The organism is Actinoplanes sp. NBRC 103695 (assembly GCF_030269485.1).
Lineage (GTDB): Bacteria > Actinomycetota > Actinomycetes > Mycobacteriales > Micromonosporaceae > Actinoplanes.
The window spans coordinates 1-56,449 of record NZ_BSTL01000020.1; the positions used below are offsets into that span (position 1 = coordinate 1).

A 56,449-nucleotide genomic window follows, 5' to 3' on the forward strand; every position below is an offset into this window, starting at 1 on the left:
ACCTGCACCCTGCAAGTGCCTTCCGTGACAGGAAACTTGGACCCTCAGCAAGTCCTATTTTCCCTGATCAGAAGGCACTTCTTCGTTTCTGCCCAGTCCTTGGACACCCCTTAACGAAGGGTCGAGGTTAGGCCCGTGAGGTAGAAGCCGCCGTACTCACGAGGCGAGTATCGGAGCTGCTGGACCACGTGGAGCTCCTCGTTCGCGACATCGAGGCGCCGCGACCCGTCTTCGAAGCCGAGTGCACCGCCCATCCGATGTTGCGAGCTTGTCGCCACCGATCTGCGTACGCTGCGAAGGACGAGTGACGCGCGGCATGGGCCGGCGAAGGCGCCTATGACGTAGCCGTGCTCGCGATCCGAGTAGGCCGCTTCCATAGAAGCCCGACGCTGATGCGTGATGGTGGCATGGCTGGCTCAAGTCGACGCTGAACGAGTCAAAGCTTGCTGGACACACTAGCCGTCCGCGAGCCATCGGCGGCGGCGTAGCGAAGTCTCTTTGGATATAAGTACAGGATCAGACACTTCTATGGCGTCCCGGATTCGCGCAAGCGATGACTTGTTGGACAGTCCGACCTTCTTAAAGGAAATCCGTATCTCCCATTCAGAAGCATCCAAATTTTCGCCTGCGACAGTTAGCGTGATCCGAAACGCCCCCTCCCCCAAATAATCCCGCCCATCATAACGCTGAGGCCACCCAGCCAAACCCATGCCAAGATCCGGCCAAGGACTGACCAAATCTTTCTTTTCCGCTCGCTTCTTGTCGACATGAGCGACGTCTACTCGACGCTGCATCCCAGCCGGAAGATCAAGTTCTCCCGTCCTGACTTCCGACCATGAGAGTTCCCGAAGGGAAAGTGTGCTCTCAGGCATCACGAATCCGTCCTCAGGCTCCACTTTGGAGACAATCACACGAACTTTTCTTGCGGTCTCTCGCCCTGGCCTGTTAGTAGCTCGGAGTCTTATCCAGACGCTAGCCCAAGGGGGGTTCTCGTGAACGGCGATGTCCTCAGACGTTCGATCGAATTCAAGAGTCACTATCGGACGTATCTTTGCCCGCTGCCATCCGGGGAGGAAAAGTGCTACAACCACCGCCGCGACAGTGCCGACAGCGCCCGCCGCTTGGCCTATTGCACTGATCCAGTCGGCTAGGCTTGCGCTTGTGTCGAGCGCTATCACGTCCACCATGGCCGGATGGTAGCTGAGTAATGCAACGAGATAACGGCATTGTTGGTCGTCGAATCGATCGAAGGATCTCGTTCATGTATCGATCCAGTGTCTCGCGGGCGGTGCGGATTGAGGCTTGCTTCCGGGTTGCGTTTGGTTCGGCTTGGCCGTTCCGGCCTCGCCATCGGTCTTGTTTTTGATCTCGTTCCTGGCAGTTGCTGGGGTGTCCCCTGTGTTGGCGTCCTTGTGGCCTCTGGCCGTTGGCTTGGGTTTACAGGGTGAAAACTATCTGGGCCAGGGTGAATGCTGCGGCCAAGGCTGCGCTCATTACCGCGGTGGCTGGGATCAGGCGTTGCAGGGTGGCTCGGCGTTGGGGGCTGTCGCCGGCCAGGAGCAGGGCTACCAGGATGCCTATCGCTGCTGATGTTGCGGCGTCGGACCAGTAGTGGAGGATCGCGGCGTTGTAGATGGCCTCGGCTAGGAAGAGGGCGGCTACCGCGGCCAACGCCCAGGGGCGGTGCCGGGGGGAACCGCGGCGCCAGACGGCTGCGGCCAGGCCGAAGAACGGGCCGGCGACTGCGGCTATGACTGCCCAGATCAGTGGGGAACGCAACGCCGCGGCGCTCAGGTCGTCGTTCAGGAACAGCGTTGCTGCCGCGTAGTAGCCGGCCGTTGCGCCTAGCAGCGTCAGGAAACCTGCTGTGGCGGCCCAGGTGCGTACCAGGGGTGTGGCAGCGACTATCAGGAACGCGGCCAGGGACCAGGCTGCCGCCGAGTTGCTCAGGTGCTGGGCTACGAAGTGGCCGACTGCCTGCGTCACGGCGTTGTCGGCGACGTTTCTGGTCAGGAAGCCGGGTAGGGCCTGGCCGCCTAACGTCAGCGCGCCGACAATCAGGCCGGCGATGCCGGAGATGCCCAGAAAGGTGGCCTTCCGGGGCGTTGACGTGGCCGGTGTCGTCTCCTGCATGGGCGTAATTGTGCCGATCCTGGTCGGGTCGCGCCTCTGCCGGAAGGTGGAGCCGCGCGGGGGCGGTTAAGGCCGTCTGCGGTGGATCGCGGACAGCGGCGCCCGGAGGCGGACTCGGGCCTGGTGGCGCCACACCAGCAAACCGGTGCCGCGGACCACGTGGCGGGCCTCCAGGCCGGTGAGTCTCGCGTCCATTACGGAACCGCACGTTCCACAAGCCCCTCTAGTGTCGTTCTCATGAGCCTTCGTGGATTTGCCACCTTGAACATCTGGGCCGACGACGTGGCCGCGGCCGAGTCCTGGTACGCCGAGTTCCTCGGGACGCCCGCCTACTTCCACCGCAACGGGCCGGACGGGAAGCTCGCCTACGCCGAGTTCCGGGTCGGCGACTTCGAGGCCGAGCTCGGCATCATCGACCGGCGGTGGGCACCGGCCGGGACCGACGGGCAGCCGGCCGGCGCGATCATGCACTGGCACGTCGATGACCTCGAGGGCACCGTCGAGCGGCTGCTCGCACTCGGCGCCAAGCAGCACATGCCGATCACGGCGCAGGGCGACCAGGGCTTCGTGACGGCGTCGGTGGTCGACCCGTTCGGAAATGTGCTCGGCGTCATGTACAACCCCCACTACGTGGAGATCACCGGGGCTGCGCGGCCGCAGTAGTGTCGATTCGTGACCGACATGCCCCCGAGGCTCGCCGAGCTCGTCGAGGAGTTCGCCACCGCCCCGCGTGAGGTGGTGCTGGAGATGCTGCTCGAGTTCTCCGACGAGGTGCCGCCGCTGCCTGAGGGGCTGGCCGGGCACGAGGGCATGGAGCAGGTCCCGGAGTGCCAGACGGCGTTCTTCCTCAAGGCCGAGGTGCAGCCGGACTCCACCGTGCGCACCTGGTTCGACTGCCCGCCCGAGGCGCCGACGACCCGCGCGTTCGCCGGCATCCTCGCCGAGGGGCTGGCGGGCGCGACGACAGACGAGATCCTGGCCGTGCCTGACGACCTGTACTCGCGGATGGGTCTCGGCCACGCGATCAGCCCGCTGCGGATTCGTGGCGGCACGGCGATCTTGGCCAGGTTGAAGCGCCAGGTGCGCGAGCAGACGGAGTGACCATGGACATTCAAGTGTGGGCCGACGTGATCTGCCCCTGGTGCTACATCGGCAAGAGCCGGCTGGAGCAGGCGTTGCGCGGCGACTCGGGGACGACGGTGACGTACCGCGCGTACGAACTCGACCCGGCGCCGGTGCCGCAGCCCATCCCGTTGAGCACGGCCTTGGCGGCCAAGTTCGGCGGGCCGGACAGGGTCGCGCAGATGTGGGCCCACGTCCGCGAGATCGCCGCCGTCGACGGCCTGGAGCTGAACTTCGAGCGGGCGATCGCGGCCAACACCTTCGACGCGCACCGGCTGATCGCGTGGGCGGCCGAGCAGGGCCGGCAGGCGGCGATGCTGGAGGCGTTGCAGATCGCGCACTTCACGGACGGCGTGGACATCGGCTCGCACCCGGCGCTGGCCCGAGTCGCGGGCACGATCGGCCTCGATGAGGCGGCGGCGCTGGGCTACCTCGGCTCGACCGAGGGCGTGAACGCCGTTAAGGCCGACATCATGGCCGCCCGCGACTTCGGCATCACCAGCGTCCCGACCTTCGTGATCGCCAACAAGTACGCAGTCCAGGGCGCCCAGTCGGTCGAGACCCTCCAGGCTGCCTTCGACGAGATCCGCCGCCGGGAGTCCGTCGACGCGGGCTGATGTTTCACGTGGAACATCGTCAGACGTCCACTGTGGGCGCCAGCGTCTTCACTACGTCCCACTGCTCTTCGATGACGCAGCGGGCGAAGAGATACTGGCGGATGCGTAGCGCGTCGAGGTCGAGCAGGGCGGCCATGCGGCCGGCGAAACCCGCCGGGTCGGTGGCCAGACGGTCGGGAAAGTTCAGCATGTGCTGGATCGCGTCGTAGGCCGGATCACCCACATACGGCTTGGGGTCCACGACCAGCCACGGCTCGCGTTCGGCCGCCAGGACGTTGTCGGGATGCAGGTCGGTGCAGAGCAGGACCTCGTCGGCCGCCGTCGTGGGCAAGGTCCGCCACAGGTCCAGGCCGGCGCGCATCAGGCCAGGATCCGGGGGTACGGGCGCAGACCTCCAGAAGCCGGCCTCCCACATCTCGACCATGTTCTGCAGCGGGCGGAACGGGTGCCCGGGCGGCGGGGTCATCCACAGCCGCTTGAGAACCTTTGCGATCACCTCGTCGCGTTCCACCGGAGGCAGGGACGCCGAGAGCATCGTGCCCGGGCGACATTCCTCGAGCAGCAGTGCGGTCGTCTCGTCGTACACCTGGCTCTGAAAGACCTGGACCACCCCGTGGCCGGACCAGAATCGCAGGCCGGCCGCCTCGTCGCGGGCCTCGTAGTGCCGGAAGCCGACCTTGAGGACCGCGCGGGAACCGTCCGAGCGGGTGACCGGCGCGACCCAGGCCGACGTGCCGCCGGGCTCATAGGGGGCGCCGACTCGCAGGGACCAGCGTTCGGCGAGCTCGGTGACCAGGCCGGGCAGGACGGCGAACCACGCAGACTCCCGGTCGCCGGCCGTGGCCAGCCGGCGCAGGTTGGCCGGGATCACGAATGCCACGGGAGGGAGCGGGTCGGACATGCGCGTCACGGTAGGCGACCGTGACGGAAACACCGACCGGATCTCAGGCCGGGGTGATCTCGCGGGCCAGGCCGTCGATGACGATCGCGTTGGGCAGGGCGCCCAGGGCCGGACCGGCGATCGCGATCTTGCTGTGCCGGACGCCCGAGCCGATGATCACGTGGGGCTGGGCGCCGATGCGGGCGTCGACCAGCAGCGGCCAGTCCTTGGGCAGGCCGATCGGGGTGATACCGCCGTACTCCATGCCGGTGAGCTGGACCGCCTCCTCCATCGGCGCGAAGCTGGCCTTGCGCACGTCCAGGTGCCGCCGGACGACACCGTTCACGTCGGCGCGGGTGGTCGCGAGGACGACGCAGGCCGCGTACCGGGTGACCCCGTCGCGCTTGCCCGCCACGATCACGCAGTTCGCCGACTCGTCCAGCCGGATGCCATAGGCCTCGCAGAACGCGGCCGTGTCCGCCAGGGAAGCGTCGATCGGCGCCACCATCACCTGATCACCGTCCACCGGCGCCTCGACCGGCCACACCTCGAGCGCGGCGGCGACCGGCTTGGCCAGCAGATCCAGCCGGGACAGGGCGGGTTCGAGTGCCAGGGTTCCCATCACGCCAGTCATCCTCGCCTACCCGCTGGATCATCGCGCGGCGTGGTAGCGAGAAGTCAGGTATTCGGACCAGGTGCGCGTGCCCCTGGGGGTGGCGGTGCTGGTCAGAGCACCGGCCCGGAGTTCGCGGCCGAAGCGGCCCGGCACGTGGATCGGCCAGATCGGGCGGCGGGTATTGCGGGCCTGCTTCCATTCGTTCGCCAGCTCCGCCAGGGTCAGCGCGGACGGGCCGGCCAGCTCGACCACGTCCCCGGCCGGCGGCGCGATCTCCCCGGCCGGCGGCGCGATCTCCCTGGTCGGCGGCGTGATCTCCCCAGCTCGTGGAGGGATCTGCCGGGTCGGCGACGTGTTCTTTCCGGCCGGTGGCGCGGCGACCAGCGTGGCGATCCGGTCGGCAACGTCCTCGACGGCCACCGGCTGGAACACCAGGCGGCGGTCGATCAGCAGTGGGCCGAGCCTGCTGGAAGCCGTGAGGAACGAGTCGATCAACGTAGGGAACTGGGCTGCCCGCAGCAGCGTGAACGGAACCCCGGACTCCCGGACGACCTCCTCGGCTGCCAGCTTCATCCGGTAGTAGGGCAGCGGGACACGGTCGATGCCGATGATCGACATGTAGACGAAGTGCCGGACGCCGGCCTCGGACGCCGCCGCGGCCAGGCGGCGGGTGCCCTCGACGTCGGTGCTGCGGGTCTTCGTGGGCGACGACGCCAGGTGGACGACCACGTCGGCGCCCCGGACCGCTTCGCTCACACCCGTACCCGTGGAAAGGTCGGCGGCGACCCACCCAGGTCTCTCCCGGCGGCTCATGGGCCGCACGTCGAAGGGCCGGGCGTCGAGAGGCGGCGCGTCGAGGGCCCGCGCGTCGAAGTGCGGCGCGTCGAGGGCCCGCGCGTCGAAGTGCGGCGCGTCGAGGGCCCGCGCGTCGAAGTGCCGCGCGTCGAGGGCCCGCGCGTCGAAGTGCCGCGCGTCGAGGGCCCGCGCGTCGAGGAGCCTCGCGTCCGAGGGCGCGGAAAGCCGCGGGAGCAGCGCCGATCCGAGGTTGCCGCTCGCGCCGGTGACCAGAATCGTTGTCATACCGAACGGACGAGTGACGCAAGCAGGACGTGACGTGTCGCCCGTCACCGCGGATCCTCAGGCGGAAGACGATCTTGCCGACTGTCAGTGGGTGTGAAGGAGAGACGGAGCGCGCGGGTGGGCACGGTCAGTGGCCTCGCCCTGCTCGCCGGCGGCACGGCCATCGCGGCCGTGGCCGGTGGGGCGCACTCGATCTTCGCCACCATCCTGCTCGGGATGCTCACGGTGGGCATGGGCCACGCGTTGATGGAGGAGATCCGGCGGCAGGCCCGCCGATCGATCGCCGGGTGGGCCACCCACGACACGGTCAACGCGGTGCTGCTGGCCAGCTGGGCGGCGGGCGCGCTGATCACCACGGTCACGGCCGTCACACCCACCTCGGTCCGGGCCGTCGGGGTCACCCTTTCCCTGGGGTACGCCCTGAGCTGCGCGTACTTCGTTGTCGAACGTCGTCGCACCATCACCGACCTGACCATCGAACCGGACGTCGCGGAAAAAATTCAGCCCGCGCTGAGGGGTGAGATCCCCTAGGTTCGGTCGGTGCGTTATCGGTCGGACGACGAGGACAGTGGCCGGTGGGACGGTTTTCCGTTCCGGGACGGCGACATCGTGATCAGCACCCGCTCCAAGAGCGGCACCACCTGGATGCAGATGATCTGCGCCCTGCTGATCTTCCAGAGCACCGAGTTGCCGGCGCCGCTGCCGGTTCTGTCGCCGTGGCTGGACTGGCTGATCGTGCCGCGCGACGAGGTGTTCGGGCGGCTGGAGGCACAGGAGCACCGGCGCTTCATCAAGACGCATACGCCGCTGGACGGGGTTCCGCTTGATCCTCGGGCGACGTATGTCGTGGTGGCGCGGCATCCGCTCGACATGGCGGTGTCGTTGTTCCACCAGGGCGCCAACCTGAACCGAGCCCGGATCGCGGAACTGACCGGCGGACCGGCGGCCCCGCCTTCCCCGCAGGCTTCTCCGCGGCCGGATGCGGGGTCGGATGCGGGGTCGGATGCGGGGTCGGATGCGGGGTCGGATGCGGGGTCGGATGCGGGGCCGGATGCGGGGCCGGATGCAGGGCCGGATGCAGGGCCGGATGCGCCGCTGGATGTGCGGGCCGGGCTGCTGCGCTGGATCGAGCGCGACACCGAACCCGCGGACGATCTGGACTCGCTGCCCGGGGTGATGTGGCACCTCACTGATGCTTGGCGCCGTGCGGCCGAGGCGCCGAACGTGCTGCTCGTGCACTATGCGGAGCTCTCCGCCGACCTGGACTCCTCGATGCGCCGGATCGCGGAACGGCTCGGGATCGCCGTACCCGAGAAGGTCTGGTCTGATCTTGTCGACGCCGCCGGGTTCGCGCGGATGCGGGAGCGGGCCACCGACCTGGCACCGGATCCGGCCGGCATCATGAAGGACCGGGCGGCGTTCTTCCGGCGCGGCGGGTCAGGGGCCGGGCGGGAACTGCTGACCGACGAGGAGTTCGCGCGCTATCTGGAGCGGGCGGCCACGCTGGCGCCGACCGACCTGCTGGCCTGGCTGCATCGATAGTCAGACCGATCTGAGGACCCGCTCCAGTTGGTCGGCCCGCATCCGCCGGGCGTGACTCCGCCTGCTTTCCGCGTACGCCAGAAGAATGGTCCTGCGCTCGACCTCGGTCAGCACCCCGGCGAACGGGGACGCCCGCCGCAGCCCGACGGCGTGCGCGGAGCCGGAGGTCAGCGCCTCGAGCACCGCCTCGACGCCGTCACTGAGCAGCGCGTCCCAGCGGTCCAGCCACTCCCAGTCCTCGCCGGTCGGATGCAGTCGCCGCAGCCGGCGCAGGTTGATGGCCGCGGCCGCGAGCATGGCCGGCGGGTTGGCCACGACCTTGCCGGCGACGCCTCGGTGCAGCCACAGCGACTCCATCTCGTCGCGGCTGAGCCCCGGCTCGATCAGCGCCTCGACGTCCGCCCGCCGGATCCGCCGCTGCCCGCCGACCCGCACGAACGGCAGCAGGCCCCGGAGACACAGATCGACGACATGCGCCCGCGACGAACGCAGCATGATCGCCGCCTGCCCAGTCGTCACGAGATCGCCCACGCGTCGAATAGTGGCGTCCATCCCCGCTTCGATGCAACAACCGAACGGCTGATGCTTCTTTCACGTCCGAGGCTGCCGTTCGTGAGCGGGCGCTGTCATCCTATCGTCACGGTGATCGATGGCGGCGTCATACTCCTGGCATCCTGGCTGGATGGCCGATCTGGACTGCCTGTTGTGCCGCGTGCGAGACGCGGATGCGGTCCTCGCCCGGACCACCGAGGCGCCGCCGACCGAGGCGCCGCGGCCGCCTCGGCGCTGATGGCCGGGACCTGAGGCTCAGCGGTCGGGGAAGTCGTCGCCGAGCAGCGTGCGCAGGCGGGTCAGTGCGCGGGCGTTGCGCATCTTCACCGCGGGAACCGACAGGCCGAGGATCGTCGCCACGGTCTCCACGCTGTGGTCCTCGGCGTGGCGCAGTACCAGGACCGCGCGATCCTTGACCGCCAGCTGGGCCAGGGCGTCGACCAGGGCGACGCGCAGCTCCGGTGTCCCGGCCGGGGCCCGGTCCGGGTGGTCGGGCAGGTCGGCCAGCACGAGCTCGGAGCCGCTGCGCCGCCGCTGCTGATCAAAGACCACATTCATCAAAACCCTTCGGCTGTACGCCTCGAGGTTGGCGCCGGTGCGGATGCGGTTCCAGGCGGCGTACATCTTGGCGAAGGCCTGCTGGGTCAGGTCCTCGGCCAGATGCCAGTCGCGGCACATCAGGTAGGCGGTGCGGCGCAGCCGGGTGCCGGCGGACATCACGAACGCGGTGAACTCCTCGTCGCGGGCCGCCTTCGCGCGGCGGCGGGACGCACCCCAGCCGGACCGGATCTCCTGCACGGGCGGCGCCGACGTCGCGACGCGGGAGTCGGTCACAGGACCCCTCCGATCGGGGCGCCCGCCGCACACTTGCGGCCGATGATCTCTTGAACGCCGCCCATGGACGCGTACCGGTCGCGGAGTGCGGTGAACTGCTCGGCCGCGCGCAGCCGCAGGCGGAACGACTCGGGGAGCTCGTAGGGGGTCACCGCCTTGACGAGGTCGGGGTTGTCCTTCCACCGGATCTGGAATCTCCGGAACGCGTCTTCCCTGCTCTCGTAGGACCTGGCTGCCAAGCCGGGATCCTGGCTGAGGGCGGTGTCCAGGGCGGCACGCTGAACGTCGGTCACCTCGGGGGTCAGGAAGACGACCGCGTCGGTGACGTCGGTCTCGACCGGTCGCTTCAGGCAGGCGGGCGCCGTCATCGGCACCATCGCCGCGGCGACCGTCACCGGCGGCTCGTCGGACTTCGACGCGTCCAGCGGCAGGGTCAGGCCGGCCACGGCGCCGACCACCACGAGCACGCCGGCCGCCACGCCCGCCGGAACCCAGTAGTGCCGGCGTTCGCGCAGCCGGGTGCCCGCGGCGATCGCGGCGGTCGCCATCTCGTCGAGGGGCGCGCCGGGATCGTCACCGACCGCCCGGTCGAACTGGTCTCGCAGGTGCTGCTCCACAGCCGTTCTCCTCGCTGCCGGCGATCTGACCTTCTGCCGGTATGACTGGGTGGCCATCATGTTCGGTCACACCCGCGTCCGTGAACTCGATCCGAGGCTGAGGGAGATACAGGTATGTCAGGTTGCCGGTGATCGGGAGGATGTGCCATGAGCTGTCGCAATTCGGCCAGGGTTGGCCTGTGCGGCTGACGGACGGAACGCGGGCGACGGACGGAACGCGGGCGACGGACGGAACGCGGGCGACGGACAGGACGCGGGTGACGGACAGGACGTTGCACGAGAGCGACGCCATGATCGTCGAGGCTTCGTTGCGGGACACCGAGGCGTTCGCCGCACTGTACGACCGGTACGCCGAGCAGCTGTACCGATACGCGTACCGCAGGGTGGGCTCGGATTTCGCCGAGGACATCGTCGCGGACACCTTCCTCGCGGCCTTCCGCCGCCGCCGGGATTACGACTTGACCAGGCAGGATGCCCGGCCGTGGCTGTTCGGCATCGTGACCAAGGAGATCGCCCGGCGGCATCGCGCCGAGCAGGCCCGCTACCGAGCGCTGGCCCGGTCCGCGGCAGACGACGCGACGCCGGGTTTCGCGGATCGGGTGGCGGCCGAGGTGAGCGCCGAGGCGGTACGCGGACCGCTGGCCACGGCGCTGCGGCGGCTTGCCAAGGGCGACCGGGACGTGCTGCTGCTGGTCGCGTGGAGCGGCCTGAGTTACGAGGAGGTCGCCGAGACCCTCCAGATCAAGATCGGCACGGTCCGGTCCCGTCTGCATCGGGCCCGTCAGCAGGTACGCGCCGCGCTAGGTGGAAGCAATCCCGTCGACAGTCGTGAGGAGCGGTGATGACCGAGTTGAAGATGCTGCAGGACCTGGGCGCCGAGTTGGATCCGCCGCAGCCGGCGGTCCCGGCGCGGGTGCGTGACCGAGTTCTGGCCGGGATGACGAGTCAGCCGCGACGGACGACCCGGCCGAGTTTCGGCTGGCGTCTGGCCGGCGCCGGTGGACTGGCCCTGGCGGTGACCGCCGGGGTCCTCGTGACACAGGTCGCCTCGTTCGATGATCGTGCACCGGCGTCGAAGGCGGAGGCGGCGCAGATCCTCGAGGACGCGGCCGCCCGGGCTGGATCCGCTCCTACCGTCGCGGTCCGCGGTGACCAGTTCGTCTACGTGGACTCGATCACCGCGGCGGCGTCCGGTCCGGCGAACGAGTCCCCCAAGGTGACGGTCAATCCGAGGCTGCGCCGGGTCTGGTACTCGGTGGACGGCGGCCGGGACGGTCTGATTCGAAGCCGGCCCCGGTCGGGACGGGCGGACTGGAAGAACCAGGTGCTGCCGGGCTGCCACGACGGGAAGATGACCGCGCGCAAGGGCGACAAGACGTTCGAGGTGCCCTGCGAGCCGGCCACCGGCTATCGGGCCGACCTGCCGACCGACACCGACGACATGCTCAAATTTCTCTACGAAGGTCTCGGCAACAAGAACCCCGACGATCAGGAGGCGTTCACTAAGGCCGGTGACACGATCCGGGAGGCGTACGTGCCGCCGGCCTCACTGGCGGCGATGTTCGGTGCGCTGGCTCGGATCCCGGGCGTGACGGTCGTCGGGGACGTCACCGACGAGGCCGGGCGGGCCGGGGTGGCGGTGTCCCTCACCGAGGTGCAGGGCAGCCGGGCCGAGTTGATCTTCGACAAGGCTACCCACGCCTACCTGGGTGAGCGCGTGGTGGACGTGGACGGTGGCCGGCTCCGCAACTCGACCGCGGTCCTGAAGGTCGCGATCGTGGACCGGGCGGGTCAACTGCCCTGACGAGGGGCTCCGTCGGCTGTCGAGAACGGCGGCGGCGTTGACCGTGATGATCATGATCATGCCCAGCCACTCGTGGGTGGCGAGCGCCTGGCCGAGCAGGATCAGCCCGGCCAGCGCCGCCATCACCGGATGCACGCTCGAGACCAGCCCGAAGAAGCGCGCCGAGACATGGCGCAGAGCGATCAGGTCGGCGGTGTAGGGCAGCACCGACGACAGGACGCCGGCCGCCACCGCGTAGAGCAGGGCGGTGGTGCCGAACCGGCCCTGGGCCAGCAGCACGACCGCCACCGGCAGGTTGAGCAGCGCCGCCACCGCCGAGCCCAGGGCGGGCGCGGCGATGCCGTCGAGGCGGCGGCCGGCGAGCCGGTTGAGCACGATGTAGGACGCCCAGCAGCAGGCCGAGAGCAGGCTGAGGCCGATGCCGATCCAGTCGCTGGACGGGCCGGGCAGCACCAGCACCCACACGCCCAGCCCGGCGAGAAGAGCAAAGATCAGATCTCGACGGGTACGCGAGCCGAGCAGTGCCACCGCCAGCGGCCCGAGCACCTCCAGGGTCACCGCGAGGCCGAGCCCGATCCGGTCGACGGCGGTGTACAGGCTCAGGTTCATGGTCGCGAAGACCAGCCCGAGCAGGAGCACCGGCCACCACTGCGCCCAGCTCATCCGGCGCAGGTCGGGGCGGGCCATCGGCAGCAGCACGGCGGCGGCGACCAACTGGCGTACGGCCACCACCCCGGCCGGGCCGATCGCCGGGAACGCGTGCGCTCCCACCGCCGCGCCGGTCTGATTGCTCGCCGCGCTGGCCACCATCGTCGCGATGCCGCCTGCCGTCCTCATGCCACGAGCATCGGCGTCGCCGGGTCTTGATCGGAAATGCGTGAGCCGGGGGTTCTATACGCTCGGCGTATGGATCTGCGGCAGCTGCGTGCGCTGGTCGCAGTGGTGGACGAGGGTTCGTTCACCGACGCGGCGGCGGCACTGGGCGTGTCGCAGGCGGCCGTGTCCCGGTCCATCGCCGCGCTGGAGCGTGCTCTGGGCGTACGCCTGCTCCATCGCACCACCCGTCAGGTCGCGCTCACCGAGACCGGCGTGCGGGTTGTGGCCCAGGCCCGTCGCGTGCTGGACGAGGCCGCCCACCTGGAGCACATCGTGGCCGGCGCCCGCGCCGAGCTGCGGATCGGGTACGCGTGGGCCGCGCTCGGCCGGCACACCCGTGGCTTGCAGAAACGGTGGGCGTCCCGGCATGCCGAGGTGCCGCTGATCTTCGTGCACGCCAACGATCCGACGGCCGGGCTGAGCGACGGCACGGCCGACGTGGCGGTGCTGCGGACGCCGGTGGACGATGCCCGGTTCGCGCTGGCCGAGGTGGGCCGGGAGCGGCGGGTGGCGGCGATGGCGACCGAGCACACGCTGGCCCGGCGGCGGACGCTGCGGCTGGCCGATCTGGCCCGGTATCCGATCGCGATGGACACGCGGACCGGCACGACGACGCCGGAGATGTGGCCGGAGGATGCCCGGCCGCGGACGATCCGGCGGACGCACACCGTCGACGAGTGGCTGACCAGCATCGCGGCGAACCAGGCGATCGGCGTCACGCCGGAGGCGACCGCGCAGCAGAACCCGCGGCCGGGTGTCGCCTACCGTGCGCTGCGGGACGCGCCGCCGATCACGGTGTGGCTGGCGTGGCGCCCGGACAGCCCGCCGGCCTGCTTGAACGAGCTGATCGAGATGATCCGCGCCCTCTACGACAAGCGTTAGGCGGCGTTCACGTCCTGCTCCGACCGGTTGATCTCGGACCACAGCGCATCGAGGGACAGGCCGAGGACGTCGGCGATCGCGGCGATGGTCGGGAAGGCCGGGGTGGCGACGCGACCGGACTCGATCTTGCGGAGAGTCTCCGGTGAGACGCCGGCGTCCAGGGCGGTGACCAGCATCGAGCGTTCCCCCCGGGCTTGACGCAGCAGGGCGCCGAGACGCTGTCCGCGCGCGACCTCGGCGGGGCTGAGTGGCAACCTGACCATGGCACCAATACTAGTACCGGGATAATATGGCCGGGATACTTATTGGCAGCACGAGTAAGGCACCGCATGATCGAGATCCTGGACCCTGCCGACCTGCCCCGGGCGAGAGCGACGGGCGCCCTGGTCGCCGGCATCCTGCAGACCCTGAAAGGCCGCAGTTCGGTCGGCACGAACCTGCTGGACATCGACCGCTGGGCCGAGGCCATGATCGTCGAGGCCGGCGCGGAGTCCTGCTACGTCGACTACGAGCCGTCCTTCGGACGCGGGCCGTTCGGCCACTACATCTGCACGTCGGTGAACGACGCGGTGCTGCACGGCAAGCCGTTCGACTACACGCTCGCCGAGGGCGACCTGCTGTCGCTCGATCTCGCCGTGTCGCTGGGCGGGGTTGTCGCCGACTCCGCCATCAGCTTCATCGTCGGCGGCGCGGAGGAGCCGGCGAGCCTGGCGATGATCGACGCGACCGAGCGCGCGTTGAGCGCCGGCATCGCCGCGGCCCGCCCGGGCGCCCGCATCGGCGACCTCTCACACGCCATCGGCTCGGTCCTCAGCGCGGCGGGATACCCGATCAGCACCGAGTTCGGCGGGCACGGCGTCGGATCGACCATGCACCAGGACCCGCACGTCCCCAACACGGGCCGCCCGGGTCGCGGTTACACCCTGCGCCCCGGACTGCTGCTGGCGCTGGAGCCGTGGATCATGGCGGACACCGCGACCCTTTACACCGATGCCGACGGCTGGACCCTGCGCAGCGCCACCGGCTGCCGGACGGCGCACAGCGAGCACACGATCGCCATCACCGACGACGGCGCGGAAATCCTGACTAGGCCGCGGTCGGCAGCAGGGCCAGGTCGCTGAGCGAGACGATGCCGACCAGCTGGCGGTCGCTGTCGCAGACCAGCAGGCGGCGCACCCCGCGTTCGCGCATCGCCCGGGCCGCCTCGTCGACGGTGGCCGCCTGCTCGACCATGATCATCTCGCGGGTGGCGATGGCGCCGATCGTCGTGGTCCGCGGCGGCAGACCCTCGGCGATGGCGCGCACCACGATGTCGTGGTCGGTGACCAGACCGGCCATGGTCGGCCCGTGCGTCACCACGACGTCACCGATCGACTGGTCGCGCATCGCCTGCGCGGCCTCGTCGAGTGTCGTGTCCTCGGGGAGGTAGACGACCCGCCGGGTCATCACCTCGGCGACCGATGTCCTGGCCATGCGACCCATCGTTACACGCCTGTCACCGTGGCGACCATGTCCGACAGGAGAACCTCGTCACGGTCACCGGTTCGGCGGTCACGCAGTTCGGCGTACCCGTCACCCAGACGGCGCCCGACCACGACGGTGCGCGGGATGCCGATCAGCTCCGCGTCGGTGAATTTCACCCCGGCGGAGACACCCTTGCGGTCGTCCACGAGGACCCGCAGCCCGGCCGCCACGAGTTCCTCGGCGAGGCTCAGCGCCGCCTCCACCTGACCGTCCTTGCCGGCGGCGACCACGTGCACGTCGGCCGGGGCGATCTCGGCGGGCCAGATCAGGCCGCGTTCGTCGTGGTGCTGCTCGGCGATCGCGGCCACCGCGCGGGAGACGCCCACGCCGTACGAGCCCATCGTCGGCCGCACCGGCTTGCCGTCGGCGCCGAGAACGTCCAGTTTGAACGCGTCGGTGAACCGCCGGCCGAGCTGGAAGATGTGCCCGATCTCGATGCCGCGGCGCATGGTCAGCTCGCCGTCGCCGCAGGCCGGGCAGGGGTCGCCGGGGCGCACGTCGGCGGCCTCGACGGTGCCGTCCGGGGTGAAGTCGCGACCGGCCACGACCGAGGTGGCGTGCTTGCCGGGCTCGTTGGCGCCGGTCAGCCAGCCGGTGCCGGTGACCACCCGCGGGTCGGCCAGATAGCGGATCTTGATGCCCTGCGGTCCGATGTAGCCCTTGACCAGGTCGGGGCGGGACGCGAAGTCGTCGAACAGCTCGGCGGCGGCCGGGTGCAGGTTCGCGTTGAGTCGCTTGAGATCGACCTCGCGGTCGCCGGGGAGGCCGATCGCCAGCAGTTCCGGCTCGTGGCCCGGCTGCCGGACGGTCACCACGACGTTCTTCAGGGTGTCCGCGGCGGTCCAGTCGGTGCGGCCGTCCAGCGCGCGCTCGTTGGCCAGGTTCACCAGCGAGGCGATCGTCGGGGTGTCCGGGGTGTCGTGCACGGTCATCGGCCCGGGCGTGCCCGTGGGCGCGGCCGGCGGGGGCGTGGTGACGGCCTCGGTGTTCGCCGCGTAGTCGCACTTGGTGCACCCGACGAAGGTGTCCTCGCCCACGTCCGCCATGGCCAGGAACTCCTCGGACGCCGAGCCGCCCATCGCGCCCGACACCGCCGAGACGATCGTGTGCTCCAGACCCAGACGAGCAAAGATCTTCTGGTACGCGACGCGCATCACGCCGTACGCGTCGGCCAGACCCTCGTCGGTGAGGTCGAACGAGTACGCGTCCTTCATCAGGAACTCGCGTCCGCGCAGCACGCCGGCCCGCGGGCGCGCCTCGTCCCGGAACTTGGTCTGCACCTGGAACAGGATCATCGGGAAGTCCCGGTACGAGCTGGTCAGATCCTGCACGAGCAGCGCGAACATCTCCTCGTGGGTGGGCGCCAGCAGGTACTCCGCGTCGCGCCGGTCCCGCAGGGTGAAGATGTCGTCGCCGTAGTCGGTCCAGCGGCCGCTCGTCTCGTACGGCTCGCGCGGCAGCAGGGACGGGAACGACACCTCCTGCGCGCCGGCCGCGAACATCTCCTCCCGGACCACCCGGGTGATGTTGTCCAGCACCAGCTTGCCCAGCGGCAGCCACGTGTAGCCGCCCGGCGCGGCGCGGCGGACGTACCCGGCACGCAGCAGCAGCCGATGGCTCGGCACCTCCGCCTCGGCCGGGTCCTCGCGCAGGGTCTTGAGCAGCATCGTGGACATCCGCATGAGCATGGCGCGAAGTCTAGGGACCGACTGTCAGGAGCGTCACGCTGCTTTCCACCCTGAACGAGTGCTTAGCTAGATAGCTGTAAAGAGCATGGAGGGGGCGGCTGATGACCTGGCGCGGTTTTGTGGCCATGGGTGACAGCTTCACCGAGGGCATGGACGACGGGTACCCGGACGGGACCTACCGCGGCTGGGCCGACCTGGTCGCCGCCCGGCTGGCCGTCGAGGCGGGCCCGGACTTCGGGTACGCCAACCTGGCGATCCGCGGCCGGCTGCTCGAGGGCGTGATCACCGAGCAGCTCGAACCGACCCTCGCGATGCGGCCCGACCTGGTCAGCTTCGCGGCCGGCGGCAACGACGTGCTGCGCCGCAAGGCCGACCCGGCGGCGCTGATCGCGCGGGTCGACGGCGTGATCGAGCGCATCCGGGCCACCGGCGCCGACGTGCTCATGTTCCGTTTCGCCGACGTCTCCACCCATCTGCCCGGCCAGCGCATCTACGGCCCGCGCGTGGCAGTCCTCAACCAGGGTGTCGGGGAGATCGCCGAGCGGCACGGCGCCCACCTGATCGACCTGTTCGCCGACGACGCCTTCCGCCGCAACCCGGTGATGTGGTCCACCGACCGCATCCACCTCTCCGCGGCCGGGCATCGCCGGGTCGCCGCGCACGTGCTCACCTCACTGGGTGTCGGCGTCGACGAGGACTGGCTGCTGGTACCGCCGGCGCCGGCGCCCACGCCGTGGCTGCTGGCCCGCGGCGCCGATCTGCGCTGGGCCGGCCAGCACCTGGCGCCGTGGATCAAGCGCCGCCTCCAGGGCAAGTCGTCGGGCGACCTGATCACCGCCAAGCGACCCACGCTGGAGCCGATCGCTCGCCCCTCGAGTAGGGGATAGGTTTCAGACATGGCCTTCGAGCTGGATCAAGACACCAAACTTCAGGCGTACGCGCACCCCGAGCGACTGGTCACCACCGAGTGGCTGGCGGCGCACCTGGGCGAGCCCGGTCTCGTCGTCGTCGAGTCGGACGAGGACGTGCTGCTCTACGAGTCCGGGCACATCCCCGGCGCGGTCAAGGTCGACTGGCATCTGGAACTGAACGACCAGGTGACCCGGGACTATCTCGACCCGGCGGCGTTCGCCGAGATGTGCGCGGCCAAGGGCATCGGGCGCGGCGACACGATCGTGTTCTACGGCGACAACTTCAACTGGTGGGCGGCGTACGCGCTGTGGGTCTTCAGCCTCTTCGGCCATGCCGACGTGCGGCTGCTGGACGGCGGCCGGCAGAAGTGGGCCGCCGAGGGACGCGAGCTGACCAGGGAGAAGACGGTGCGCGAGCGCGCCGACTACCCGGTGCCGGTTCGTGACGACGAGCAGATCCGGGCGTTCCGCGAGCAGGTCGCCGAGCACAGCGGGGGCGGGCGGCCGCTGGTCGACGTGCGCTCCCCGCAGGAGTACTCCGGCGAGCTCACCCACATGGCGGCGTACCCGCAGGAGGGCGCCCTGCGCGGTGGCCACATCCCGGGCGCGCTGAGCAAGCCGTGGAAGTCCGCGGCCAACGACGACGGCACGTTCAAGAGCGCCGCCGACCTGGCCGCGATCTACCAGGACGGCCTGGGCCTGTCGCCCTCCGACGACGTGATCGTCTACTGCCGGATCGGCGAGCGTTCCAGCCACACCTGGTTCGTGCTGACCCACCTGCTCGGCTTCCCGCAGGTCCGCAACTACGACGGCTCCTGGACAGAGTGGGGCAACCTGGTCCGCGCCCCGATCGCCAAGGGAGACCAGCCCTAAAATAGGGACGCCGCGGGCACGCCGAGATCGCTACCGTTCTCGGCGTGTCGAACACGTTCCAGGTCGATCTGCGCGGCATCGTCGACCTGCTCAGCCATCACCTCTACGCGAGCCCTCGCGTCTACATCCGTGAGCTGTTGCAGAACGCGGTGGACGCGATCACCGCCGTGGGCCCGGACCACGTCGGCCGGGTGGCGATCACCACGACCGACGGCGTGATCCGCGTGGTGGACAACGGGATCGGCCTGACCGAGGCCCAGGTGCACGAGCTGCTGGCCACGATCGGCCGCAGCTCCAAGCGGGACGAGCTAGGTTTCGCCCGGCACGAGTTCCTCGGCCAGTTCGGCATCGGCCTGCTCTCCTGCTTCCTGGTCGCCGACGAGATCCGGGTGCACACCCGGCAGGCCGGGCAGCCGGCGGTCCGGTGGATCGGTTTCTCCGACGGGCGGTACGAGGTGCGCGCCGGAGAGGACGGCGACGATCGTGAGCCGGGCACCGAGGTCACGCTGCTGCCCCGCCGCGGCTCCGAGGAGTTCCGCACCCACGAGACGGTCGTCCGCCTGGCCCGGCTCTACGGGTCGCTGCTCCCGGTCGACGTGACCGTCGACGACGTCCTCACGACCACCGGCACGCTGCCGTGGGCGGGCAGCCGCGCCGACATGCTCAGGTACGGCGCCGAGACGCTCGGCTTCGCGCCGTTCGACGTGATCCCGCTGTCCGTGCCCGAGGCGGGCCTGACCGGCGCCGCGTTCGTGCTGCCCACCGCGGCCAGCCCGGCGACGCGCGGCGGCCACCGGGTCTACCTCAAGCGGATGCTGCTCGCCGAGTCGGTGAGTGAGCTGCTGCCGGAGTGGGCGTTCTTCGTCCGCTGCGTGGTGGACAGCACGGAGCTGCGCCCGACCGCCAGCCGCGAGGCGCTCTACGACGACTCGCTGCTCGCCGCGGCCCGGGACGCGATCGCCGACCAGCTGCGCGGCTGGCTGGTCCGGCTGGCCGCGGCCGACCCGGTCCGGCTGGGCGAGTTCCTGCGCGTCCACCACCTCGGGGTGAAGGCGCTGGCCCTGCACGACGACGAGATGCTGCGCCTGGTCGAGCAGTGGCTGCCGATGGAGACGAACACCGGCCTGGCCACGCTCGCCGACCTGCGGGAACGGCACGGCGTGGTGCGCTACGTCGACGACGTCGACCAGTTCCGGCAGCTCGCGGCGGTCGCTGCGGCTCAGGACGTGGTCCTGGTCAATGCCGGTTACGCGTACGACCGGGACATCCTGGCCCGCCTGCCGGACGTCGAGCGGATGGACCCGTCCGACCTGACCACCCGGTTCGAGTCGGTGGATCGGGGCACCGAGCTGGCCCTGCGCCCGTTCCTGGCCGCCGCCCAGCGCCGGCTGGACCGCCTGGGGTGCGAGGTGCTGCTGCGGTCGTACGAGCCGGGCCGGCTGCCCGCGCTCTACCTGACCAGCCGGTCGGCGGCGTTCGGCAAGGAGCTGGCGGCGACCCGGGACAAGGTGGACGACCTGTGGGCGGACGTTCTCGGCGCGGTGGCCGCGGCGGTCCCGGTCGACCGGCCGCAGCTGGTCCTGAACCACAGCAATCCGCTGGTCCGCCGGATCTGCGGGCTGGGTGATCCGGAGCTGGCCGGTCTCGCCGTGGACGCGCTCTACGGCCAGGCGCTGCTGCTCGGCTACCACCCGATCCGGCCGGCCGACGCCGACCTGCTGAACAGTTCCTTCCTGGGCCTGCTGGGCCATGCCGTGGGCGGTGAGGTGTGATGGCGTACTCCGTTGAAGACCTGCGCGAGATGCTTTCCCGGACGTACGGGCTGCCTTACGGGCCGGGCAAGACCGCGGCGATCGAGCAGGTGCTGCGGCACACCGACGCGGCCGGCGACCCGGAGCTCAGCTTCGACGTCCGGATGATGGCGACCGACGCGTACGCGCTGGGTGGTGAACCGGCCAAGTCGATGGTCACCTTCTCGTGGTGCCTGGCCGAGTTCGACCGCGATCCCGGCCGGGACTACCACGAGGCGTGGTCGGACACCCTGCTGTGGCAGTTCAAGTACATGGTCGACGACTTCGTGTCGTTCCCCGGTGTGCCGCTGGCGCGGACGTACGCGCTGCTGGACGACATGGAACGCCGGTACCGGGAGGCCGGCGAGCAGACGCAGGCGGTCTACCACTACCGGCACGTCGTCGCCCGGCACGTCGGCGACGACGAGGCGGCCGCGCACTGGTACGAGCGCTGGGTCACCGCCCCGCGTGACGAACTGTCCGACTGCATCGGCTGTGACCCGCGCGGCATGATGTCGCACCTGATCTCGACCGGCCGGTACGCGGACGCGATCGAGCTGGGCGAGGCCACCCTGGTGCAGCCGCTGGTCTGCGTTCAGCAGCCGCAGTCGGTGCAGAACGCGCTGATGTTCCCCTACCTGCGCACCGGGCGTGGCCAGGACGCGGCCGAGATGCAGCGGCGGTCGTACCGGGTGATCAAGAACGATGTCAGCGACATGGGCGACGTCGCCGAGCACCTGGAGTTCTGCGCGGTGACCGGCAACGAGCATCGGGGCCTGGAGATGCTGGAGCGGCATCTGAGCTGGGTGCCGCGGGCGCCGTCGCCGGTTGTGCTGATGGACTTCGCCGCGTCCGCCGGGCTGCTGCTGCGCCGGCTGATCGAGCTGGGTCACGGCGACGCGCCGGTGCGCCGCGGCGAGGAGACCGTTCCGGCCCGGGAGTTGGGCGCCGAGATGGCCGGGACGGCTCGTGACCTGGCCGCGCGGTTCGATGCCCGGAACGGGACGGCCGCCCGCTCCGCCGGCGTGGAGCGGACGCTGGGCGCGACGCCGAATGAGGTGACCGTCACACTGAACGACCGTTAAGGCGACGACTTGACGACAGGCTATTGTTTTTCCGTGACGGTAGATCAGCAGCAGCGCCCCGGACCGCCCGCTCCTCGCCGACGGTCGCGGCGGGACGAGATTCTCGACATCGCGGTCGGCCTCTTCGCGGCCAAGGGCTATCACGGCGTGTCGATGGACGACATCGGCTCGGCCGCCGGGGTCACCGGCCCGGCGCTCTACCACCACTTCGCCGGCAAGGAGGCGATGCTCGTCGCCGCCCTGATCCCGGTGAGCGAGGGCCTGCTGCACGGCGGCCGCGACCGGGTGGCCCGCCACACCGACGACGCGCACGCCGCACTGACCGACCTGATCGCCTTTCACGTCGAGTTCGCGCTGGCCAACCCCGCGGTGATCGCCCTGCACCTGCACGAGCTGGACAGGCTCCCCGAGGAGCCGCGCCGGCAGATCCGCCGCCTCCAGCGCCTCTACGTCGAGGAGTGGGTGGGAGTGCTGGCGACCTTGCGGCCCGAGCTGAACGCCGGCGAGGCGCGGGTGCTCGCCCACGCCGCCTTCGGCCTGATGAACTCCACGCCCTTCCTCGGCGACGAGGTCGAGCGGCTGCGCGCGGCGGCGCTCCTGCGCACCGCCGCGGCCTGCGCGCTCGAGGGCCGTGCCCAGGAGGGCTGAGATGATCGACTCGCTACTCGTCGCCAACCGGGGCGAGATCGCCCGCCGCATCATCCGCACCGCGAAACGGCTCGGCATCCGCACGATCGCCGTCCACTCCGAGCCGGACGCCGGGATGCCGTTCGTGCTGGAGGCCGACGAGTCGGTCGCGATCGGCCCGGCGGCGCCCGCCCAGAGCTACCGCAACGCCGACGCGATCCTCGCCGCCGCCACGTCCACCGGCGCCAAGGCGATCCATCCCGGCTACGGCTTCCTCAGCGAGAACGCGGACTTCGCCCGTACCGTCGAAGCCAACGGCCTGGTGTGGGTCGGGCCCGGCGCCGACGCGATCAGCGCGATGGGCGACAAGATCAACGCGCGCAACCTGATGGCCGCGGCGGGCGTGCCGGTCGCGCCGGGCACCCAGGACCCGGCCGCCTCGGCCGACGAAGCGGTCGCGGCCGCGAGCGGGATCGGCTATCCGGTGATGGTCAAGGCCTCGGCGGGCGGTGGCGGCATGGGCATGGCGGTGGCCGAGGACGAGGCCGGGCTGCGCAAGGCCTTCGACCAGATCTCCGCGTTCGCGGAGCGGACCTTCGGCGACGGCTCGGTGCTCCTGGAGCGCTATTTCCCTCGCGTACGCCACGTCGAGGTGCAGATCCTCGGCCTGGCCGACGGCCGGGTGGTCGCCTTGAGCGAGCGTGAGTGCTCGGTGCAGCGGCGCAACCAGAAACTCCTCGAGGAGGCGCCGTCCCCGGCGGTGAGCCCGGAACTGCGGGAACGCTTCCTGGCCGCCGCGGTGCTCGCCGGCGAGGCGGTCGGCTACCGCAACGCGGGCACCGTCGAGTGCCTGCTCGACCCGGCCACCGGCGAGTTCTTCTTCCTCGAGATGAACACCCGGCTCCAGGTCGAGCACCCGATCACCGAGCTGATCCACGGCATCGACCTGGTCGAGGAGCAGCTGCGGATCGCGAGCGGGCTGCCGCCGGCCTTCGACCCGGACGCGCTGGCCGCCACCGGCCACGCGATCGAGCTCCGGGTGAACGCCGAGGACCCGAAACGGTTCTTCCCCGGCCCGGGCCACATCACGACGTGGGTCGAGCCGACCGGCGACGGTGTCCGGGTCGACTCCGGGTACGCCCCCGATCTGACCGTGACGCCGCACTACGACTCGCTGATGGCAAAGCTCATCGTGCACGGCGCCGACCGTGCCGCCGCGATCGCCAAGGCCCGTGACGCGGTCGCCGGCTTCCAGATCGCCGGGCCGAAGAACAACCTGCCGTTCTTCGTCGAGCTGCTCGACAACCCCGAGTTCATCAGCGGGGACTACGACACGGGCATCGTCTCCCGAATGAGGTGAACGCATGAGTGCCATCTCGATCCGCGAGGTCGCGCCGCGCGACGGGCTGCAGAACGAGGAGCCTGTCCCGGCCGACAGCAAGGTCCAGCTGATCGACGCGCTGGGCGGCACCGGCGTGCGCCGGATCGAGGCGGTGTCGTTCGTGCACCCCAGGGCGATCCCGCAGATGGCCGACGCCGACGAGGTCTGGGCGCGGGTGACGAAACGGCCGGATATCCGCTATTCGGCGCTGATCCCCAACACCCGTGGCGCGCAGCGGGCGATCGCGGCCGGCTTCCGTGAGATCGAGGTCGTCGTCTCGGCCAGTGACACCCACAACCGGCGCAACCTCAACCGGTCCACCGAGGAGTCGCTGGACGACATCACCGGCCTGATCCCGTTGGTGCACGAGGCCGGCGCCACGCTCGAGGTGATCGTGGCGACCAGCTTCGGCTGCCCGTTCGAGGGCGACATCGACCCGGACAGGGTGGCCGGCATCGTGGCCCGGGTCCGTGCGGACGGCGCGGACCGGATCGCCTTCGGCGACACCACCGGGATGGCCACGCCGCGGCGGGTCCGTGACCTGTTGTCGGCCGTACGCCCGGACCTGCTGCACTTCCACAACACCCGGGGGACGGGGCTGGCGAACATCCTCACCGCACTGGACCTCGGGGTGACCGAGTTCGACGCCAGTGTCGGCGGGATCGGCGGCTGCCCGTACGCGCCGGGCGCCTCCGGCAATGTGGCCACCGAGGAGGTGGTGCACATGCTGCACGACATGGGCCTGGATACCGGAATCGACCTGGACGCTCTGATCGAGGTCGCCGAGTCGGCCGAGAAACTGCTCGGCAAGCAGTTGCCTTCGGGAGTTCTCCGCGCCGGTCCCCGCACCCGAACCGTCTAATTACCGCCCCGACTATTTTTCCTATTTGTCGGCGTGACCCCGCCTCTGTCTTTTCGTTACCCATACCGAGTGGCCGATATCGGGCTACCGGCGGGCAAACCATGACGAGGGGCGGACCAAATGGCGGGGTGGGTGGTCGAGCGCAAGCCGCGCATGACGCTCGCGTCGTCCGGGTCGCCCACCAGCGTCTCGGCCTCGCCCATGCCGCCCCAGAGCCAGGGGGCGGAGCGGCGCGGACGGCGTTGGGCCTTGCGGGCGATCGTCATCGGTGGACTGGCCGGTGCCGCGTGGCTGCTCACCGGATCCGCCGCCCAGGCCGCCGACCGTGACCCGGCGACGGAGACGTCGTCGCTGCTCGGTGCGGTGGTGAACGGCGGAGATGCGCCGGTGGTGAACCGGGTCCTGCAGGCGGCCGCCCAGCCGCTGGACACGGCCCGACCGGCGACCAAGAACAAGCACAGGAAGCACCGAGGCGTCACCTCCGTCCTCGACGCGCCGGTCCGGGTGCTCACCCGTCCGGTCGTCGACACGGTCGACAAGGTGACCCACGGCGAGAGCGACGCGGCGCCCGTGCTCGGCGCGGCAGGCCACGTCGTCCGGGATCTGACCGGCCCCAGCCGTCTCACCGACGGCGCCACGGATCCCGAGCAGCTCGCCCCGGTGGCCGCAGCGCCCACCCGGACCACGGACCCGGTCTCCGACACGACCCAGGACGACCTTCCGGTCGCGCCTGAGGTGGCGGAACCCGTGGCACCGCGTCCGGTTCCCGCAGCGGCGGCCGACCGGATCGCGGACGTCGTACCAGTGACGACGCACGCCGGCGCGCGGCACCTGATCGTCACCGAGCGGCACGACCCCCACCGCCCCGCCTCCGTCCTCAACCGGATGGAAGACGGGGTTGTGGCGGCTGTCGCGACGGATACCGTCCGGGACACCACGCCGGGTGGCGGCGATCTCCCCGCATCCCCGCGGGTGCAGTTCGGGGCACTCAGCGGCATCTCGACCAGCGCGTCGGGAGCTCCGACGGAGGGTGGCTCCGCAGCCTTCCTTCCGGCCGCGGTCGCGAGCGGCGTGATGGCCTCCCATCAGCTGCTCCGGGCGACCGATGTCGAGGTCCGGCGGTTCGACGCCGAGGCACCGACCGTCTCACCTGACTGAGTGACCGCCGCCTCGTGCGGCGACTCCGGCCCGATTCCCAGACCGTTTGCGCACAAGCGGCGAATCGAATTCCGGCCGGGCCTTCGTCACATCACCGCTGTGGGCGCACGTCGACAAGCGGAGTCAGGTCCGAAGAATTCAGCCCAGGCACCGCTGCGCCCCGACGCACCCTGTTCCGGAAACGCCCAATTGAATACGTGCACCATTCTGCTGACATTTTGGAAAGGCATTTCTTTCTCATGAAGACTTGGGTTCGCAAGACTCTGAGCGTTGGCGTCCTGGCTGCCGGCGCCCTGTTGTTCACCTCGACGGCGGCCCACGCCGGCGGCGGAGTCTCGCAGGACACGCAGGACAACTTCGGTCTCGGCAACGGCATCCAGGCCGCGGCACCGATCAACATCGGCGGCAACATCTGCGGCAACTCGATCGCCGCCCTCGGCCTGGCGAACGCCCAGGGCGCCTGCGGGAACGTGTTCGAGAGCGGCCCGTACAAGCAGAACTCGAAGAAGAACTACGGTGCGCTGAACGGCGCCCAGGTTCTGCTGCCGATCAACGGTGGGCTCAACGTCACCGGTAACGCGATCTCCGCGCTCGGTGCGGCGAACGCGGCCGGCGTCAGCAACAACCAGTTCGGTGGCAAGGGCAAGGGCAACAAGCACAAGGAGAGCGCCACCACCGAGAAGAAGGGTGGCGGCAACCCGACGCAGCAGACCTCCGGCAACTACGGCCTGCTCAACGGCCTGCAGCTGTACGCCCCGGTGAACCTGGGCGCGAACGTCTGCGGCAACTCGGTCTCCGTCCTCGGCCTCTCCAACGCCCAGGCCGCCTGCTGGAACTTCTTCGGCGACAAGGGCAAGGGCAAGGGCAAGAAGGAGAGCGGCATCACCCAGAGCACCTGGGACAACTACGGCGCTCTGAACGCGCTGCAGATCGCCGCGCCGGTGAACGCGCTCGCCAACGTGACCGGCAACGCCGCGACCGTGGGCGGCCTGGCCAACGCCGCTGGTGCCTCGCAGAACCACGCCGAGAAGGGCAAGGGCGGCGGTAACGACGGCATCACGCAGGACTCGCACGGCAACGTCGGTGCGCTGAACGGCGCGCAGATCGCGGCCCCGATCGACCTGGGCCTCAACGTCTGCGGCAACTCGCTGGGCATCCTCGGCGCCGCCAACGCCGCTGCCAACTGCGGCAACGACTTCGACGGCAACGGCGGTCACCAGGGTGGCGGCAACGGTGGCAACAACGGCGGTCACCACGGTGGCGGCAACGGCCACGGCGACCACGACGGTGACAACGACGGTGACAACGACGGCGATGGCGACCACGACGGCGACTACGACCCGGATGGCGACCACGACGGCGACTACTCGCCCGACGGTGACGCCGATGGCGACTACGGCGACGAGCCCCGCACGAACCAGGCCCACGGCAAGTCCGCCGAGGGTCTCACCAAGGGTCTGAACACCAACGACTCGAGCGTCGGCGGCCTCACCGGCGGCCTGCTCAAGACCCTGGGCTGACTTTCTCGCACCACCTGATGGTCACGGGTCGCACCGGTCCCGGGTGCGGCCCGAGCCGGTGCCCTTGCGGCACCGGATAAAGCCGGCGCTCCTCCACAGCGCCGGTAGCAGGAAACGGAAGGGAGCCTCCGCAGCCGGCGGAGGCTCCCTTCCGGCATTGGGCGAGCTAAGCTACCCTAACGATCGTTCAGGAAGCGACGTCAGGGGGCTTGATGACCGACGAGCTGGAGCAGGTTCGCAAACGGGTCGAGGCGGGTGGCGCCGAGCGTTACCACGCGGCCAACGCGGCGAAGGGCAAACTCTTCGCCCGCGAGCGGATCGCGCTGCTCACCGACGAGGGCTCGTTCGTCGAGGACGGGCTGTTCGCCAACAGTCTCGCCGAGGGTCTGCCCGCGGACGGTGTGATCACCGGAAACGCCACGATCGACGGGCGGCCGGTCTGCGTGATGGCGAACGACTCGACGGTCAAGGCGGGCTCCTGGGGCGCCCGTACCGTCGAGAAGATCATCCGCATCATCGAGCGGGCGTACGCGAACGGCGTACCCATGGTCTATCTCGTCGACTCGGCCGGCGCGCGCATCACCGACCAGGTCGACCTCTTCCCCGGGCGCCGTGGCGCCGGGAAGATCTTCCACAACCAGGTCAAGGCCTCCGGCTCGATCCCGCAGGTCTGCGCGCTGTTCGGGCCGTCCGCCGCGGGCGGGGCCTACATCCCGGCGTTCTGCGACGTGGTCGCGATGGTCGAGGGCAACGCCAGCATGTACCTCGGCTCCGACCGGATGGTCGAGATGGTCACCGGGGAGAAGACGACGCTCGAGGCGATGGGCGGCGCCCGGGTGCACTGCACCGAGTCCGGCGTCGGCCACTTCCTCTGCAAGACCGAGCAGGACGCGCTTGAGGTGGTCCGCAACTACCTCTCCTACCTGCCCCCCAACTGGGAGAACAAGCCGCCCGCCCGAGAGGTGGCAGGGCCGGCCACTGTTGACCTCGAGGCGCTGGTCCCGGTCAGCGAGCGCCAGGCGTTCGACATGCGCAAGTACGTGAAGGGCATCGTCGACGAGGGCTCGTACTTCGAGATCCAGGCGCTCTGGGCGAAAGAGCTGACCGTCGGCTTCGCGCGGCTGAACGGCGAGGTCGTCGGGGTGGTCGGCAACAACTCGATGTTCAAGGGCGGCGTGCTCTTCGTCGACTCGGCGGACAAGGCGAGCCGCTTCGTGCAGCTGTGCGACGCGTTCAACGTCCCGCTGCTGTTCCTCTCCGACGTGCCCGGGTTCATGGTCGGAACGGCGGTCGAGAAACAGGGCATCATCCGGCACGGCGCCAAGATGATCACGGCGATCAGCGAAGCCACCGTACCCAAGATCTGTGTCGTGGTCCGGAAGGCCTACGGCGCCGGGCTGTACGCGATGGCCGGCCCCGGCTTCGAGCCGGACGCGACGATCGCGCTGCCCACCGCCAAGATCGCGGTGATGGGCGCGGACGCGGCCGTCAACGCGGTGTACGCCAACAAGATCGCGGCGATCGAGGACGAGGCCGAGCGGGCCGAGTTCGTCGCCGCCAGGCGCGCCGAGTACGAGCGCGACATCGACATCATGCGGCTGGCCTCCGAGCTCGTGATCGACACGATCGTGAAGCCCGCTGACCTGCGCGATGAGCTGATCCGCCGGTTCGCGGCAGCTTCAGGGAAAGAACGTTCGTTCTCGCGGCGCCGGCACGGCGTCACACCGGTGTAAGGGAGCACGTCATGGTCGACTTCCGGCTCAGTGAGGAGCAGGAGGCCCTGCGCGAGAGCGTGCGGGAGTTCGCGCGCGAGCAGGTCGCCCCGGTCATCGCCAAGTACTACGAGCAGCACACCTTCCCGTACGACCTGGTCCGCCAGATGGGCAAGATGGGCCTGTTCGGCCTGCCCTTTCCGGAGGAGCACGGCGGCATGGGCGGCGACTACTTCGCGCTCTGCATCGCGCTCGAGGAACTGGCCCGGGTCGACAGCTCCGTCGCGGTCACCCTGGAGGCGGGGGTCTCGCTGGGTGCCATGCCGATCCACCGCTTCGGTACGCCGGAGCAGAAGGCCCGCTGGCTGCCGCAACTGTGCAGCGGTGAGGCCCTGGCGGCCTTCGGTCTCACCGAGCCGGGCTTCGGCTCGGACGCCGGTGGCACCACCACCCGGGCGCGGCTGGACGACGCCACCGGCGAGTGGGTGATCAACGGCACCAAGGCGTTCATCACCAACTCCGGCACCGACATCACGACCATGGTCACGGTCATGGCGGTGACCGGCGTGAATTCGGACGGCAGCAAGGAACTGTCCACGATCATCGTGCCGTCCGGGACGCCTGGCTTCGCGGTCGCGCCGGCCTACGACAAGGTCGGCTGGTGCGCCTCGGACACCCACGAGCTGTCCTTCGACGAGGTCCGGGTGCCGGCCGCGAACCTGCTCGGCGAGCGTGGCCGCGGCTTCGCCCAGTTCCTGCGGATCCTCGACGAGGGCCGGATCGCGATCGCGGCGCTCTCCGTCGGTCTGGCTCAGGGCTGCGTGGACGAGTCCGTGGCGTACGCGAATCAGCGTGAGGCCTTCGGCCGGAAGATCGGCAACTTCCAGGCCGTCCAGTTCATGATCGCGGACATGGAGTTGCGGGCGCACACCGCGCGGCTGGCCTACTACGACGCGGCTGCCCGGATGCTCGCCGGCGAGGACTTCAAGGCCAAGGCGGCGGTGGCCAAGCTGCACGCCAGCAACGCGGCCATGGACAACGCCCGCTACGCCACCCAGGTGCACGGCGGCTACGGCTTCATGAACGAGTCGGCGGTCGGCCGCTTCTACCGGGACGCCAAGATCCTGGAGGTCGGCGAGGGTACGTCCGAGGTGCAGCGGATGCTCATCGCACGCAGCCTGGGACTCTGAGCGACCGTTAAGTTTCTCGCTGGGTAACTTTCCTGTCGTAATTCCGACCCAAGCACGCCCGATCCCGGACAACCTGCCGATAGCGGGCTGCATGCATCGATCGAGATGCCTAGGTTTCTACCCATGGCAACTGATCACGGGGCGGACCGTGTCGCCGGTCCCGGGTTCGGGGCCATGCTGGGCAGCCACCGGCGACGAGCCCGGCTGACCCAGGACGAGCTCGCCCAGCGGGCCGGCATCGGCGTGCGTACCGTCCGTGACCTGGAGCGCGGCCGTGCCTCGCGCCCTCAGCGCACCACCGTCGAGCTCCTCGCCGACGCCCTCGCGCTGACCGGCGCCGACCTGCGCACGTTCCTGCTCGCCGCGCGTGGCCAGAGCACCGAGGCGATCCCGGTGCCGCGCTACGTCCGGTTGCCACCGGCGGCCGAGCTGATCGGGCGCGACACCGACGTCGCCGACCTGGACGAGTTGCTCACCACCTCCGGCCCGCACCCGCGCGTGGTCACGCTGGTCGGCCTGGCCGGCGTCGGCAAGACCGCCCTCGCGCTCACCGTCTGCCACCGCGTCGTCGACGCGCACCCCGCCGGTGTGGCCGGCATCGTGATCACCGACGGTTTCGCCACCGGTGACATCCTGGGCACCGTCGCCGCGGTCTTCGGCGTCGGCCGCTTCGAGGACCTGTCCGCGCGCTTCGGCGGCACCTCCGGCGTGCTGCTCATCGACGCCGTCGAGCGGTCACCCGAGGCGGTTGCCGAGGCGCTGTCCAAGCTGCTCGATCGGGTGCCCACGTTGCGCTGCCTGGCCACCGGCCGGCACCCCATCGGGTTGGCGGCCGAACGGGTCTGGCCGCTCGCGCCGCTGGTCGCGCCGCCCGAGTCGGCCAGGACTTTGGCCGAGGTCAGCGACTTTCCCGCGGTTCGGCTGTTCCTCGACAGACTGACTCGGGTACGCCGTGAGCCCGTCGCCGCCGACGAGGTGGAACCACTCGCCACCCTGGTCAGGCGGCTGGGTGGCCTGCCGATGGCCATCGAGCTGGCCGCCGCGCACGGCCGGGTGCTGACCGTGCCGGAGATCCTGGACCGCTACGGCGACCGCCTCCTCGACCTGACCGGCCGGCCCGGCGACGCCACGGTGTCGTTGCGCGACGCGGTCGCCGCCAGCTACCGCCTGCTCGCCCCCGACGAGCAGTACGCCCTGCGCCGCCTCGGCCTGTTCCGGCACCGCTGGTCGGTGTCGCTGGCCGAGCAGATGATCGAACCCGGCGCGGCCGGCGCCACCGATGTCGTGCATGTGCTCGACCGCCTGCTGGAGCTGGGCCTGCTCAACGTGCGGGGGAGCGGGGTGTTCCGGTTCCGGCTGCTCGACGTGGTGCGCGACCACGCGGCCGAGCGCGCGGCGGCCGAGGGTGAGCTGGCCGAGGGCCGGCTGCGGCACGCCGAGGTGCTCGCCGACCTGGCCGAGTCGATCGCTCCGCAGCTGGCCGGGGCGCATCTGGCCGACGCCGCGAACCGTCTCGACGACATGGCCGGTGACCTGGGCGCCGCCCTGGCGTACGCCGCCTCGGAGGACCCGCTGACCGCCCTGCGCCTGGCCGCGGCGCTGCCGCGCTGGTGGCGGTTCCGGGGGCGGGACGTGACCGGGCGGCAGTGGCTGCGACGGTTGCTGGACGATCCGCGTACCGCCTCCGCCGACCCCGCGGTCCGCGCCTGGGCCAAGATCGGCCTCGCGCAGCTGGCCCTGCGGCACGGTTCGGCGAGCGACGAGATCGGCTCGGCGACCGGGGCCCTGGCTGACTTCAAGCGGCTGGGCCTGGTCGAGGGCCAGCTGACCGCGCACACCCAGCTGGCGGCGCTGTGGATGGCCGAGGCGGGTTACGACCAGGCCCGCCGGCACGGCCTCGCCGCGCTGGAACTGGCCCGGGTGACCGGCCGGATCCGCGACATGGCCGTCGCCGAGAACAATCTGACCTGGCACGAGATCCGCATCGGCGACCTCGCCGCCGCCCGGGAGAGGTTGATCGCCGTCGACCGGCTGGGCGCCCGCTGCGGTGAGGACCGGCTGCGTGCCCTGGCCCGCGCCAACCTTGCCGACGTCGCCCGGCTGGAACGCGACTACGACGAGGCGGTGCGCCTGGGCCGGCAGGCGGTGGCCGAGCTCGAGGACCTGGGCGACCCGATCCACCGGCCGCGGATGATGGGCACGATCGGCCTGGCGCTGGCGGCGGCCGGGCGCATCGAGGAGGCGGAACTGGTGCTGGCCGAGCTGAGCCCGCCGTCCGATGTCCGCGACGGGTCGGCGGCGGCGGTCGAGGCGGCGATCGCGCAGGCGACCGGCGACCGGAAGCGCGCGGCCGAGAGTTACGCCCGCGCGGCGGACGCCTACCGGGGAAGTCAGGATCCGCGCGACATCGTCGAGGCGTTGATCGGCTTGGCGGTGACGACGACCGATCCGGAGCGGCGGGCGGCGGCGCTGACTCAGATCGACGAACTCTGCCGATCGGGTGGCATCACCCTGCTGCCCTACGAAAAGGCGCTGCTGGATCGCGAGGTTTGACGCGCGCTGCTGGATCGCGAGGTTTGACGCGCGCTGCTCGGATCGCGAGGTTTGACGCGCGCTGCTGGATCGCGAGGTTTGACGCAAAGGGTTGCGGCGCGCTTTGCGTGAGACGACCGGCGCTCTCTGTGGCCCCCCACAGCGCCGGCCGTCGCAACGCCCCACCGGTACGCAGCGAAAAACGAAGGCTCCCCCGTCGCCCCGCCAAACCGCCTCGGTCGCGCCGCATCCCCCTTGCCGTGATCACCCTAGCGGCGATCGGCAAGCGGATTGGGTTGATTCGAGCGCTATGCCCTAGGCACTTGCGGGTTCTGCCGGTAGTTCTGCCGGTTCGCCGCTTCCGGCGGTCGCGCACGGGTTGACCGCATCGCGAACCTTCCGTAGGCCTTCCAGGAGGCCGTCGAGCTGGCCTGGCGTGAGCGGGTCGATCAGCCAGCGCTGAATGATCTCCAGGTGCTCCGGCAGTAGCGCGTCGAGCCGCTCCAGTCCGGCGTCCGTGATCACCGCGTACGAGCTGCGGCGGTCGCTCGCGCACGCCTCGCGCCGGATCAGTCCCTCGCGGTCCATCCGGTCGACCACCCGGGTGACGCCGCTGGTGGACAGGGAGGTCTGGCCGGCGAGCTCGGTCATCCGGAGCCGCTGCCCGTGCGAGCGGGCGAGTCGCATCAGCACCTCGAACTCGACCAGGGACAGCCGGTGCCGCTCGAGGTGCGCCTCGAAGTGGCTGCGTAGGCCGGTGAAGGCCTCGGTGAGCAGGCCGATGGCGGTGAAGCGGTTGTCTGAGAGATCGACGTTCACCTGGACGAGTCTAACAGACACTTGACACGGGGAATATTGCTCGGCATATAGTTGCTACGTCACGCAAACACCCCCATCGTCTGTCAGTCCCGAGGAGAACCAGTCATGACCGAGTCCGTTGCCACCGGCCCCCGCGAGTACCAGGGCGTTCAGATCCCGGCCGCCGGCACCTACACACTCGACCCCAGCCACAAGCGCGTCGGGTTCGTGGCGAGACACCTGATGGTCAGCAAGGTGCGTGGCAACTTCGAGACCGCCGAGGCCACGATCGTCGTCGGCGAGGACCCGCTGCAGTCCAGCGTCAGCGCGACGATCCAGGCCGCGAGCATCAACACCCACGCCGCCGACCGCGACAACCACCTGCGCAGCGGCGACTTCTTCGACGCCGAGAAGTACCCGACCCTCGAGTTCCGCAGCACCGGCCTCAAGTCGTGGGACAACGGCGAGTTCGTCCTCGACGGCGAGCTCACCATCAAGGACATCACCAAGCCGGTCGTGCTGAAGGTCGAGTTCGAGGGCGCGGGCAAGAGCCCCTACGGCTTCGACGTCTTCGGCTTCAGCGCCACCACCGAGATCGACCGCGAGGACTGGGGCCTGACCTGGAACATGGCCCTCGAGTCCGGCGGCGTCATGGTCAGCAAGAAGATCAAGATCGAGATCGAGGGCGAAGCCATCCGCCAGGCCTGACCCTGCTTCAGGAGCTGATCCTGCTCAGGAGCTGATCCCGTTGTTCGGGCCGCCCGATCTCCTGTTCTTCGGGTTCGAGTCCCTGATCTGTTCGTCCGGCCTGATCTCCGTTACTCAAAAGCGCCGCCCCGGGCAACCGGGGCGGCGCTTCGACGTCTGGCGTTCGGGAGATTGGCGCGCGTCGCCTCTAGCTACTTGTCGTCGGCCGGGTTGATCTTGGCGATCGGCGGGCTGGCCGGCGGCGCGGCGACCGTCGACTTGCGCGGCGGTTGAGCCTGAGTGGACTTGGCGGCGTCCGCGGGCTTGGACATCTCCGCGGGCTTGGCCGGCCCTTGGGGCTTGGCCGGCTCTGCGGGCTTGGCGGTTTGCGCGGACCCGGTGGTTTGGGCGGGCCGGGCGGTTTGCGCTGGTGGCGTTGCTTGCTTGCGAGCTGCGGTGCCCTTGCGCGGGCGGGCGGTGGCGGACGGCTTGAAGGGGTCGGTCACCGCCGGGGTCGCTTTGCTCGCGGCGGGTTTCGTGGTCCTGCCGAGGTCAGCGGTGGGTTCGTCGTCGGAGGACGGCGACCTCGGTGCTGGCGCTGTCTTCTCCTGAGCCCTCGACGTCGACGGGGCCTCGGATGTCGACTGAGGGGCGGGCCTCGGCTGAGGCGCGGGCTTCGATTGCTGCGCGGGCTTCGATTGCTGCGCAGGCGTCGATTGAGGCTGTTCCGTCGACTGGGATGTCGGTGAGGGCTCGGGTGTCGGCTGACGGCGGCGGCCGAACAGGCCCCCTCGGGGTGCCTTCTCCGGAGCCGGTGGGGCGAGGTCGAGGGTCGGTTCCTCGTCCGGCGTCTCCTGCTTGCGCCGGCCGAACAGCCCGCCACGCGGCGCGGAGCGAGGAACCTCCGGGGCCGCCTCGACCGGAGGTTGCTGCTGGGCACCCGAGAAAGCCCGGGTTTCGGCCTGCGGCTGGGCACGGCGGGCTTCGGCCGGCTGGGCACGGCGGGCTTCGGCCGGCTGAGCGCCGCGGCCTTCGGCGGGCTGCGTGGAGCGGCGCGCGTCGGCGGGCTGCTGGGCGCGGCGAGCATCGGTCGGCTGGTGGGCGCCACGGGTTTCGGCGGGCTGCTGGGCGCCGCGGGCTGGGGCGGGTGCCGGGTCGGTGGGGCGGCCACGCTGCGGGCGGGCGGGCGGGCGCTGGCCGATCGCCTCCGACCAGTCGTCCTCGTCCTCGGCGGGCGCCGGGGCGGGGGTCTCGGCGGTCGTGACTCCTCGGCGCTGGGCGATGGTCGCCACCAGAGCCGAGCCTGCCAGGCCGGCGAGGACGGCGTACGGCGCGATGAGATAGGCCGACTGGAGCTGCCCGATCGCGTTCGTGAACTGGGGCGCCAGCAGCAGGAACGCCGCGCCGACCAAGACCGGCCCGACCGCGCCCGAGGCGGCCGTGCCCACGCCGTGGTTGCCTCGGCGGGCGGCCGGCCAGGCGGCGAGCACACCGATCAAGAAGGCGGCGCCCAGGGTGATCAGGGCGCTGGGCCAGTAGATCGTCCCGTACCGGGAATCCTCGGCGATCTTGGCGAACTGCCAGCTCGTGAGGTAGGTCGCGGCGGGGCGGCCGGCGGTCAGCTCGACCACGATCGCGGTCGCCGCCAGGGCCCACAGGTAGACCGAGGTGGCGATCAGGTTTGCGGCCACCGGACCGGATTTCACCGCCCAGTAGGCGATGATCACGCCGAGGGCGATGCCGATCAGGGCGTACGTCGCCGCTGTGCGCCCTGGTGCCGTGCTCTCCGGGCGTACCTCAGCAAGGCGCGCGGGCAAGGCGACCAGCGCAACCGTCAGCAGCGCACCGATGCCGGCGAAGAAGGCGAGTCCGGCGCGCAACGGACCGGAGGGCCGAGCGCCCCGCAGTGTGGCCGCGATCATCGCGCCGAACACCGTCGAGCTCGCGGCGATCCAGGTCGCCCAGCCCAGGCTGCCCAGCCAGACGCTGTCGTCGGCGCCCGGCGTGGCCGGCCACACCACCACGCCCAGGCCGTAGCCGAGGCCGAGTTGCGCGGCGCCCGTCGCGGCAGCTACACCGGCCGCGGCGGCCACCTGTGTCATCCAACCCTTCGCGGCCATGGCGGGCACTGTAGCGGCACGTGACGATGGCTGCGAGTTCGTCATTGTCATGCCCTCACCCCACGACGGCCACAAGATTGGATACGTTGGGCCGGGCGCCGGGTGTCCATGAGAAGGAGCGGCGATGTCCGACGAGACACGGCAGTTCTCGCCCTTCGATGATGATGACGATGATGATGATCGGACACGGGTGCAGCCAAGTCACCCGGACGAGAACCGTGGCGGCAAGACCGAGATCATGCCGAACCGGGACTGGGCGGCCGAGGAGGGCGCCTGGGCCGGGCGTGCTCAGGTGCGCCCGCCGCGCCCGAGCCGGGAGGATTGGGGCCCGGCCGGCGACTGGCCCGCCGATCAGCCTCGCGAGCCTCGCGGCAAGTGGTGGACGCCGATCGTGGTCGGCATCGTCGCCCTGTTGCTGCTCGGCGCGCTGGGCTGGGGTGTCTATCTGATCGCGACGAACAGCGAAGGGCCCTCCGATTCGCCGGCCGTGCCGCAGATCTCTGCGCCGACCGTACAGACCCCACGGACTTCCGCGCCGGTGACCAGGCCGACCACGACGCCGCCGACCACGCAGCCCACCACGACCGAGCCGACCGGGCCGACGGAGATCACGGTGCCGGCCCTGCTGGGACTGTCTCAAGAGGAGGCCGAGCAGGCGCTGACCAGGCGTGGACTCAGATCCCGGACGATCTTCCGGCCGAGCGACAACCCGGCGGGCACGGTGATCGACAGCGATCCGGCGGAGGGCCAGGAGGTTCCGCCGGACACGCAGGTCACGTTGGTGATCGCCACGTTGCGGACGGGCGCGTCGAGCCAGGGCGCCACGCCCGACGACGATTGATCGTCAGCGGCTGGAGCGGACCCGGATCGGTCCGGTGTTCTGCCCGGGGCGCCGGCCGTTACGCGCACGCGGGTCCGGAGCCTTTCCCACCTGGCGCAATCCGTTGACCTGGACGAAGATCGAGCGCCGTTCCACCGCGTCGCCGGCCGAGTTGAGCTCGTATCCGTCCAACCAGATCCAGCCGTCGTAGGTCGGCCAGTCGTGTACCCGAATCACGCGGAAAAGCATCGGCGCCGTGAACTGGACACTCGCCGCCTTCGTCACGTGTATGACATCGCCGGACCGAGGTAGCACGTCTTCTCCTGTCCTGTAACTCGTCTGCGGGGTGGACGCTGGCAGCCGCACATGGTGACCGGCGATGCTCCAGTGTGCCCGGCTCGTACACCTTTGCAAGCCTGGCGGAGGTCAATCATCCTCCTGGTGCATCCGTCCGGCGCAAAGTCACTTCACTCCATGGTGGACATTCGAATCCATGAGGGGATCATGGGCTTGCGTGACCTGATCACTCAAGAACATTTAGTGATGTGGGCCATACCCAAAAGATTGCACTACTCGCCGTATTGATGCAAGTTGCATGTCAGCCGTCCGTGATTGTTTGATCACGAAACGATGTTGAATGATTCATCGATCATTGGGAAGACTGGGCCAGTGAATCCCCGTCGAAGCCCCACGATCCGTCGCCGTCGGCTGGGTGCGGAACTGCGACGTTATCGCGAAGCGGCCGGAGTCACGATAGAGGTGGTGGCCGAGCGGATCGGCTGTTCCCCCTCGAAAGTGTCACGGATCGAAACCGGACATAACAGTGCAACTCCGCGCGATGTAGCAGACATGTTGGACATTTATCGCGTAGGAACTCGCGAAGCCGAAGAATTAGTGCAAATCTCCCGCGAGGCTCGCATCAAGGGCTGGTGGCACCCCTACAGCGCGGTACTGGTCGGCGCATATGTCGGGCTCGAGGCCGCGGCGCGCGGAATCCGTGCGTACGAACAGCTGGTGATTCCCGGCCTGCTGCAGAGCGAGGAGTACGCGCTCGCGCTGATCCGCAACGCTCGATCGAGTGACCCGCCCAGGGACATCGATCGCCGCGTGCACGTCCGGCTGGCCCGGCAGTCGTTGCTGACCCAGGAGGACCCCATCTATCTCTGGGTGGTTCTCGACGAGGCGGCGCTCAGCCGCCCGGTCGGTGGGGAGGCGGTCATGCGGGAGCAACTGCGGCAGCTGGTCGAGGCACAGTCGTTGCCCAATGTGACACTGCAGGTCCTGCCCTTCGCGGCCGGCGCACACGCGGCCATGGACGGACCGTTCGCGATCCTGGACTTCCCCGATCAGGTTGATCCGGACGTGGTGTACGTCGAGAACGCCACCGGTGGGCTTTTCCTTGAGAAGGAAGACGAGCTGAGGAAGTACCACTCGATCTTCGACGACATCCGCTCGGTAGCCCTCAGCCCGGAGGAGTCGACGACGGTGATCGAGTCGCTGGTAGAGGAGCCATTGTGGAGATCACGACCAAGGGATTCAGGCTCGACCTGAGCAGTGCACCCTGGTTCAAGAGCACGAGAAGCGGTCCCAACTGCGACAACTGCGTGGAGGTCGCGTTCGTCAAGGACGCGATCGCGGTCCGTGACTCGAAGAACCCGTCCGGCCCGGCATTGATCTTCACCGCCGCGGAGTGGGACGCATTCGTCGGCGGGGCCAAGGACGGCGAGTTCGACCTCTGAGCTGCGCCGGCCGGCCCTCCGCCCCGCTGACGGAGGGTCGGCCCCGGTACCGCCACCCCGGCCGCGAGTGCCGCCGACGATGCCCAAATGTCCCATTTGCCGTCGCCCGAACGGGCCAACCTCGTTGAACGACCTAAGCGCGGGCCGGACCGCGGTTTGATCACTTCAGCGAGGCGAGACGATGAACGAGAACCTCAGCAACGGTTCCACGACGGCGCAGGATCGCTTCAGCGGCGGCGTCAGCGCGTACCGGCAGAGCCGCCGTGAGGCCTCCGAGACCGATGGCGAGCTGGTCAGCCGCCGTGACAGCTCGCCGCTGCCCACCCGCTCGCCCGGCCTGTCGCAAGGGCTCGAGCCGTCCAGCCCTCTGGATCGGGCCGCCAAGCTGCCATCCCTGGACCTGCAGGGCCTGACCGAGCCGGTGTTCTCGCCCGGCAGCTGGTCGGACACCCCGGCCCTGACCGCCACCGCCTCGTCGATGGCGGACCACCCGCTGCTGCGCGGGCTCCTGCTCGAACTGCCGGCGCGGGGAACCCTGCCGCCCTCGGAGTGGCTCGACCGCTGGTTCGAGGCCGCCCGGTCGATCCTCGAGCTGCTCTACGTGCAGGAAGCCCGCAACAAGTAACCAGACACTCGGTCAGCGCACGAACTGCTTGGGCAGGCGCTTGAGCGGGGCGATCACGCCGACGCTCAGGCGGCTGTGCCGCAGGCCGTGCCGGGTGGCGATCGCAATGCCGACCAGGCCGGCGACGCCGCAGACGACGCCGACGAGGGTTGTGGTGGGCACGTCGATCACGCCCGCGGCGATCGGCAACCCGGCCACGGCGGCCAGCCCGGCCAGCTGCATCGGCACCACGACCAGAGGATGCGCGGCGCCGGCGATCAGGCCCGGCGGCACCGGCGCGTGCGGGGCGGTGGTCAGCGCGGCCGCTCCACGACGGATCTGCGCGAGGCGGCGCACGCTGATCAAGAGCACGACCGCGACGGGTACGCAGACCAGCACGGCGGCCGTCCCCGCCGACTCCGGCCCCGGCCGGCTCAGGTTGATGATCGGCACCGCCACCAGCATCGCCGTGCCCAGGCCGACCACGCCGGACAGCAGCGCGGAACGGCGGTGCAACGCGGTGGTCGTGGCCGAGCCCGGCAGCCCGTCGGCGATCAGACCGGCGGCGAACCAGACCACGGCAAGGGCGCCGATCAGGGCGATGTCTGCGACGGTGTCCACATCGACAGACTTCACCCATCGCGCAACCCGCAAAACCGGGATATCACCGGACGACACCCCTAGGGGCCGTCGTGATCACTTCAGGTCCTGATGCGCTTACGCAGAGCCATCAGCCGTCCGGGCGAAGTGGACAATCACCCTTGTAGCGCGGTGACGCACACCCTAATGTCGGGTCACGGACTCGACCTGGGGAGGTCGGCCGGGGCCCCACCCAGGGGCCCCGGCACCGATGTCAGACCGCGAAACCGTCCACCGGGGCGTCCGTCGCCGCGGGCGGGGTCGCCTTCCACGCGCCGGAGCGCTGGGCCGCCAGGCGGGACACGTAGGCCGGGTTGAGCAGGACGTACCGCTTCCACAGGCGCTTGGGCTCGAGGCCCAGCCGCCACAGCCACTCCAGCGCGTACTTCTGCATCCACGCCGGCGGGTTCCGCAGCAGGCCGGCGTGATAGTCGAACGCCGCGCCGACAGCCAGTAGCGGCATGTCGAGCAGCGGGCGCATCGCGTACGCGAAAACCTCCTGGCGCGGACAACCCAGGCCGACCAGCACGATCCTCGCCCCGGACGCCTTGATGCGCTCGGCGATCTCCGCCGGCTCGCCCGGCTGGGCCTTGCGGAACTTGGACGCCTCGACCCCCGCGAGCTTCAGCGCCGGGAACATGCCCTCCAACGCCGGGACCAGCTTGTCCAGGGTCGGCTGAGTGGAGCCGTACAGATAAACCGGAAGCCCTTCCGCGGCGGCCTCGCGCAGCACACGCAGGGTGAGCTCGGGGCCGTAGACGCGGTCGGACAGGCCGGCGTGGTGCAGCATGTTGAGCGCGCCACGGACCGGCTGGCCGTCCGGCGTCACCAGATCGAACGAGTTGAGCCGGGCGTTGTGCGCCGGATCCTGCACACCGGTCATCACGCCGTGCACGGCCAGGGCGGTCACCGCGTACGGGCGGCGGTCGCGGGCGGCCTGCAGGATCTTGGCGGTGGCCGCCTCGTAGTCGACCATGTCGACCAGGACGCCCAGCACGTTGCCCTTGCCCTTGTCGATCATTTCTGGGGCACCCACTTGCCGACGTTGGCCTCGTAGATCTCCTGGAGGATCATCGGCACGTCGTAGACCTGCTTCCACTCCGGGTAGTCGGCCTGGAAGCGGGCGTTCGAGCCGATCCACCACTTGTGGTCGCCGACCCGGTTCTCGTCCTTGTACTCGGTGATCATCTCCTGGCCGGAGATCTTCTCGCACAGGGCGAAGGCCTCGAGGTGCGACGAGTTGGAGAAGCGGCCGCCGCCCAGGTTGTAGACAGCGCCCGAGCGCGGCTTGCGGAAGAACGCCTCGAACGCGGTCAGCACGTCGTGGCTGTGGATCGAGTCGCGGACCATCTTGCCCTGGTACCCGAAGATCTTGTACGTGCGGCGTTCCATGTTGCAGCGCATCACGTAGCCCAGGTAACCGTGCAGCTCGGTGGCGGAATGGGCCGGCCCGGTCAGGGTGCCGCCGCGGAACAGGGCCGTCTTCATGCCGAAGTAACGGCCGTACTCCTGAACCATGACGTCGGCCGCGACCTTCGACGCGCCGAAGACCGAGTGCAGGCACTGGTCGATCGACATGTCCTCGGTGATGCCGTCGTAGTACGGGTGGTCCGTCGCCAGCTCCCAGCGGGTCTCCTGCTCCTCGAGCGGGAGAGTGTTGGGGCGGTCGCCGTAGACCTTGTTCGTGGAGCAGTGGATCACCGGCGCGTCGATCGCGTGGTCGCGGACGTTCTGCAGGACGTTCAGCGTGCCCGTCGCGTTGACGTCGAAGTCGGTGAAGGGATCACGCACCGCCCAGTCGTGGGACGGCTGAGCCGCGGTGTGGATCACCACCGCGATGTCCTTGCCGTACTTGGCGAAGATCCGCTGGAGGCCGTCGCGGTCCCGGATGTCGATGCCGTGATGGCTGTACTTACTACCGAGCTCGTCCTGGAGCCTTGTGACGTTCCACGCGGTGGACGCCTCGGGGCCGAAGAACTCCTGGCGCATGTCGTTGTCGATACCGACGATGTCCAGGCCGAGACCAGCGAAGTGCCGCACCGCCTCTGAGCCGATCAGCCCACCGGAACCGGTAACCAGCGCAACACTCACAGAAACACCCCTCCAGCCCTTGCAAAACCCGGCCGCGAGCATAGCGCTTCCGGTCTTCTCATCCTTAAAGCTCCGACCCGGGGCCGCCGCCAGGGTTCTCCTTGGCGTTGGTGCGGCCGCCCACTCCTGGGTGGTCCGTTGCGGACAGGTCAAGAGCGGGCACCGGCGGGAGGGGGTTGGTCCAGGCGCGGGGTTGGGCTCGGGGCCCCTCTGCGGCTCGGGCGATTAGTTGCGGTCACATTCAAACCCTGCCCTGCGGCGGTGCCGTCGCTGCTGGCGGTGCTCCTCGCGGTGCGGGCCGAGGCTGGGGGCACGGCAGCTGCCAATTTGATGCTTACTCGAGGCGGCCGGCCAAGCGCAGCTCAGGCTCGGCGTCGCTGGTCCGGCTTTGAGATTCACCCGGAAGGCGGCGAGTCACCCCAGAGTGACCATCGCAACGTGGGGGTTTCCGGGGGCTCGGCCCCCGGAGCAGGCATACCAGTGAGACGACGAAGGCCCGCTGAGCGAGCGCTCTTTGCTCGCACAACGGGCCTTCGTCGTCTCACTGGTGGGGATGGGGGGAGTTGAACCCCCACGTCCTTTCGGACACACGGACCTGAACCGTGCGCGTCTGCCATTCCGCCACATCCCCGTGACGCGTTGCTAGCTGCGACAGATTACGCTGTCCCAGTTAGCGCTAGAGCATAGAAGTCTTGCGCCGCCGAGAACATTAGCACGGCGGGGTTGGACGTTATACGAGGGTCAGAAGTGCCGGTCGCTCTTCACAGGGACGCGCAAGCGGCGGCCGGATACCATCATGTCCTCGGAACCCGAGGAGGAGCCGGTGAGCGTGCTGCAGCGCTTCGAGAAGCGGTTGGAAGGCCTGGTCGAGGGGGCCTTCGCGAAGGTGTTCAAGGGTGTCGTACACCCGGTGGAGATTCTTAACGCCATGCAGCGGGAGGCCGAGGCGCACAAGGCCATCCTTGCCGGTGGCCGCACGCTGGTGCCGAACCGTTATGTGATCGATCTGTCTCCGTACGACCACAGCCGGTTGGCGCCGTATGCCGCCGCGCTGGCGCAGGAGCTGGCGCAGTCGCAGGCCGAGTTCATCGGTGAGCAGGCCTGGACGGTGTACGGCGACGTGATAGTGGAGATCGAGCGGGGGGACGGGCTGGACACCGGCATGTTCCGGGTGACCGCGGAGGTCTACACCGGTGGCGAGGTCGCCCCGGTGCACGAGCCCGCGTACGACGCCGGTCCGCAGTACTCGCCCTACGACCAGCAGGGCGGGGGCTACCAGCAGCACGGCGGCGGTGGCGGGCACAATGGGCGCAATGTCGGCCTGGTGTCCGGTGACGGGCGTACGTACCCGTTGCAGATGGGCTCCACGGTCATCGGCCGTGGTGACCAGGCGAACCTGCGCCTGCCGGACGTGGGCATCTCACGCCGGCACGCCCGACTGGACTACGACGGTAGTCAGGTTGTGCTGACCGATCTGGGCTCGACGAACGGGACGATGGTCAACGGCCAGCGTGTCTCGGCCGTGGCGCTCAACCCGGGCGACATGATCCAGTTGGGCACGACCACCCTCACGTTCCGAGTGGATGGCTAGCCACCTTGCCCGAATTCGTCCTCACCGTTGCCCGGTTCGGCTTCCTCATCCTGCTGTGGATCTTCGTGTTCACGGTGGTGGGGGTCATTCGCCGGGACCTCTTCGGCAGTTCGCGGTCCAAGAGCATCGTCGCCAGCCCGCGTGGGGTGGGCGGCGCGGTGCTCGGGGGCCCGGCGCCGGCGAAGGCGAAACGCGGTAAGGCGGCTCGGCAGCTCGTGGTGACCGCCGGTCAGCTGGCCGGTACGCGGATCACTCTCGGGGAGGCGCAGATCACGATCGGACGTGCCGAGGATTCCACCCTCGTCATCACCGACGACTTCGCCTCGGCTCGGCACGCCCGCCTGGTTTCCCGCGATGGCCAGTGGTTCGTCGAGGATCTCGGCTCGACGAACGGCACTTATCTCGATCGCGGTAAGGTCTCCGGACCTACCCCCGTCCCCCTTGGTGTGCCGATCCGCATCGGCCGCACGTCACTCGAGTTACGGCCATGACCCTGACCCTGCGCTACGCCGCCCAAAGCGACCGCGGTCTGATCCGAGACGGAAACCAGGATTCCGTCTACGCCGGACCGCGGCTCCTCGCTGTCGCCGACGGCATGGGCGGGATGGCAGCCGGCGACGTCGCCAGCAACATCGTGATCGCCGCGATGGCCCCGCTGGACGAGGACGTCCCCGGCGACGCCCTGGTGGACGCCCTCCGTCATGCGGTGGGTAACGCCAACCAGACGCTGCGTGACACCGTGGACGCCAATCCGCACCTGGAGGGCATGGGCACCACGCTGACCGCTGTGCTCTTCTCCGGCAGCAAGATCGGCATGGTGCACATCGGTGACAGCCGGGCCTACATGCTCCGGCAGGGCGAGTTCGCCCAGATCACCAAGGACGACACCTACGTTCAGATGCTGGTCGACGAGGGCCGGATCAGCCCGGAGGAGGCGAGCAGCCACCCGCAGCGGTCGCTGCTGACCCGCGCGCTGGACGGCCGGGACATCGACCCGGAGTACTCGGTCCGCCAGGTGCTCAAGGGCGACCGCTACCTGATCTGCAGCGACGGGCTGTCCGGCGTGGTGAGCGCCGAGACGATCGGCGAGAGCATGCGGGACATCCCGGACGCTCAGGCGTGCTGCGAGCGTCTCGTGCAGCTGGCGCTGCGCGGCGGCGGGCCGGACAACATCACCGTGGTGATCGCCGACGCGACCGACGCCAACATCATGGAACAGGCGCCCATCGTCGGTGGCGCGGCCGCCCAGGACCGCGGCAACTCGACCGTGGCCGACGCGTCCACCGCCGCCGCGCGGGCGGCCGCCCTGCACGCGCCGCCGCGCCCGGCACAGCCGGACCCGTCCGCGTACGAGACTCCGGAGCCGGAGCCGAAACGGCATCCCGTGCGTACCGGTCTGCTCCTGCTCCTCCTTCTCGCCGTGCTCGGCGGCGGCCTGTTCCTGGGCTGGCAGTACACGCAGGACCAGTACTACGTGGGCGCGACCGATTCCGGTCAGCTGGCCATCTTCCGCGGCGTGCCGGGTGAGGTGGCCGGGCTCGACCTGTCCAGCGTCAACCAGACCAGCCCGGCGCGGCTCGACGACCTGACCACGACCGCGCAGGAACGCGTCAAGCGGGGCATCCAGGCGGAGAACCGCCCGGACGCCGAGCGCCGGCTCGCCGAGCTGACCAGCGACGAGCCGACCAACCCCAACCTCAAGCCGATCTGTGCGGTCGGCCCGACCACGCCGGCCTCGACACCGGCGACCACTCCTACGACGCCATCCGTCGCGCCCTCCGCGGCCGGAGATCCCTCCGCACCGGGCCGGAACAACGCCTCCTCGGCACCGGCCTCCGCGCCCGTCACCACGCCGGACGCTCAGCCCTCCGACGCTGCGCCGCCGGTCATCCCGCCGGTCGGTTGCCGCCCGGTCGACTGAGCTTCCGCTCACCACGTCTGGGGACTGCTCTCTTGACCGCGCCCGCAGTACCGGCCCCGACACCCGCCTCGACGGGTGAGATGCCGCGTATCCCGGGGTTGAAGACCCACCGCAACGCGGAGCTGGGTCTGCTCGGCTTCTCGATGGTTCTGGTCGCGGTGTACGGCGCCACGGTGGAGGCGAACCAATACGACAAGATCAGCTCGACGTTCTGGGTGCCGGCCGCGCTGCTGAGCCTGCTGTTCCTGAGCCTGCACGTGGTGATCAGGTTCACCGCGCCGTTCGCCGACCCGGTGCTGCTGCCCGCGGTCGCGCTGGTCAACGGCATGGGCGTGGGCTTCCTGCGGCGGCTGGACATCGCCAAGGCGATCTCCGACAAGGACCCGTACCCGGGGTTCTTCGCCGGGGTCGGTGGCCGTCAGCTCGCCTGGACGCTGGCGTCGCTGATCCTGGCGGCGGTGCTGCTCCTGGTCATCAGAGATCACAAACAGGTATCGAAATACGCCTACACCCTGGGTCTGATCGGCATCGTCCTGGTGATGATCCCGGCCGTGCTGCCGAGGAGCCTCTCCGAGATCAACGGCGCGAAGCTGTGGATCCGGATCGGCGGCTTCTCCATCCAGCCGGGTGAGTTCGCCAAACTGGCGCTGGTCTCGTTCTTCGCCTACTACCTGGTCCGCAAGCGCGAGGTGTTGTCGCTGGCCAGCAAGCGTTTCCTGGGCATCGACTTCCCGCGCGGCCGCGACCTGGGCCCGGTCGTCACGGTCTGGCTGCTCAGCCTCCTGGTCCTGGTGTTCGAGAAGGACCTGGGTACCGCGCTGCTGTACTTCGGCCTGTTCGTGGTGACGCTCTACTGCGCCACCGAACGAGCCAGCTGGCTGATCATCGGTCTGCTGATGTTCTTCGGCGGCGTCTACGTCGCCTACTTACTGGGCGAGTCGGTGGGCGGCCCGTTCGCGAACTTCTACGACCGCGCGCAGGTCTGGCTCGACCCGTTCAACGCCGAGTTCTACGAACGCGAGGTCGGCGGCAGCTATCAGCTGGTCCAGGGCCTGCTCGGCCTGGGTACGGGCGGGCTGTTCGGCACCGGCCCGGGCGCCGGCTCGCCGGGTTTCGTCCCCGAGGTGCGCAACGACTTCATCTTCGCCGGCATGGGCGAGGAGATCGGCCTGTTCGGCCTCTCCGCGCTGCTGGTGATCTACTTGCTGATCGTCGAGCGGGGCCTGCGCGCGGCGATCGCGGTGCGTGACTCCTTCGGCAAGCTGGTCGCCGGTGGCCTCGCGTTCACCCTGGGCTTGCAGGTCTTCGTCATCGTTGGAGGTATCACCGGGCTGATCCCGCTGACCGGCCAGACCACCCCGTTCCTGTCATCCGGAGGTTCCTCACTCATGGCGAACTGGCTACTTGTCGCCATGTTGCTCCGAATCTCCGATGCGGGGCGCAAGCCGGCGTCGGGCGGTCCGCAGGACCGCGCGGCCGGCCCCAAGCAGCCGCCCGCCCAGCTGCACGGCGCCATGACGGAGGTGATCAAGCCGTGAACGCTCCACTGCGTAAGGCCGGCGTGGTCATCCTGGTGCTGTTCGGGCTGCTCTTCGCCAACCTGAACTGGGTGCAGGGCTACAAGGCCGACGCCTACCGCACCAGCGACTACAACCGCCGGGTCACGGTGGCCGAGTACGAACGCCCCCGCGGCATCATCGAGGCCGACGGGCAGCCGCTCGCTTCGAACAAGCCGACCGACGGCCAGCTCAAGTTCCAGCGGGTCTACCCGGAGAAAGAGATCTACGCGCCGGTCATCGGCTACAAGCCGGTCGACAACGCGGAGACCGGCATCGAGCGCAGCGAGGACGAGTTCCTGGCCGGGACCAGCGACAAGCTGATCGCGGACCGGCTCAGCGACATGTTCACCGGCGACAACACCGGCGGCGGCAACATCGTGCTGACGTTGAAGACCCGGGCTCAGGAGACGGCCTGGAAGGAACTCACCGAGAACGAGCGCGGCGTGAAACGGGGCGCGGCGATCGCGATCGACCCGCGTACCGGGGCGATCCAGGCCATGGTGTCGATGCCCAGCTACGACCCGAACCCGCTGGCCAGCCATGACTCCAAGACCTTCCTGGCGGCCTTCAACAAGCTCAACAACGACAAGCAGAAGCCGCTGCTCAACCGGGCCGTCGCCGACAACAAGCCGCCCGGCTCGACGATGAAGGTGATCGTCGCCGCCGCGGCGCTGCAGGCCGGCAAGACCCAGCAGACCGAGATCCAGGCCGGACCGGTTTACCGGCCGCCGGGCAGCGGCGCGGACATCCGCAACGCCGAGGACGAGACCTGCCCGGGCGGCCAGGTCACGCTCAAGGAAGCCCTGACCGAGAGCTGCAACACCGGCTTCGCCCGGCTGGGCGTCGAACTCGGCGCGGAACGCGTCAAGAAGACCGCGCAGGCGTTCGGGTTCGGTCAGAAGGACCTGACCGTCGGCAACCTCGACGGCAGCGGCCTGGCCGTCGCGTCCAGCGAGACCGGCGAGATGGCCAACCCGGACGGCAGCACCGACCAGGCCGCGCTGGCCCAGTCCTCGATCGGGCAGCGCGACGTGCGGATGACCGTGTTGCAGGGCGCGCTGCTCGCCTCCACCGTCGCCAACGACGGCAAGCAGATGAAGCCCTACCTGGTCCAGCAGGAACTCGACTCGGAGCGCCGGCCGATCTACACGGCCAGCGGCAAGGTCCTGCGTACGCCGATCAACGCCGACGTGGCCAAGGACCTGCGCGAGATGATGGTCAGCGTGGTCGAGAACGGCACCGGCACGAAGGCCAAGATCAAGGGCTTCGAGGTCGGCGGCAAGACCGGCACCGCGCAGAACGCCGAGGGCGCCGACGACCACGGGTGGTTCGTCGGATTCGCCTACAACGAGAAGGGCGAGGCGGTCTCGGCATCGTGCGTCATGCTGGAGAACGTGCCCGGCGGCCACGCCAGCGCCGAGGCGGCCCGGATCTCCGGGCTCATCATGAAGGCCGCGGCCGGCCGGGGAGGGGACTGACATGATCAGCCCTGGAGTCACCCTCGGTGGCCGCTACCGCCTCGACGAGCGGATCGCCGGTGGCGGCATGGGCGACGTGTGGCGGGGCACCGACGAGGTGCTCGGCCGTACGGTCGCCGTCAAGATCCTGCTGCCCGCCCTGCTGGACGAGCCCGGCTTCGCCGAGCGGTTCCGCGGCGAGGCGCGCACGATGGCCACGATCAACCATCCCGGCGTGGTCGACGTCTACGACTACGGCAGCGACCAGCAGCTCGCGTTCCTGGTCATGGAGTATGTCGAGGGCGACGCGCTGTCCCGCACGCTGAGCCGGGTCGGGCGGCTGACTCCCGCCCGCACGATGGCGCTCGTCGCCCAGGCCGCCGACGCGCTGCAGGCCGCCCACGCCAACGGCATCGTCCACCGCGACGTCAAACCCGGCAATCTTCTGGTACGCCCGAACGGCACGCTCGTCCTGACCGACTTCGGCATCGCCCGCTCCGCCCTCGTCGGCCAGCTCACCGTGGCCGGGTCGGTGCTCGGCACCGCCTCCTACATCTCGCCCGAGCAGGCGTCCGGCGCGGTGGCCACGGCCGCCTCCGACGTGTACGCGCTCGGCGTGGTCGCCTACCAATGTCTCTCCGGGCACCGGCCGTTCGACGGGTCCACCCCGATCGAGATCGCCATGAAGCACGTCCGGGACAGCCCGCGGCCGCTGCCGTCGGACATCCCGCCGGAGGTCCGGGCCATAGTCGACCGGGCGATGGCGAAGGACCCGTCGGCGCGCTGGCCCACCGCGGCCGCCATGGCCGGAGTCGCCCGGCAGGCCGCATCGTCGCTGACCACGGCCACCCACCAGCCGGCGGTCAACGGCTCGTCCGGTCCGCCGATGAACCGCCCGCAGTCCGGCGGCCCGATGGCCAACCGGCAGCACACGGGCGGTCCGTCGGCGCCGGCCATGCGCCCGCCGATGGGTGGGCAGGCACGCCCGCCGTACCCGCCGGTTCCGCGTCCCGTCTCCGGCGGTCAGGCACGGGGGGCCGCCTCCGTGCCGCCCGCGCAACAGCCGTATCGTCACCCGTCGGCACCGCCGGTGGCGCCTCATCAACCGATGGCGCAGAAGGCGGAGGGCTCCGGCGGCCGGCAGGTTCTGATCGTGCTGGCCGTGGTGCTCGCCCTGCTGGTGTTGTTGTGCGCGGGGGTCATCTCGTTCCTGCTGAAGCAGGGTGGCACCGGGGCCCTGGGCGAGTCCGGGCGAAATGCCGGGGTCGTCCGCACGGGCGTGGCCGGCAAAGGAACGCCGGCGACGTCGTACCGTCTTAGAGAGCAGGCGTCCGATCCGCGGGCGCTGAACGGCGCGAGCGAAGGACGACAGACGCTATGACGGCGCAGGCCCGCCTGCTCGGTGGCAGGTACCAGGTCGCCGAACTGCTTGGCTACGGCGGCATGGCCGAGGTGCACAAGGGACGCGACCTTCGCCTCGGCCGCGACGTTGCCATCAAGATGTTGCGTACCGATCTCGCTCGCGATGCAACATTTCAAGAACGATTTCGCCGCGAGGCGCAGAACTCCGCCGCGCTGAACCACCCGGCCATCGTCGCCGTCTACGACACCGGCGAGGAGATCTCCGCCACCGGCGAGAAACTGCCGTTCATCGTCATGGAGTACGTGAACGGCCAGACGCTGAAAGAGGTCCTCGCCCAGGAACAGCGGATCAAGCCGCGCCGCGCCCTGGAGATGATCGCCGACATCTGCGCCGCGCTGGAGTTCAGCCACCGGCACGGGATCATCCACCGGGACATCAAGCCCGGCAACGTGATGGTCACCCAGAACGGCCAGGTCAAGGTCATGGACTTCGGCATCGCCCGGGCCCTGGCCAGCGGCGCCACCACCATGACGCAGACCAGCGCGGTCATCGGCACGGCCCAATATCTGTCGCCCGAGCAGGCTCGGGGCGAGTCGGTGGACGCCCGCTCCGACGTGTACGCCGCCGGCTGCGTGCTCTTCGAGCTCGTGGTCGGTCACCCGCCGTTCGTCGGCGACAGCCCGGTCAGTGTGGCCTACCAGCACGTACGCGAGGACCCGCGGTCGCCCAGCTCGATCAACCGTGAGGTGCCGCCGGAGATCGACGCGATCGTGCTGAAGGCGCTCGCGAAGAACCCGGTGAACCGCTACCAGAGCGCGCAGGAGATGCGGGCGGACGCCCTCCGAGCCGTCTCCGGGCGTCCGGTTCTGGCCACCCCGGTCATGTCCGAGGCCGAGACGATGGCGATGACCGGGCCGATGCGTACGCCCGTCGGTGCCACCCAGATCAACCGCCCGGTGCCCGGCGGCGTGCCGCCGGAGCCGCCGCCGCGCAAGTCGTCGTCCTGGGTGATGGCGGTGCTCGCGGCCCTCGGGGTGCTGGCCGTGGTCGCGCTCGGCGTGGGCCTGGCGCTGTCCCGCGGTGACAAGGAGCCGGAAAAGCCCACCGTCGCCGTGGTCGCCATGCCCAACCTCAAGGGCGCGACCGAGGACGAGGTCACCAAGAAGCTGACCGACATGAAGTTCACCAACTTCACCGCCGGTGAGCCGGTCCCCACCGACAAGTGCCCCGACACGCCGACCGTGGTGGCGCAGACACCGTCGTCGAACACTCAGATCGCCGTCGACAAGCCGGTCACGTACTCGCTGTGCAAGGCGCCGGACAAGGTGACGGTGCCGAACAACCTGGTCGGCAGCACCCGCGACGCGGCCGAGTCGGCGCTGACCGGCCTCGAGCTCAAGCCGAAGTTCCGCGAGGTCGACAGCGACGCGCCCGAGGGCCAGGTTCTCAAGGTGGACAAGTCCGGCGACCAGGTGGACCCGGGAACCACCATCGAGGTGCAGATCTCGAGGGGCAACCAGGTCACCGTGCCGAACGTGATCGGCAAGACCGAGGACGTCGCGAAGGCGCTGCTCGACGGCTTCAACGTCAGCGTCAAGGAGGTACCGGACGGCGGTACCCCCGGCACGGTCGTCAACCAGGACCCGAAGAACAAGAAGGTCAAGCGGAACTCGAACGTCACGATCTTCGTGGTCGCGCAGCCCAGCCCGGACCCGACGGACAGCCCGCCCGACGACGGCGGCGGCACCGGTAACGGCGGCGGCGAGAACGACCCTGGTGGCGGCCTCTTCTAGCCGGCGCACGAACGGCGCGGCCTCCGGGTCGCGCCGTGGACACTCGGAACACGAACGGCGCGACCCTCAGGGTCGCGCCGTTGTCATCTCCGGCCGGGTCTCGGCCGTCGGCCGGGGTCGCGGCCGCCTGGTCAGGTGGTGGCGAACGCTGCTCGGCGGCGGGACTCGACCTCGGCGGCCAAGGCCGGGGCGCGGTCCAGAGCGGACGGCAGGCCGCAGACGGCGAGCCAGTTGGCGAGCATCGTGTGGCCGCCCTCGGTGAGCACCGACTCCGGATGGAACTGGACGCCCTCGATGGGCAGCTCCCGGTGGCGCATGGCCATCACGATGCCGGAGTCGGTGTGCCCGGTGACCTCCAGCTCGTCCGGCAGCGTCTCGGGCAGCACGGCGAGCGAGTGGTAGCGGGTCGCGGTGAACGGGTCGGGCAGGCCGGCCAGCACCCCGGAACCTTTGTGGTGGACCTCGGACGTCTTGCCGTGCAGCAACTCGGGGGCCCGCTCGACCGTGCCGCCGAAGGCCGCCCCGATCGCCTGATGACCAAGGCAGACACCGAAGAGCGGCAGCTTCCCGGCGTACCGGAGGATCAGGTCCATCATGATCCCGGCCCGCTCCGGGGTGCCCGGGCCGGGCGAGAGCAACACGCCCGCCGCCCCGAACCCGGCGACGTCCGCCACCGAGATCTCGTCGTTGCGGCGCACCTCGCACTCGGCGCCCAGCTGGCCCAGGTACTGGACGATGTTGAAGACGAACGAGTCGTAGTTGTCGATCACCAGAATGCGCACGGTGTCAGCCTCCCGGGATCGACGACGGATGCGGAGCGTTCGACTCGGTGCTGTACGGGATGTCCTCCGGCGCGTTCTCGTCGGCCGAGGTGACCACGTTCGGGTCCTGCTGGGCCGGGCCCTGCTCCTGCTGCGTCCCGGTGCCCACCTGCACATCGTCGAACGGCAGCAGGGGTGTCGCCCACGGGAACACCACATACCAGAGCACCGCCAGGACCGCCGCGGCGAGCACGATCGACCCGCTCAGCTTCCCGGGCAGGCCGAACGGCAGCTTGCGCCAGATCCAGGCGTACATGGCTCTCCTACGACTTCTTCTTCTTTTTCAGCTCGGCGGGCTTGCCGGCGTCGGGAAGGGTCTGGTCGCGGACGATGGTGTCGGCCAGTTCCGCATGGACGATCAGGCGCTCGTAGTTGTTGAACTTCGGGTTGCACGTGGTCAGCGTGAGCATCGCCTTCGTCGGCTTGGCCTTCGGCCTGCCCGGCACCGGCGCGACCACCTCGACCGCGGACGGCAGCACGATCTCGGTGCTGGACACCTTGTAGATGAACCAGTTGTTCCTGGTCTCCACGCCGATGATGTCGCCTTCCTTCAGCTCGTCGAGCCGCCAGAAGATCGACCGGACCCGGTGCCCCGCCACCGAGAAGTTGCCGATCTTGCCCGGCAACGCGGTGTCCGGGTAGTGGCCCGGCGCCAGCTTGATGTCCTCCTGGCGTACGCCGTTGACGACCACCCAGTTCTTGTTCAGACGCGGAATGTAGAGCCGCCCGACCAGGCTCTTCCCCGGTGCGGCCGGCCCGATCGGCGCCGAGGCCGACGGCCCGACGGTCGGGTTGTTCCACTCCTGCGCCAGCGCGTCGTCCAGGCTCGACTGCTCGTCGTCAACCGCCGCCGTGTTACCGAACACCTCGTACCCGGCGAAGAGCAGCACGATCAACCCGAAGGTGATCATGAGCTCGCCGGTGACCCGGACGCCGGCGCGGATGCGGGAGCCCGTGGAGGGGCGAGTCAACTCGGAGTACACGCTCTTGTAACCGTCGTTGGTCTGCTCAGGACGCAGCTTAACGACCTTTTCGCCCCGTTTTGGGTTGATCTCTTCCGCGTCAGTCTCGATCGCCGGCTCGGCCGCTGCCTTCGCCGCCGCCTCGGCCACGCTGGCGGCGCCCTTGGCGACCTCGCCGGACGGCTTGGCCGCGGCCTTGTCGGCCCTCATCGGCACGATGGGCAACAGACCGGTCGGTGCGTCGGCGGTGTTGATGATCGCGGTACGAGCGGCATCCGACTCGACACCCACCTGAGCGTGACTGCCGGAAGCGGCCCGCCAGGCGTCCCGAGCCTCCAGGCCGCCCTCGTGTTCGGTCAGCCCCGCACCCATGCCGCGCTGCTCACCGTGCCCATGCGCGCCACGCCGCCCGGCCGCGCCGAGGTCCTCGGTGCCGTCACCCGGCGCCCCGCGCAGAGCACCCAGCCAGTCCTCACCCGCGTCGTCGGAGCGCTCGTGCCACTCGCCGCCGCCCGTGGAAGCTTCGCCGCGGCCACCGTCCCAGCCGACGGCCTGCGAGCCGTTCCCTGAGCGCGGGTCAGCGGCGATCTGCGCGCCGTTGTGCGCTGAGCGCGGGTCGCCGGTGGTCTGCGTGCCGTTGTGTGCTGAGCGCGGGTCGCCGGTGGTCTGCCAGTCGGCTACCGCGGTGGTGCCGTCCCGGCCGCTCGTGGTCGTGCCGTCCCGGCCGCTCGTGGTCGTGCCGTCCCGGCCGCTCGTCTCGGGCGCGCCGTGTGTGAAGGGGGCTTGCCAGTCGGTGTCCCTGCTACGCCGACGGCCGCCGGGCTGCTGGTCGCCGCCGGGGCCGGCCAGACCGCCAACGGCCGAACCGCCAACGGCCGAACCGCCAACGGCCGAACCGCTGATGGCAGCGCCGGCGATGGCCGATCCGCGGTCGTATGGATCGCCGCCGGCCGGACCTTCGGTGGCTGGCCCGCGGCTGTGCTGGCCGCCGACTGTCGGACCACCGCCGTGCTGGGCATCGATGGCCGGACCACCGGTGTGCTGGGCGCCGCTGCGCGAAGCGTCGCTGGGCGGGAAGCCAGGGGATTGCCATGCGCCGGACGGGGCCCGCTGCGCGTTCCCGTTCCAGCCGGCGCCCCGGCCGTCTGCGGGCCCGGCCTGGTCCTGGCGAGCCGCGGAATGCCCAGCGGCCCAACCGTCAGGTGCACCCGTGGCATCCGAGCCGACCTCGGGCGCCCGTCGCCGGCCTGGCCCACGGCCACTGCCGCCTGCCGGGTAGGACTGGTTCTCACGGCCGTGGCCGTTGGCGGACTCCTGAACGCCGTTGCCCTGCTCGGGCCGGTCGTCGGGTGCGGTGAAGAACCGGGTGGATCCGCGTCGCTCGGCCGCGAGGCCGTTCCCGTTGGCACCGTGCGGAGGGTGACCGTCGCCGTTGCTGGTCGAGCCGGGCCAGTGTGCCGCAGGCGCGCCGCCGTTGGGAGTAGCCCCGCCCTGCGGCAAGGAGTTCCCCACCGGTCCGGACTCGGGCCAGTTCGTCCTGGGCGCGGGCCCATGGGGCGCAGAGGCGTTTGCGGCCGGTCCGGACCCGTTCCAGCCCTGTGCGGGCGGGGTTCCGTTCGGTCCGGCGGCCGGGTTCGGTATGGACGTCGCCGTGACCGCCGCGGACGCCGTCGTGGCCTGGGCAAATGCGGCCGTGACCGCCGCGGATCCGGTTCCGTTCGATGCCATGGCTGTGCGCATCGGGACGGCAGCGTTTCCGGCTCGCATCGAGGAGTTGTCGGCCGACGCTGAGGTTGCCTGGCTCGGCACCGCGGCGTTGCCGGGCTCACCGCGTCGGGCACCTACGGATGCAGCGCCCGCCGAGGCCGCGCCTGCCGCATCGCCTGGACCAGCCGCGCCAACGAGACCACCCGGAGCGGCCGCGCCAACCACTCTGCCGGCCGCGGCCTGAGGAGGGGCTGCGCGGGTTGAGGCTGCGTGAGGCGAGGCCGCGTAGGGCGAGACGGCGCCATGGGACGCGACGTCGGGCGACGCGACGTGTGGTGACCCGATGTTGGGTGAGGTGTCCGCGGGTGAGGCGGCAAAGGGTGAGGCGGCACTGCGCACCGCGATGTTGGGCGAGGTGTCCGCGGGAGAGGTTGCTTGCGGCGAGGCGGGACTGTGCGCCGCGATGTCGGGCGACGCGGGCGAAGTGGTCATGGGAGGGACGGAGCTCGGCGAGGTGGCATCAGCCAAGCCGGCAGCGCGCGTGTGGCCGATCTGGGTTGTGTCGTTCGGTGGTACAGCGGCCCGCACGAACGCCTGGCCGGGCGCGGTCTGGCGGCCGAAGCCCCCCACCTCGGGACGGGTGGCGGCCGGGCCTGGGTTGCGCCAGTCGTCGCCTTCGCTCAGTGGTCCGCCGGCTACTCCCCCGTCGGCCTCCCACTGGCTTTCCTGGCCGTCGCCGGCTACCGGCCAGTCGGGGCGTGCGGCACGTCGGCCACCGAGCGCGTGCCCGACGATCCCCTCAGCCTTCCAGGGCTGCTCCGGGCCGTTCTCCCCGCCGAGATGGCCCTGCGTGTCTCCGCGGGCCTCCCAGGGGCGCACGTTGCCGCTCTGGGGCGAGAGCCCAGGCTGCGGAGCGAGCCCAGGTTGTGAAGCGAGCCCAGGTTGCGGAGCGGGCTCAGGCTGAGGAGTGGGCTCAGGCTGCGGGGAGGCTGTCCACCCGTCGCCCTGAGGGCTATCGGTGGCGGCCCAGTGGTTCCGCTGGTCCTCTGGCGTCCAGGCACTGGCCTGGCCGTTGTCCGGCTCCTCGGGGGAGGTGTTCCCGGCGTGCGGTGCCCAGCCGTTGTCGACATGGGGTGCGTCGTCGCGACCGGCGGCCCAAGTCTCGCGTTGCCCGTTCAGGTGCGCGCCAGTCGGCGATGCGGGATGCGATCCGTTGCCGGACGCCACCTCGCCCCCTCGTCCGGGCACTGCCGCGGGAAGGGGCACTGCCGCGGGAAGGGGCACTGCCGCGGGAAGGGGCACTGCCGCGGGAAGGGGCACTGCCGCGGGAAGGGGCACTGCCGCGGGAAGGGGCACTGCCGCGGGAAGG

General features: G+C 70.0%; 53 protein-coding genes, 1 tRNA gene and 1 pseudogene. 33 read left to right on the forward strand and 22 right to left on the reverse strand.

Features of this window, described 5'->3' with window-relative positions:
- Positions 1-455: 455 nt before the first annotated feature.
- A complete protein-coding gene (locus tag QSK31_RS31870; protein WP_285688277.1) occupies positions 456-1,187 on the reverse strand; it encodes a hypothetical protein in 732 nt (243 codons plus the stop codon).
- Between the two features lie 250 nt (positions 1,188-1,437).
- On the reverse strand, positions 1,438-2,133 hold the full coding sequence (locus tag QSK31_RS31875) for a DUF6518 family protein (protein ID WP_285688278.1): 696 nt from the start codon (positions 2,131-2,133) through the stop codon (positions 1,438-1,440).
- 237 nt (positions 2,134-2,370) lie between these two features.
- On the opposite strand from QSK31_RS31875, the gene QSK31_RS31880 reads away from it, so the two are divergent.
- From QSK31_RS31880 to QSK31_RS31890, 3 genes are read left to right on the forward strand one after another with little or no spacing between them, the layout of a single operon-like run.
- Entirely contained in the window at positions 2,371-2,796 is a 426-nt protein-coding gene (locus QSK31_RS31880; RefSeq protein WP_285688279.1) for a VOC family protein, read from the forward strand.
- 9 nt (positions 2,797-2,805) lie between these two features.
- Positions 2,806-3,234 (forward strand): SufE family protein, encoded by a 429-nt coding sequence (locus QSK31_RS31885; RefSeq protein ID WP_285688280.1) that lies wholly within the window; start codon positions 2,806-2,808, stop codon positions 3,232-3,234.
- A gap of 2 nt (positions 3,235-3,236) precedes the next feature.
- On the forward strand, positions 3,237-3,872 hold the full coding sequence (locus tag QSK31_RS31890; RefSeq protein ID WP_285688281.1) for a DsbA family oxidoreductase: 636 nt from the start codon (positions 3,237-3,239) through the stop codon (positions 3,870-3,872).
- 19 nt (positions 3,873-3,891) lie between these two features.
- On the opposite strand, the gene QSK31_RS31895 is transcribed toward QSK31_RS31890, so the two are convergent.
- From QSK31_RS31895 to QSK31_RS31905, 3 genes are read right to left on the reverse strand one after another with little or no spacing between them, the layout of a single operon-like run.
- Positions 3,892-4,773, reverse strand: coding sequence for an aminoglycoside phosphotransferase family protein (locus QSK31_RS31895; protein WP_285688282.1), 882 nt, complete (start codon positions 4,771-4,773; stop codon positions 3,892-3,894).
- Between the two features lie 43 nt (positions 4,774-4,816).
- Entirely contained in the window at positions 4,817-5,374 is a 558-nt protein-coding gene (locus QSK31_RS31900) for a YbaK/EbsC family protein (protein ID WP_285688443.1), read from the reverse strand.
- Positions 5,375-5,404: 30 nt separating this feature from the next.
- On the reverse strand, positions 5,405-6,448 hold the full coding sequence (locus QSK31_RS31905; protein ID WP_285688283.1) for an SDR family oxidoreductase: 1,044 nt from the start codon (positions 6,446-6,448) through the stop codon (positions 5,405-5,407).
- A gap of 117 nt (positions 6,449-6,565) precedes the next feature.
- Between QSK31_RS31905 and QSK31_RS31910 the strand changes: the two genes are divergently transcribed.
- Both QSK31_RS31910 and QSK31_RS31915 read left to right on the forward strand, forming a co-directional pair.
- Positions 6,566-6,979 (forward strand): hypothetical protein, encoded by a 414-nt coding sequence (locus QSK31_RS31910; RefSeq protein ID WP_285688284.1) that lies wholly within the window; start codon positions 6,566-6,568, stop codon positions 6,977-6,979.
- 9 nt (positions 6,980-6,988) lie between these two features.
- A complete protein-coding gene (locus tag QSK31_RS31915; protein ID WP_285688285.1) occupies positions 6,989-7,990 on the forward strand; it encodes a sulfotransferase domain-containing protein in 1,002 nt (333 codons plus the stop codon).
- On the opposite strand, the gene QSK31_RS31920 is transcribed toward QSK31_RS31915, so the two are convergent.
- From QSK31_RS31920 to QSK31_RS31930, 3 genes are all read right to left on the reverse strand, one after another.
- Positions 7,991-8,521 carry a helix-turn-helix domain-containing protein gene (locus tag QSK31_RS31920; RefSeq protein ID WP_285688286.1) on the reverse strand — a complete coding sequence of 177 codons (531 nt, stop codon included), beginning with the start codon at positions 8,519-8,521 and terminating at the stop codon, positions 7,991-7,993.
- Between the two features lie 276 nt (positions 8,522-8,797).
- Positions 8,798-9,376: a SigE family RNA polymerase sigma factor gene (locus QSK31_RS31925; RefSeq protein WP_285688287.1), complete on the reverse strand. Its 579-nt coding sequence runs from the start codon at positions 9,374-9,376 to the stop codon at positions 8,798-8,800.
- On the reverse strand, positions 9,373-9,993 hold the full coding sequence (locus tag QSK31_RS31930; RefSeq protein ID WP_285688288.1) for a permease-like cell division protein FtsX: 621 nt from the start codon (positions 9,991-9,993) through the stop codon (positions 9,373-9,375). Before QSK31_RS31930 ends, QSK31_RS31925 begins: the two co-directional genes overlap by 4 nt.
- Positions 9,994-10,283: 290 nt before the next feature.
- On the opposite strand from QSK31_RS31930, the gene QSK31_RS31935 reads away from it, so the two are divergent.
- The gene (locus QSK31_RS31935; RefSeq protein ID WP_502873042.1) at positions 10,284-10,835 is read left to right on the forward strand and encodes an RNA polymerase sigma factor; all 552 of its coding nucleotides are present in this window, start codon (positions 10,284-10,286) and stop codon (positions 10,833-10,835) included.
- Complete coding sequence (locus tag QSK31_RS31940) at positions 10,835-11,797, forward strand: CU044_5270 family protein (RefSeq protein WP_285688290.1); 963 nt, start codon at positions 10,835-10,837, stop codon at positions 11,795-11,797. Before QSK31_RS31935 ends, QSK31_RS31940 begins: the two co-directional genes overlap by 1 nt.
- A gap of 54 nt (positions 11,798-11,851) precedes the next feature.
- On the opposite strand, the pseudogene QSK31_RS31945 reads toward QSK31_RS31940, so the two are convergent.
- Positions 11,852-12,634: pseudogene (locus QSK31_RS31945) on the reverse strand (EamA family transporter); the annotation flags it as partial.
- Positions 12,635-12,703: 69 nt separating this feature from the next.
- Here QSK31_RS31945 and QSK31_RS31950 point away from each other — a divergent pair.
- Entirely contained in the window at positions 12,704-13,555 is an 852-nt protein-coding gene (locus QSK31_RS31950; protein WP_285688291.1) for a LysR family transcriptional regulator, read from the forward strand.
- Here QSK31_RS31950 and QSK31_RS31955 read toward each other — a convergent pair.
- Positions 13,552-13,818 carry a helix-turn-helix domain-containing protein gene (locus QSK31_RS31955; RefSeq protein ID WP_285688292.1) on the reverse strand — a complete coding sequence of 89 codons (267 nt, stop codon included), beginning with the start codon at positions 13,816-13,818 and terminating at the stop codon, positions 13,552-13,554. The two genes, QSK31_RS31950 and QSK31_RS31955, sit on opposite strands and share 4 nt — an antisense overlap.
- 66 nt (positions 13,819-13,884) lie before the next feature.
- On the opposite strand from QSK31_RS31955, the gene map reads away from it, so the two are divergent.
- Complete coding sequence (gene map, locus QSK31_RS31960; protein ID WP_285688293.1) at positions 13,885-14,676, forward strand: type I methionyl aminopeptidase; 792 nt, start codon at positions 13,885-13,887, stop codon at positions 14,674-14,676.
- On the opposite strand, the gene QSK31_RS31965 is transcribed toward map, so the two are convergent.
- Complete coding sequence (locus tag QSK31_RS31965; protein WP_285688294.1) at positions 14,642-15,028, reverse strand: CBS domain-containing protein; 387 nt, start codon at positions 15,026-15,028, stop codon at positions 14,642-14,644. The two genes, map and QSK31_RS31965, sit on opposite strands and share 35 nt — an antisense overlap.
- 11 nt (positions 15,029-15,039) lie before the next feature.
- Entirely contained in the window at positions 15,040-16,767 is a 1,728-nt protein-coding gene (locus tag QSK31_RS31970) for a proline--tRNA ligase (protein WP_285688295.1), read from the reverse strand.
- 101 nt (positions 16,768-16,868) lie between these two features.
- Here QSK31_RS31970 and QSK31_RS31975 point away from each other — a divergent pair, with 101 nt between their 5' ends.
- The 12 genes from QSK31_RS31975 to QSK31_RS32030 all read left to right on the forward strand — a co-directional run bounded on the left by QSK31_RS31975 (position 16,869) and on the right by QSK31_RS32030 (position 32,429).
- Entirely contained in the window at positions 16,869-17,654 is a 786-nt protein-coding gene (locus QSK31_RS31975) for an SGNH/GDSL hydrolase family protein (RefSeq protein WP_285688296.1), read from the forward strand.
- A 9-nt stretch (positions 17,655-17,663) separates the two neighbouring features.
- Positions 17,664-18,551: a sulfurtransferase gene (locus QSK31_RS31980; RefSeq protein ID WP_285688297.1), complete on the forward strand. Its 888-nt coding sequence runs from the start codon at positions 17,664-17,666 to the stop codon at positions 18,549-18,551.
- Positions 18,552-18,595: 44 nt separating this feature from the next.
- Positions 18,596-20,323: an HSP90 family protein gene (locus tag QSK31_RS31985; RefSeq protein WP_285688298.1), complete on the forward strand. Its 1,728-nt coding sequence runs from the start codon at positions 18,596-18,598 to the stop codon at positions 20,321-20,323.
- Entirely contained in the window at positions 20,323-21,426 is a 1,104-nt protein-coding gene (locus QSK31_RS31990; protein ID WP_285688299.1) for a hypothetical protein, read from the forward strand. The genes QSK31_RS31985 and QSK31_RS31990 overlap by 1 nt, the downstream gene beginning before the upstream one ends.
- Positions 21,427-21,459: 33 nt before the next feature.
- A complete protein-coding gene (locus QSK31_RS31995) occupies positions 21,460-22,074 on the forward strand; it encodes a TetR/AcrR family transcriptional regulator (RefSeq protein WP_285688300.1) in 615 nt (204 codons plus the stop codon).
- A gap of 1 nt (position 22,075) precedes the next feature.
- Positions 22,076-23,413, forward strand: coding sequence for an acetyl-CoA carboxylase biotin carboxylase subunit (locus tag QSK31_RS32000; protein WP_285688301.1), 1,338 nt, complete (start codon positions 22,076-22,078; stop codon positions 23,411-23,413).
- Positions 23,414-23,417: 4 nt separating this feature from the next.
- Positions 23,418-24,296, forward strand: a complete 879-nt coding sequence (locus QSK31_RS32005; RefSeq protein WP_285688302.1) for a hydroxymethylglutaryl-CoA lyase — start codon at positions 23,418-23,420, stop codon at positions 24,294-24,296.
- A 120-nt stretch (positions 24,297-24,416) separates the two neighbouring features.
- Positions 24,417-25,454 carry a hypothetical protein gene (locus QSK31_RS32010; protein ID WP_285688303.1) on the forward strand — a complete coding sequence of 346 codons (1,038 nt, stop codon included), beginning with the start codon at positions 24,417-24,419 and terminating at the stop codon, positions 25,452-25,454.
- A 239-nt stretch (positions 25,455-25,693) separates the two neighbouring features.
- A complete protein-coding gene (locus QSK31_RS32015) occupies positions 25,694-26,974 on the forward strand; it encodes a chaplin family protein (RefSeq protein WP_285688304.1) in 1,281 nt (426 codons plus the stop codon).
- 212 nt (positions 26,975-27,186) lie between these two features.
- Positions 27,187-28,707 (forward strand): acyl-CoA carboxylase subunit beta, encoded by a 1,521-nt coding sequence (locus tag QSK31_RS32020; protein ID WP_285688305.1) that lies wholly within the window; start codon positions 27,187-27,189, stop codon positions 28,705-28,707.
- An 11-nt stretch (positions 28,708-28,718) separates the two neighbouring features.
- Entirely contained in the window at positions 28,719-29,876 is a 1,158-nt protein-coding gene (locus QSK31_RS32025; protein WP_285688306.1) for an acyl-CoA dehydrogenase family protein, read from the forward strand.
- A 123-nt stretch (positions 29,877-29,999) separates the two neighbouring features.
- The gene (locus QSK31_RS32030) at positions 30,000-32,429 is read left to right on the forward strand and encodes an ATP-binding protein (RefSeq protein ID WP_285688307.1); all 2,430 of its coding nucleotides are present in this window, start codon (positions 30,000-30,002) and stop codon (positions 32,427-32,429) included.
- Between the two features lie 294 nt (positions 32,430-32,723).
- Here the strand turns inward: QSK31_RS32030 and QSK31_RS32035 are convergent, their stop codons facing one another.
- Entirely contained in the window at positions 32,724-33,227 is a 504-nt protein-coding gene (locus QSK31_RS32035; protein ID WP_285688308.1) for a MarR family winged helix-turn-helix transcriptional regulator, read from the reverse strand.
- Positions 33,228-33,332: 105 nt separating this feature from the next.
- Here QSK31_RS32035 and QSK31_RS32040 point away from each other — a divergent pair, with 105 nt between their 5' ends.
- Positions 33,333-33,914: a YceI family protein gene (locus QSK31_RS32040; RefSeq protein ID WP_285688309.1), complete on the forward strand. Its 582-nt coding sequence runs from the start codon at positions 33,333-33,335 to the stop codon at positions 33,912-33,914.
- Between the two features lie 191 nt (positions 33,915-34,105).
- Here the strand turns inward: QSK31_RS32040 and QSK31_RS32045 are convergent, their stop codons facing one another.
- Positions 34,106-36,013 carry an MFS transporter gene (locus QSK31_RS32045; RefSeq protein WP_285688310.1) on the reverse strand — a complete coding sequence of 636 codons (1,908 nt, stop codon included), beginning with the start codon at positions 36,011-36,013 and terminating at the stop codon, positions 34,106-34,108.
- Between the two features lie 124 nt (positions 36,014-36,137).
- Here QSK31_RS32045 and QSK31_RS32050 point away from each other — a divergent pair, with 124 nt between their 5' ends.
- Complete coding sequence (locus QSK31_RS32050; RefSeq protein WP_285688311.1) at positions 36,138-36,854, forward strand: PASTA domain-containing protein; 717 nt, start codon at positions 36,138-36,140, stop codon at positions 36,852-36,854.
- A 3-nt stretch (positions 36,855-36,857) separates the two neighbouring features.
- Here the strand turns inward: QSK31_RS32050 and QSK31_RS32055 are convergent, their stop codons facing one another.
- Positions 36,858-37,070 (reverse strand): hypothetical protein, encoded by a 213-nt coding sequence (locus QSK31_RS32055; RefSeq protein ID WP_502873037.1) that lies wholly within the window; start codon positions 37,068-37,070, stop codon positions 36,858-36,860.
- 432 nt (positions 37,071-37,502) lie between these two features.
- Between QSK31_RS32055 and QSK31_RS32060 the strand changes: the two genes are divergently transcribed.
- The 3 genes from QSK31_RS32060 (at position 37,503) to QSK31_RS32070 (ending at position 39,197) form a co-directional block, all read left to right on the forward strand.
- On the forward strand, positions 37,503-38,384 hold the full coding sequence (locus QSK31_RS32060; protein WP_285688315.1) for a helix-turn-helix domain-containing protein: 882 nt from the start codon (positions 37,503-37,505) through the stop codon (positions 38,382-38,384).
- On the forward strand, positions 38,354-38,572 hold the full coding sequence (locus tag QSK31_RS32065) for a DUF397 domain-containing protein (RefSeq protein ID WP_285688444.1): 219 nt from the start codon (positions 38,354-38,356) through the stop codon (positions 38,570-38,572). The genes QSK31_RS32060 and QSK31_RS32065 overlap by 31 nt, the downstream gene beginning before the upstream one ends.
- Before the next feature lie 181 nt (positions 38,573-38,753).
- On the forward strand, positions 38,754-39,197 hold the full coding sequence (locus QSK31_RS32070; protein ID WP_285688316.1) for a hypothetical protein: 444 nt from the start codon (positions 38,754-38,756) through the stop codon (positions 39,195-39,197).
- A 12-nt stretch (positions 39,198-39,209) separates the two neighbouring features.
- Here the strand turns inward: QSK31_RS32070 and QSK31_RS32075 are convergent, their stop codons facing one another.
- The 4 genes from QSK31_RS32075 to QSK31_RS32090 all read right to left on the reverse strand — a co-directional run bounded on the left by QSK31_RS32075 (position 39,210) and on the right by QSK31_RS32090 (position 42,537).
- Positions 39,210-39,797: a hypothetical protein gene (locus QSK31_RS32075; RefSeq protein WP_285688317.1), complete on the reverse strand. Its 588-nt coding sequence runs from the start codon at positions 39,795-39,797 to the stop codon at positions 39,210-39,212.
- 232 nt (positions 39,798-40,029) lie between these two features.
- Entirely contained in the window at positions 40,030-40,836 is an 807-nt protein-coding gene (locus tag QSK31_RS32080) for a WecB/TagA/CpsF family glycosyltransferase (RefSeq protein ID WP_285688445.1), read from the reverse strand.
- Complete coding sequence (locus QSK31_RS32085) at positions 40,833-41,906, reverse strand: NAD-dependent epimerase/dehydratase family protein (RefSeq protein WP_285688318.1); 1,074 nt, start codon at positions 41,904-41,906, stop codon at positions 40,833-40,835. Before QSK31_RS32085 ends, QSK31_RS32080 begins: the two co-directional genes overlap by 4 nt.
- A 545-nt stretch (positions 41,907-42,451) precedes the next feature.
- Positions 42,452-42,537: transfer RNA gene (locus tag QSK31_RS32090), tRNA-Leu, on the reverse strand.
- 165 nt (positions 42,538-42,702) lie between these two features.
- Here QSK31_RS32090 and QSK31_RS32095 point away from each other — a divergent pair.
- From QSK31_RS32095 to pknB, 7 genes are all read left to right on the forward strand, one after another.
- Positions 42,703-43,497 carry an FHA domain-containing protein gene (locus tag QSK31_RS32095; RefSeq protein ID WP_285688319.1) on the forward strand — a complete coding sequence of 265 codons (795 nt, stop codon included), beginning with the start codon at positions 42,703-42,705 and terminating at the stop codon, positions 43,495-43,497.
- 5 nt (positions 43,498-43,502) lie between these two features.
- Positions 43,503-43,988 carry an FHA domain-containing protein FhaB/FipA gene (locus QSK31_RS32100; protein WP_285688320.1) on the forward strand — a complete coding sequence of 162 codons (486 nt, stop codon included), beginning with the start codon at positions 43,503-43,505 and terminating at the stop codon, positions 43,986-43,988.
- Positions 43,985-45,418, forward strand: a complete 1,434-nt coding sequence (locus tag QSK31_RS32105) for a PP2C family protein-serine/threonine phosphatase (RefSeq protein WP_285688321.1) — start codon at positions 43,985-43,987, stop codon at positions 45,416-45,418. Before QSK31_RS32100 ends, QSK31_RS32105 begins: the two co-directional genes overlap by 4 nt.
- An 80-nt stretch (positions 45,419-45,498) precedes the next feature.
- Positions 45,499-46,956, forward strand: coding sequence for an FtsW/RodA/SpoVE family cell cycle protein (locus QSK31_RS32110; protein ID WP_285688322.1), 1,458 nt, complete (start codon positions 45,499-45,501; stop codon positions 46,954-46,956).
- Positions 46,953-48,455 carry a peptidoglycan D,D-transpeptidase FtsI family protein gene (locus tag QSK31_RS32115; RefSeq protein ID WP_285688323.1) on the forward strand — a complete coding sequence of 501 codons (1,503 nt, stop codon included), beginning with the start codon at positions 46,953-46,955 and terminating at the stop codon, positions 48,453-48,455. Before QSK31_RS32110 ends, QSK31_RS32115 begins: the two co-directional genes overlap by 4 nt.
- A gap of 1 nt (position 48,456) precedes the next feature.
- The gene (locus QSK31_RS32120) at positions 48,457-49,815 is read left to right on the forward strand and encodes a serine/threonine-protein kinase (RefSeq protein WP_285688324.1); all 1,359 of its coding nucleotides are present in this window, start codon (positions 48,457-48,459) and stop codon (positions 49,813-49,815) included.
- Positions 49,812-51,590 (forward strand): Stk1 family PASTA domain-containing Ser/Thr kinase, encoded by a 1,779-nt coding sequence (pknB, locus tag QSK31_RS32125; RefSeq protein ID WP_285688325.1) that lies wholly within the window; start codon positions 49,812-49,814, stop codon positions 51,588-51,590. The genes QSK31_RS32120 and pknB overlap by 4 nt, the downstream gene beginning before the upstream one ends.
- 131 nt (positions 51,591-51,721) lie before the next feature.
- Here the strand turns inward: pknB and QSK31_RS32130 are convergent, their stop codons facing one another.
- From QSK31_RS32130 to QSK31_RS32140, 3 genes are read right to left on the reverse strand one after another with little or no spacing between them, the layout of a single operon-like run.
- Positions 51,722-52,372, reverse strand: coding sequence for an aminodeoxychorismate/anthranilate synthase component II (locus QSK31_RS32130; protein ID WP_285688326.1), 651 nt, complete (start codon positions 52,370-52,372; stop codon positions 51,722-51,724).
- A gap of 4 nt (positions 52,373-52,376) precedes the next feature.
- Complete coding sequence (locus QSK31_RS32135) at positions 52,377-52,667, reverse strand: hypothetical protein (protein WP_285688327.1); 291 nt, start codon at positions 52,665-52,667, stop codon at positions 52,377-52,379.
- Between the two features lie 7 nt (positions 52,668-52,674).
- Entirely contained in the window at positions 52,675-54,885 is a 2,211-nt protein-coding gene (locus QSK31_RS32140; protein WP_285688328.1) for a class E sortase, read from the reverse strand.
- Positions 54,886-56,449: the final 1,564 nt, after the last annotated feature.

What these genes read in the sequence shown, in the direction of transcription:
- QSK31_RS31870 (WP_285688277.1), bottom strand. Translation starts at nt 1,187, where the DNA reads ATGGTGGACGTGATAGCGCTCGACACAAGCGCAAGCCTAGCCGACTGG.
- QSK31_RS31875 (WP_285688278.1), bottom strand. Translation starts at nt 2,133, where the DNA reads ATGCAGGAGACGACACCGGCCACGTCAACGCCCCGGAAGGCCACCTTT.
- QSK31_RS31880 (WP_285688279.1), top strand. Translation starts at nt 2,371, where the DNA reads ATGAGCCTTCGTGGATTTGCCACCTTGAACATCTGGGCCGACGACGTG.
- QSK31_RS31890 (WP_285688281.1), top strand. Translation starts at nt 3,237, where the DNA reads ATGGACATTCAAGTGTGGGCCGACGTGATCTGCCCCTGGTGCTACATC.
- QSK31_RS31895 (WP_285688282.1), bottom strand. Translation starts at nt 4,773, where the DNA reads ATGTCCGACCCGCTCCCTCCCGTGGCATTCGTGATCCCGGCCAACCTG.
- QSK31_RS31900 (WP_285688443.1), bottom strand. Translation starts at nt 5,374, where the DNA reads ATGGGAACCCTGGCACTCGAACCCGCCCTGTCCCGGCTGGATCTGCTG.
- QSK31_RS31905 (WP_285688283.1), bottom strand. Translation starts at nt 6,448, where the DNA reads ATGACAACGATTCTGGTCACCGGCGCGAGCGGCAACCTCGGATCGGCG.
- QSK31_RS31935 (WP_502873042.1), top strand. Translation starts at nt 10,284, where the DNA reads ATGATCGTCGAGGCTTCGTTGCGGGACACCGAGGCGTTCGCCGCACTG.
- QSK31_RS31940 (WP_285688290.1), top strand. Translation starts at nt 10,835, where the DNA reads ATGACCGAGTTGAAGATGCTGCAGGACCTGGGCGCCGAGTTGGATCCG.
- QSK31_RS31950 (WP_285688291.1), top strand. Translation starts at nt 12,704, where the DNA reads ATGGATCTGCGGCAGCTGCGTGCGCTGGTCGCAGTGGTGGACGAGGGT.
- QSK31_RS31955 (WP_285688292.1), bottom strand. Translation starts at nt 13,818, where the DNA reads ATGGTCAGGTTGCCACTCAGCCCCGCCGAGGTCGCGCGCGGACAGCGT.
- map (WP_285688293.1), top strand. Translation starts at nt 13,885, where the DNA reads ATGATCGAGATCCTGGACCCTGCCGACCTGCCCCGGGCGAGAGCGACG.
- QSK31_RS31965 (WP_285688294.1), bottom strand. Translation starts at nt 15,028, where the DNA reads ATGGCCAGGACATCGGTCGCCGAGGTGATGACCCGGCGGGTCGTCTAC.
- QSK31_RS31970 (WP_285688295.1), bottom strand. Translation starts at nt 16,767, where the DNA reads ATGCTCATGCGGATGTCCACGATGCTGCTCAAGACCCTGCGCGAGGAC.
- QSK31_RS31975 (WP_285688296.1), top strand. Translation starts at nt 16,869, where the DNA reads ATGACCTGGCGCGGTTTTGTGGCCATGGGTGACAGCTTCACCGAGGGC.
- QSK31_RS31980 (WP_285688297.1), top strand. Translation starts at nt 17,664, where the DNA reads ATGGCCTTCGAGCTGGATCAAGACACCAAACTTCAGGCGTACGCGCAC.
- QSK31_RS31990 (WP_285688299.1), top strand. Translation starts at nt 20,323, where the DNA reads ATGGCGTACTCCGTTGAAGACCTGCGCGAGATGCTTTCCCGGACGTAC.
- QSK31_RS32000 (WP_285688301.1), top strand. Translation starts at nt 22,076, where the DNA reads ATGATCGACTCGCTACTCGTCGCCAACCGGGGCGAGATCGCCCGCCGC.
- QSK31_RS32005 (WP_285688302.1), top strand. Translation starts at nt 23,418, where the DNA reads ATGAGTGCCATCTCGATCCGCGAGGTCGCGCCGCGCGACGGGCTGCAG.
- QSK31_RS32010 (WP_285688303.1), top strand. Translation starts at nt 24,417, where the DNA reads ATGGCGGGGTGGGTGGTCGAGCGCAAGCCGCGCATGACGCTCGCGTCG.
- QSK31_RS32015 (WP_285688304.1), top strand. Translation starts at nt 25,694, where the DNA reads ATGAAGACTTGGGTTCGCAAGACTCTGAGCGTTGGCGTCCTGGCTGCC.
- QSK31_RS32020 (WP_285688305.1), top strand. Translation starts at nt 27,187, where the DNA reads ATGACCGACGAGCTGGAGCAGGTTCGCAAACGGGTCGAGGCGGGTGGC.
- QSK31_RS32025 (WP_285688306.1), top strand. Translation starts at nt 28,719, where the DNA reads ATGGTCGACTTCCGGCTCAGTGAGGAGCAGGAGGCCCTGCGCGAGAGC.
- QSK31_RS32030 (WP_285688307.1), top strand. Translation starts at nt 30,000, where the DNA reads ATGGCAACTGATCACGGGGCGGACCGTGTCGCCGGTCCCGGGTTCGGG.
- QSK31_RS32040 (WP_285688309.1), top strand. Translation starts at nt 33,333, where the DNA reads ATGACCGAGTCCGTTGCCACCGGCCCCCGCGAGTACCAGGGCGTTCAG.
- QSK31_RS32045 (WP_285688310.1), bottom strand. Translation starts at nt 36,013, where the DNA reads ATGGCCGCGAAGGGTTGGATGACACAGGTGGCCGCCGCGGCCGGTGTA.
- QSK31_RS32050 (WP_285688311.1), top strand. Translation starts at nt 36,138, where the DNA reads ATGTCCGACGAGACACGGCAGTTCTCGCCCTTCGATGATGATGACGAT.
- QSK31_RS32070 (WP_285688316.1), top strand. Translation starts at nt 38,754, where the DNA reads ATGAACGAGAACCTCAGCAACGGTTCCACGACGGCGCAGGATCGCTTC.
- QSK31_RS32080 (WP_285688445.1), bottom strand. Translation starts at nt 40,836, where the DNA reads ATGATCGACAAGGGCAAGGGCAACGTGCTGGGCGTCCTGGTCGACATG.
- QSK31_RS32095 (WP_285688319.1), top strand. Translation starts at nt 42,703, where the DNA reads ATGTCCTCGGAACCCGAGGAGGAGCCGGTGAGCGTGCTGCAGCGCTTC.
- QSK31_RS32105 (WP_285688321.1), top strand. Translation starts at nt 43,985, where the DNA reads ATGACCCTGACCCTGCGCTACGCCGCCCAAAGCGACCGCGGTCTGATC.
- QSK31_RS32110 (WP_285688322.1), top strand. Translation starts at nt 45,499, where the DNA reads ATGCCGCGTATCCCGGGGTTGAAGACCCACCGCAACGCGGAGCTGGGT.
- QSK31_RS32120 (WP_285688324.1), top strand. Translation starts at nt 48,457, where the DNA reads ATGATCAGCCCTGGAGTCACCCTCGGTGGCCGCTACCGCCTCGACGAG.
- pknB (WP_285688325.1), top strand. Translation starts at nt 49,812, where the DNA reads ATGACGGCGCAGGCCCGCCTGCTCGGTGGCAGGTACCAGGTCGCCGAA.
- QSK31_RS32135 (WP_285688327.1), bottom strand. Translation starts at nt 52,667, where the DNA reads ATGTACGCCTGGATCTGGCGCAAGCTGCCGTTCGGCCTGCCCGGGAAG.